Raw genomic sequence first — 56,708 nt, 5'->3', positions numbered from 1 at the left:
TTCGGCGGGTCGGGCTGTGGACAACTCGGCATTCGGAGATCGGTGGGTGCCGCCGTCAAGGCTGGTCACGCCAGCCGATTCGGGTGTCCGGCAGCGCCGCTGGTTGCCGGCGCTGGCGGTGTCAGTCGTTGTTGTCGGACTGCTCGGGGTGGGCGTGGCGGTCGCGACCGGGCGAGGCAGCGTAGAAGGCACTGCGGTCGAAGGTACTGCGGTCGAAGCCCGAACTACTGACGGTGAGTCTGCCGATGTGGTGCCGGTGACCACATCGCCGACCGCGCAACCGACCACATCGCCGACCGCACAACCGACCACACTGGGGAGTGCCCAGCCGAGCACGCTGGTGCCTTCCACTACGTCGGCCGTGGCAACGACAACAATCCCGCTCGCCGGTGGCAACGTGAGCGTTGTCGTGCCGGCGGGGTGGGCGCCCGATCGCGGCGGATCGGCCGCAGGACGGATGGACTTGATTCCGGCGTCTGGGAATGATCGCAAAATCGTCATCGTCGAGAAGGAACTCCGTGCAGGCGTCGAGTTCGACGCGGTCGAGATCGATCTGCGTGAGCAGCTTTCGGCGATAGAGGATCCACTCCGCTTCGGAAACCTCGAGTCCACTGTTGCCGTGGACGGACGAAAGGTTCTGTTGTACAGGGAATTTCCGGATGGATATTCCGAAGTTCGGTGGCAGGTATTTGTCGAACGTGGCAGGCAGGTGAGTATCGGGTGCCAGTACCTCGTCGGTGAATGGGACGCGTTCGAGCCGGAGTGCGTTCAGATCGTCGAATCACTGTCGTCCGTGAATTGACCGCGCGAAATTTCTTTTCGAACCGCCGGAACCGTCGGCGAGTGCGCGGCGTCCAAGTATGTGTAGCGCACATCAGGTACTTGTTGCCGGCGAAGGTCCGCCGGATGTGAGCCACCGCCGACACCGCGCATGCACATCACAACCAGGGGGAAACATGGGCTTTACCGCAACTACCGCTGAATTGATCAGTTCGGCGAATGTCATCAACGGTCATTTGGGCGACATCAGAGGTCTGGTGAATGCTGTTCGATCCGAGGCGGAGGCGTCGAGCGGTTCGTGGAAGGGCAGTGCGCACACCGAATACGCAGACATCATGGTGCGCTACAACAACGCTGCCATGAAGCTCGATACGGCGCTGGGCGATATCTGTGAGCAGATCAAGCAGTCGGCCGGAACGTTCGACAGCGCAGAATCCGACAACGTGAGTTCGTTGCGCGGCGCGACCGTCAACATGTCCTGAGTGCTCTGAATCAGGCTCCGCGCAAGAACATTCGGTGAGTCGTCTGAGATCGTCCCGGATGCGACAGACATACAGAGATCAGATTCGATACGGACATAAAGTGGAACGGGAGTGGTTATGAGCGAGAACATGATCAGGTACGACTTCGGCGGACTTGCCATGTTGTCTGACGAAATGAAGCGTCAGGCGCAGGCGATCAACGACAAGCAGGGCGAGATCAAGGTTGTTGTCGACAACCTGCAGGCGGGATGGGAAGGTGCGGGTTCTGAAGCCTGGAACGACGCTCAGCGTCGGTGGGGGCAGGCGTCGGAAGAGCTGAACATCGTGCTGGCTCAGATCGCCAACGCAACCGCGAGTGGTTCCGATTCGATGCGCGACGCCGATCGCGCCGCCGCGAACGGCTTCGGGCGCTGACTTCACGTCGCATGTGGCTTTCCGTTTTCTACCCCGACGAGCATCGGTCGTCGGGGTAGAAAGCTCTTGTATGAATGCTGCCAACGGTAGTCCGGACTCTCTTTGACCGGAGACGGTTGATACCGGTATCGTCTATCGGTGGCGTGCCGTAGGCCTCCGCATGTTGATTTCCGGATGTTTGATCGTGTGTTCGACTGCACGTTCGATTCCCGGAACTCGATGCGCAGGGTCCAGCGGTTCTCGGGTCTCAACTGGCCGCCGAGAATTGTCTATGCGATACGCACATGGTCAGCAGTGGAATGAATTAAGACGAGGAAGTTCTGTGTCTACGTACACCCCGAAGGCCGGAGATGTGACCCACACGTGGCACGTCATCGACGCCACCGACGTGGTGCTGGGCCGTCTTGCCGTTCAGGCAGCGACCCTGCTGCGCGGTAAGCACAAGCCCACCTACGCTCCGCACATCGATGGTGGCGACTTCGTCGTCGTCATCAACGCCGAGAAGGTTGCCATCAGCGGCAACAAGCTCGTTGGCAAGAAGGTCTACCACCACTCCGGATTCCCGGGTGGCCTGAAGTCCCGCACCGTCGGAGAGGTCCTCGACCGGACCCCCGATCGCCTCGTGGAGAAGGCCATCGTCGGCATGCTCCCGAAGACCAAGCTTGGTCGCGCGATGAGCAGCAAGCTCAAGGTCTACGCGGGCCCGAATCACCCCCACACCGCGCAGCAGCCGGTGCCGTTCGAGATCAAGCAGGTCGCACAGTGACATCGCCGGAAGAGCAGAACGTGACCGAAGAAAACATCGAGGCAGTGGAAGAATTCGCCGCCGAAGCAGTCGAGGTCGTCGAAGAGGTTGCAGCGGCTACGCTGGCACCGATCGTCATCGATCGCCCGATCCAGACCGTTGGTCGTCGTAAGGAAGCGGTCGTCCGCGTCCGCATGATCCCCGGCACCGGCCAGTTCAAGCTCAACGGCCGCACCATCGAGGATTACTTCCCGAACAAGGTGCACCAGCAGCTGATCAAGGCTCCGCTGGTTACGGTTGAGCGTCCCGAGTCTTTCGACATCGTTGCACTGCTGCACGGTGGCGGACCGTCCGGTCAGGCAGGCGCGTTGCGTCTGGCTATCGCTCGTGCGCTCATCGAGGTCACCCCCGATGATCGTCCGGCACTCAAGAAGGCCGGCTTCCTGACCCGTGACGCTCGCGCAGTCGAGCGTAAGAAGTACGGACTGAAGAAGGCTCGTAAGGCATCGCAGTACTCGAAGCGTTGATGCTTCGCCGAGGTTGACCGGCTGGTCTGCTTCGGCACCTGTTCGACTCGAGAGCAGGCGTCCATCGTTACCGGACGCCTGCTCTTGTGTTTTTCGGGAAAGATATTTCACAGAACTCGCACAAGATATTCAGGGAGTTGTTCGATGGGGCGGTTGTTCGGAACTGACGGTGTGCGCGGCTTGGCCAATGGTGATCTGACGGCGGATCTTGCGCTGCGATTGTCGATAGCGGCTGCGCATGTTCTGGCAGCTGAATCAACCGGTGGTGGCACCCGCCGCCCGACCGCGGTCGTCGGACGCGATCCTCGTGCGAGCGGTGAAATGCTCCAGGCAGCTGTCACGGCGGGGCTGACTTCGGCCGGCATCGACGTCTTGGATGTCGGCGTTCTGCCGACACCAGCGGTTGCCTATCTGACTGGTTTGTTCGATGCGAGTCTCGGCGTGATGATCTCCGCCTCTCACAATCCGATGCCGGACAACGGCATCAAGATCTTTGCCGCGGGTGGACACAAACTCGACGACGATGTCGAGGCCGCAATCGAGGCCGCCATCGACGGTGGTGTGGCGCCGAAGTTGCCGACCGGCGCGGGTATCGGGCGAGTACGCCCGGTCGGTGATGCCGCTGCGCTCTACTTGCAGCATCTCGGCACCGCTCTGACGCAGCCGCTCGACGGCCTGACCGTTGTTGTGGACTGCGCAAACGGGGCAGCCTCCGAGGTCGGCCCGGCGGCCTATCGGGCTGCGGGTGCGACGGTGATCGCGATCAGCGCCGAACCGGACGGCCTCAACATCAACGACGGTTGTGGATCCACTCACCTGGAGAATCTGCAGAAAGCAGTGGTCGAGCACGGCGCCGATCTTGGTCTTGCCCACGACGGTGACGCCGACCGTTGCCTCGCCGTCGACGAGACCGGGGCAGTGATCGACGGCGACGTGATCATGGCGGTGCTGGCGGTGGCGATGCACGAATCCGGAGAATTGGTCGACAACACACTCGTGGCGACCGTCATGAGCAACCTGGGTTTGCACCTTGCGATGCGGGCAGCGGGTATCGACGTGGTCACAGCGGCGGTCGGTGACCGCTATGTGTTGGAAGAACTTCGTACCGGCGGATACAGCTTGGGCGGCGAACAGTCCGGACACGTGGTGTTCCCCGGATTCGGAACAACCGGAGACGGCGTGCTCACCGGACTTCGATTGCTGGCCAGGATGGCGCAGACGGGTAAGTCGTCCTCGCAGCTCGCCGCAACGATGACGTCGCTTCCGCAGGTCTTGGTGAATGTGAGGGTGGAAGACAAAGCAGCAGTTGCCGCAGCGACCTCGGTAATGGCAGCGGTCGCCGATGCCGAGCGTGTGCTCGGTGACGCCGGCCGTGTTCTGCTTCGACCTTCCGGTACCGAACAATTGGTGCGAGTCATGGTCGAAGCTGCGGATCTTGGTGTGGCACGCAAGCTTGCCGACGAGCTGGCAGAAACCGTCGCAGCGGTGTAACCGCATGTAGCGTGATCGTCCTGTGGGGAACTGAATTCTCGTGGGAACGACCCACGGGGTTCGTGCGTCCAAGTAGTCATGGACCGCCGGATCTTTCGTGCGGCCGGGCGAAACGGAGTTCCGCATGGATATCGACCACACTGCTACCGATGAGCTCGAGCGTCGGACAACGGCGCTTGCGCAACAGATGGGTGTCACTGCACGAACGTTGGAATTTGCCGAGTTCTCGGGCGAGTGTGCAGGCCGGGATTACGTCGAGTGTGGCAACACACTAGCTGCTGCGCTGGGTGGGCTCCGGATACGGATGGTGGAACGTGCCCAGTTCGTCGAGGCTCTCGGCGCGCGTATCGGCAGTTCGACCCGAGCAATTGCGGATGTCGATCTGGGATTGGCAGACCAATTGCGAATGCACAGCCGCGAGTATCCGAAATCAGGTTTCTGATGCCGATTCGCAATGCGGCCACGTCGACAGCTTCGGCAGATGCTGCGGAATCTATTATTGCGCAACGTAATTCGTTGTCGGTTCCGGACGAAATTCTCGACTCCGGTAGCGTCGGATTGGATTTCTTCGAGCGTTTTCACGACGCGGCCACTCGTCTCGGTATCGAAATGCGACCGCTGGGTAGCTACGACGAGATGTATCGTGCCGAATCGGGAATCGATCTGCAGGCTCTGCACGCTGACGTGTCGACGATGTCCCTTGCGGCGGAAGCGTCGTCGCGCGATTCGCAGGACTTCGCGGTCCTGTCCGAGTCGCTCGCGGAGATCTGGAATGTCGAGGCTGTGGACGACGTTGCCGGACGAGCGCGCGACGAGCAGCGAAGAGCGGAAGTCGATGTCGAAGCCATGCCGTTGCTGATTTCCGTCGCCGACGAGCTGGCAGGAATAGTTCGAACTGCCGTGGTGGACAAGGCTTTCAAGGTTGCGTCGCTGAATCGAGAAACGATCGGCGGTATCGATGCGCAGCGCATCGATCAGCTGGTGGACGTGAGCACGCAGCAAGGGGGCGTGGACGCAGTTGCCAAGGCTGCCACGTGGTTTGCGCCGTTGTCGGATGAGCAATTCAGAGCGGTGCGATATGCCGCGCCGGTCGATCAGATCGAAACTTGTAGAGCAGCAGCAGATCTCGTCAGACCTTGGATCGATCAGATCTTCAGGCCTGTGTACGTGGATACCCGCGACGAGTTCGACCGCGCCTGCGAGCAGGCCCGGGTGGCTCTGACCGACGCTTTCGGGGTTGCCGCCGGTATCGTCTCCGAACTGTTTCCGGTCGAGAGTGAATCTACCGAAACGCGGCATTCTTCAGTTCCGGCCGACGCAGCGCAGACATCCGTGCCGCAAGCAGTCGAACCGTCGGGAGCCAGGGTTGCACCTGCACTCGAGTTGGCGGTCGGTGCAAATACCTGGGGGTTCTCGCTCGCGCCGGACGGGCGTGGGGTCAGTCTTGAAGTTCGTGACCTGTCAGGGGAGTCCGTCACTGTCACTGTGGAATTGGACGAGCACGGCTGGCCGAGAATCGCGGTGGAGACGGATGCCGCTCCCGTAATGTCCGAGGCGCCGGAGCCCGCGCCGCAGCCGTACCAACCCCCTAATCCAACTCCAGTAGACACTGCGCCGTCAGAAGACCCTGCACCGCCAGAACACCGTGAGTCGCTGAACGAACCGATTGTGACCGGAGCCGAATTAGCCGGGGCGGGGCCGATATGAGTTTGTCGCAGTTCGACGCCATCAATGCGGCCATGGATTCGCAACTCGCCGAATTTCGCATGCGACGATCTGCTGCCGAACGTGACTACCAACAGCGGTGTGCACAATTCGGCGAATTGTCTACCGGTGTGAAGGAGTTCGGGCGTTTGCCCTTCGAACAGGGCGCGTTTCTGCGATCAGCGTCGGCGTCGATGCCTGGCGATACTGCGATGCCTGGCGACATGGCGATGCCTGGCGACACTGCGAAGTCCGGCCAGCCGGTACGAGATTCGAGTGTTGATTACCGGGAAACTGCCTGGCTCCGGCGAGCGTCGGACTGAGAGTGGGTGTCGGACTGAGTATCCGCGTCGAACATGGGCGAGGTGTGCGGGAATTCGGTGTCCTGATCGGCAAATGCTTCGTAGCGCTTGTCGCCGGTCAGGTGGAATAGAAGGAATCCCGTCAGTAGGCAACGCGTCGTGGCCTGTGTTTTGCGTTCGGAGCCGCCGAGGCCCAATGCTCCCAGAAGGCGACGCCCTTCGATGAGACCAGCATCCTGGGCGTCGTCGACGGTTCGTCCGATTACGGGTCCGCCCCATTCGCGGGTGAGCGGGCGGGCGTTGCTGGTGAGTGAGTCGACGTCGTCCTCGCCGGCGAGGATCAGCCCGGGGGCTGTGATCTTGGACGCGTAGTTCTCGGCTTTGGGGGCGGTGGGTGCGGGGAAGAGCGCGGCGACGGCGGCGACGTTTCCACGTTGTGCGGCTGCGAGGACCGCGGCACCGGCACCCATCCCGTGTCCGGCAAATGCGACGTGGTCAGGATGAACGCTGATCTGCCCGGGACCGAGTCGGACGCCGACGCAGATGTCGAGGGTCGAGCGCAGGTCTGCGGCCAATCCGAGGTGCGAGGGGACGGGGCCACGCTCACTTTCGGGTGCTGCGGCGACAATTCCCCAGGAAGCGAGATGCTGAAGTGTTTGTTCGTATTTGTGCGCACCGACCATCCAGCCGTGCCCGAAGGCGACGGCGGGGAGATTGAAGCCCGTTTCCGGGGTGTAGACGACTCCTGGTTGACCGGCCAGAGCGAGGTTGCCGCGCAGAACGCGGTGCGGTCCGCGCTTGGACAGCTCACGGGTCAGTGCCTTCAGTTTCGGTGCCACGGATCAAGACGTTATCCGATGTGGCCGTCGGCGTGCCCTGGCAACCGCAGAATGCGCGTGCCACGGGTGTCCAAGTACCCTGATTCACCATGTGCGGAATCGTGGGATACGTCGGCCACCGCCCAGCTCTGGGTGTCGTGGTGGAGGCTTTGCGGCGAATGGAGTATCGCGGCTACGACTCCTCGGGAATCGCGATTCTCGACGGAGTGGGTGGCGTTGAGATCGAGCGTAAGGCAGGGAAGCTGGCCAACCTCGAAGCTGAGTTGGAAGAGATCGGTGCGGACAGCTTTGTCGGCTCAACGGGCATGGGTCATACCCGGTGGGCTACACATGGTCGACCGACCGATCGGAATGCCCACCCGCATCGCGACGCGAGTGGGAAGCTTGCGGTGGTCCACAACGGCATCATCGAGAACTTCGCTCCGCTGCGTGCTGAGCTCGAGGCTGCCGGCATCGAACTGCTCAGTGACACCGATACCGAGGTAACGGTCCATCTGGTGGCGCGTGCGTACGCGGAGGGCCCGACTGCGGGTGATTTCGTCGAGAGCGCGTTGTCGGTTGTCCGTCGTCTCGAAGGCGCGTTCACGTTGCTGTTCACGCACGCCGATCATGCGGACACGATTGTCGCTGCGCGTCGTTCGACGCCGTTGGTGGTGGGTGTCGGTGAGGGCGAGATGTTCCTCGGTTCCGATGTGGCGGCGTTCATCGAGCACACACGCGACGCGGTGGAACTCGGTCAGGATCAGGCGGTGGTGATCACCGCGAACAGCTACCGGATCTCCGATTTCTCCGGCAACGAAGCGCAGGGGCGCCCGTTCCAAATCGACTGGGATCTTGCGGCTGCCGAAAAGGGCGGTCACGACTACTTCATGCTCAAGGAGATCGAGGAGCAGCCGACCGCAGTTGCGGATACGCTTCTCGGGCACTTCGAGAACGGCAAGATCGTTCTCGACGAGCAGCGGTTGTCCGACCAGGAACTGCGCGACGTCGACAAGGTTTTTGTCGTGGCCTGTGGCAGCGCGTATCACTCCGGTTTGTTGGCGAAGTATGCGATCGAACATTGGACTCGGCTTCCGGTCGAGGTGGAGCTGGCGAGCGAATTCCGTTACCGGGACCCGGTTCTGGACCGTTCGACGCTGGTTGTTGCCATCTCGCAGTCCGGCGAGACCGCCGATACGCTCGAAGCCGTCAAGCATGCCAAGGATCAGAAGGCTCGGGTTCTCGCGATCTGCAACACCAACGGCGCGCAGATCCCCCGTGAGGCGGACGCTGTTCTCTACACGCGGGCGGGACCGGAAATCGCCGTCGCGTCCACCAAGGCATTCCTGGCGCAGGTGACGGCAAATTACCTTGTCGGGTTGGCCTTGGCGCAGGCGCGCGGCACCAAGTACCCGGACGAAGTTGCCCGTGAGTACGCGGACCTCGAGGCGATGCCGGCTCTGGTGAGCAAGGTCATCGAGAACGCGGAACCGATCCGTGAGCTGGCTCGCACGTTTGCGCATGCGTCGACGGTTCTGTTCCTGGGGCGTCACGTTGGGTACCCGGTTGCGCTCGAGGGTGCGCTCAAGCTCAAGGAGCTTGCGTACATGCATGCAGAGGGCTTTGCGGCGGGCGAGCTCAAGCACGGGCCGATCGCGTTGATCGAGGAGGGCCTGCCGGTCATCATCGTCATGCCGTCGCCGAAGGGCCGTGCGGTGTTGCACTCGAAGTTGGTGTCCAACATTCAGGAGATCAAGGCGCGTGGTGCAACGACGATCGTGATCGCCGAGGAAGGTGACGACGCAGTACGTGCGCACGCGGATCACCTGATCGAGATCCCGGCGTCGCCGACCCTCTTGCAGCCGTTGCTGTCCACGGTACCGCTGCAGATCTTTGCCGCGGAGGTCGCCGCGGCACGTGGCTACGACGTCGACAAGCCGCGTAACCTGGCGAAATCGGTTACCGTCGAATAGTTTTCGGTGAAATCAGTGAGGCCCGCAACCTTCCGGTTGCGGGCCTCATTGCTGCCGACAGCTATTGAACGATCACAGTGCCTCGCATGTCGGGGTGCGGTGTGCAGGTGTAGTCGTAGGTTCCGGGTTCGTCGAAGGTGGCCGTGTAGGTGCCCGACTTCTTGAGCGGGCTTCGGAGCAGGCTTCGGGCACTGCCGATGCCTTTGACGTCGTGGGCCATGCCTCCGTCGTCGAACACCCAGGTGACCGTGTCACCCACGTTCACGGTGATGGATGCGGGGGAGTAGGCCATCCCGGTGACGGTGACGACGGGGCCACTCAGCGTGGTTTCGGGCGCACTAGGGGTGGAATCCGTGCTGGAACTGCACCCGACGAGGCCGGCGGTGAGCACGAGGCCCGCGAACATCGGGACGAGACGTGATTTCATGGTTCCGAGGGTAGCGACTGGCAAACGAAGGGTTCCGGCATGCGCGGGTACTACACGGCAGATCAGGTTCGCGAAGCGGAGGCGCCGTTGCTGGCGTCGTTGCCCGACGGAGTGTTGATGCGCCGGGCCGCGTACGGACTCGCTCGGATTGTTGCCGACGAATTGCGTTTGTACACAGGATTACTCGCTTCGAAGTCGGTGACTCTGCTGGTCGGCAGTGGCGACAACGGCGGTGACGCGCTCTGGGCCGGAGCGTTCTTACGTAAGCGCGGAGTTGCTGTGCGTGCGGTCCTGCTCGACCCGGAGCGCGCGCACCGGCGGGGCCTCGAGGCCTTCCGCCGAGCGGGTGGGCGTATCGAGTCCGACCTCGGTACACCGGATCTGGTGGTCGACGGGATTGTCGGGATTTCGGGTCGTGGTTCGTTACGCCCTGCGGCGGCCGCGCTGGTGGAGCAAGTCCGCTGCCCGATCGTGGCGGTGGATCTTCCCAGTGGTGTGGACCCGAACACCGGGGGCGTCGACGGGCCTGCGGTGACAGCCGCAGTGACGGTGACGTTCGGCGCGCTCAAACCCGTGCATGTCCTGGCGCCGCAGCGGTGCGGTCGGGTGGAGCTGATCGACATCGGTCTGGATCTCGGGGAGCCGGATTTCCGCGCCCTCGATCCGGCGGAAGTGGGGGCGCGCTGGCCGGTTCCGGGCCCGAGTGACGACAAGTATTCGCAGGGCGTTGTTGGGGTGATTGCGGGGAGTGCGCAGTATCCGGGGGCTGGTGTGTTGTGCACGGGGGCAGCGGTCACGGCGACGTCGGGTCTGGTGCGTTACGCGGGTCACGGCGCGGCCGAGGTGCTCTCACGTTTCCCCGAGGTGATCGCAAGCGCGGCCTTCGAAGACGCGGGGCGCGTGCAGGCATGGGTGGTCGGTCCGGGTATGGGAACCGATGCCGACGCGGCGGCGCTGCTTGCATCTGTTCTTGCGACGGATGTCCCGGTCCTGGTCGATGCGGACGGGTTGAGCTTGCTGGCCGAGAATCTTGATCTGGCACGTCGGCGCACCGCACCGACGCTTCTGACTCCACACGCGGGTGAGTTCGCACGATTGGCGGGCACCGAGGTGGGGCTTGATCGGGTCGGTGCCGCGCGCGCTTTGGCATCGGATCTCGGTGCGACGGTGCTCCTCAAGGGTCATACGACAGTGATCGCTGATGGAGGCGGACAGGTGTTGGTCAATGATGCGGGTGGCTCGTGGGCGTCGACGGCCGGATCGGGTGACGTTTTGTCCGGTGTGATGGGGGCGCTGCTCGCTGCCGGGCTTGCACCGCTCGACGCTGCGGCCGTGGGAGCCAGAACACACTCTCTTGCCGCGAACTTGGCGGCCGCAGGCGGCCACGCCGACGTTGCCGGTGCACCGATCTCGGCATCGCCGCTGCTCGGGAGTGTGCGTGACGCAGTAAGAGTGTTGCGCAGCGTCGCGCGGAATTGAGTGATGTCAAACCCGAATTGATGTCGGAACTCGCGAGAGTGGCAGGATTGACGCCATGAAGCTTGCCGAAGGAAGAGCCCCGAAAGACCCAGAAGAAGGGGAGTCGGCAAGCGTCGCGGCAACAGGAGGTCCGCAGACCGAGGCGGTCGTGGACCTCGATGCCATCGCCCACAACGTACGGGTTCTTCGTGAGTTCGCCGGTGACGCGGCACTGATGGCAGTCATCAAAGCTGACGGGTACAACCACGGTGCCGTTGCTGTTGCGCGCACTGCACTCTCCGCCGGTGCCCGCGAACTCGGTGTCACCACGATCGGCGAGGCCTTGGTCCTGCGGGCAGCGGGGATCACCGCTCCGGTACTGGCGTGGCTGCATGGCGTCGACGCCGATTTTGCCGCCGCCATTTCCGCCGACGTGGAAATCGGGGTTTCGTCTCCGCGGCACCTGGCCGCGGTGGTGACCGCCGCGCGGGATCTCGGACGAACTGCCACGGTGACGCTGAAGGTCGACACCGGACTCAATCGCAACGGCGTCTCGCAGACCGACTGGCCGCAGATGCTGGCAGACCTCGTCGCGGCGCGAAACGAGGGCACGATCCGGTTGCGCGGAGTGTTTTCGCACCTGGCGCATTCGGACGAACCGCACCACGACGTCATCGACCACCAGAAGCAACGTCTGATCGATGCAGTTGCCGACGTCCGGGCTCACGGATTCGAACCCGAGGTTGTGCACCTTTCCAACTCGGCGGCGACGGTAACCCGTCCTGACCTGCGATTTGACATGGTTCGGCCGGGAATTGCGATATACGGGTTGTCGCCCGTACCAGAGATGGGCGATTTCGGTCTCCGACCGGCAATGACGTTGCGAGCGAAGGTGATTCTGGTGAAGAAGGTGGCCGCCGGTGAGGGGGTTTCCTACGGACACCTCTGGACCGCGCCGCGCGACACCACCCTGGCACTGCTCCCCGTCGGCTATGCCGACGGGCTTCCGCGCTCGTTGAGCGGGCGTTTCGAGGTCCAACTCGGCGGTAAGCGTCGTCAAGCCGTCGGACGGATCTGCATGGACCAGGTGATGGTCGATCTCGGACCAGATGGTGACGGTGTGCGCGAGGGCGACACCGCCATCTTCTTCGGCAACGGCGATCAGGGCGAACCCAACGCGCAAGCCTGGGCGGAAGTGCTGGACACCATTCACTACGAGATCGTGACCGGCCTGCGCGGGCGAACCGAACGTACGTACATCGGCGGGGAGGGTATCTCGTGAAGACTGCAGGACGAATGAGCATCCTCGGTGGGCTCCTCAGTGCGATTGCACTCGGTTCCATGGCCGGCGTCAACGCGTTGAAGACGGCCACTCGGCCAGGTCGAGAGATCTACGCAGACGAAGACTTCGACCTGATGACGCGGGACCGCGCGAGCGTTGTACGCACCGACGACGGGGTTGATCTGGCAGTCCGCGAAGTCGGGCCGGACGACGCTCCACTGACGGTTGTCTTTGTGCACGGATATTGTCTGAGCGCGTTTTCCTGGCATTTTCAGCGTCGTCAGCTTGCCGAGCGGTGGGGTGACGACGTTCGGATGGTGTTCTACGACCAGCGCGGGCACGGTGATTCGGGCATGCCTCGCGCAAAGAGTTGTACGGTCTCGCAACTCGGCCGTGACCTGGCGTCGGTCATCGAAGCCAAGGTGCCGATCGGTCCGGTTGTGCTTGTCGGTCATTCGATGGGCGGCATGACAGTGCTCGCGCTTGCCGGTCAGCGACCGGAATGGTTCGCCGGTGGCCGAGTTGTCGGTGTCGGGTTGGTATCGACCACCGCAGCGGGTCTCGCCGAAACCGGACTCACTCGCAATCTGCAGAATCCGATCATCGACGGTTTCCGTCTGGCTGTGCGGACGTCCCCGGGCGTCGTACAGCATGCCCGTGGCGCTGCGCGCGTGCTCATCACACCGATCCTGCGGGCCGCGTCGTACGGCACGGACGTGAGCCCTCGACTGCACGAGCTGTCGGACGGGATGCTCGATCGCACGTCGGTTGTCACCATCGTCAATTTTCTGCGGACCCTCGAATTGCATGACGAGAGTGGGTCTCTGCCTGTCCTCGCGCACACTCCGGCTGTCGTGATCTGCGGCGATCAGGACATGATGATTCCGTTTGCCAGCTCGCAACTGTTGGCGGATGCGTTGCCGGAGTCCGAATTGGTGCGAATTCGCGGCGGCGGTCACCTGATCCAGCTGGAGTTCCCGGCTATCGTCACGGATGCGATCGAGAGTCTTGTCTCACGTACACATAGTCAAGTGAGGTCCGATGTCGGCTGAAACCCTCCCTGAATCAGGAACCGTCACTCTGGAGACGACGGAAGACACGGAGGCATTCGGTCGCAGGCTGGCGGCCGGACTTGTCGCCGGTGACCTCGTGGTTCTCGACGGTCCCCTCGGCGCCGGAAAAACGGCACTGACCCGCGGTATCGGTGCGGGCCTCGGCGTGCAGGGACGCGTGACGTCACCGACATTTGTCATCGCGCGCGAGCATCGCCCCGGCATTCGCGCCGACGGCGGAACACCCGTCGGGATGATTCACGTCGACGCGTATCGCCTCGGCGACAGCGGGCCGCACGCTCTTGACGAGCTCGACGCCCTGGACCTCGATACCGACCTCACCGATGCGGTGGTCGTGGTGGAGTGGGGCGGCGACGTCGTGGAACGCCTTGTCGAGCGTCACTTGCGGGTGCAGCTTCACCGTGAACCCGAGTCGGATGTCCGGACAGCCAGTTGGGCATGGACGTCGTGACACTGCTCCCACCGTTGAAAGTAGTTCTTCACGTGCGAGTACCCTGAGTTATCGTGCTTGTTCTCGCGATTGATACCTCCACGCCGGCCGTCACCGCCGGAGTTGTCTCACTCTCGCCTCTCGGTGAGGTTTCGACGCTCGCCGTTCGGGTGACAGTGAACCCCCGCGCACACGCCGAGGTGCTTACCCCGCATGTTCTCGAATGCCTCGCCGAGGCGTCGATCACGCCGGCAGACCTGGGCGCCGTGGTGGTGGGCGTGGGACCTGGTCCGTACACCGGCCTGCGGGTGGGGATGGCGACCGGCGCCGCGTTCGGTGACGCGCTCAGTGTCCCGGTCTACGGTGTGTGCAGCCTCGACGCCATTGCCGCGGCAGTGCAGACGCCAGGCAACCTGCTTGTCGTGACCGATGCACGTCGACGTGAAATCTATTGGGCTCGTTACGATGAGGGCGTTCGAGTGGAAGGCCCCGCAGTGAATTCGCCGGGCGACGTCGACGCGTCGCCGTCGACGATTGTTGCCGGATCTGCTTCGCACGTAGACCTTTTCGATCTCCGGGTCGAGCCTGCGGAGACGCCGTCTCCGGCCGGTTTGGTCACTGTTGCAGCGCAAGACATTCTGGCCGGTTCGATTCCGGAACCGCTCGAGCCGCTGTATCTACGCCGCCCGGACGCCAAGACTCTGGCGGAACGCGGCAAATGAGTTACACCATCACGTCGATGACGGTCGACGACGCCGAGCGGTGTGCCGAGTTGGAACGTGCCCTCTTTGCGGGGGACGGGCCGTGGACCGCTCAGGCTTTTGTCTCCGAGTTGGCCGGCTCGCACAATCACTACTTCGTGGCTCGTGAGCCCGACGGTCGTGTTCTGGGGTACGCCGGAGTTGCATTGTTGGGCGCGCCGCCCAACATCGAAGCCGAAGTGCACACCATCGGAACGGATCCGGGTGCGCAGCGCCGCGGTATCGGCGGGGCTTTGCTCGATGCGCTCTTGGCTCTCGCGGACGACCGGGGAGCAGACGTGTTCCTGGAAGTGCGCACCGACAACGAACCGGCAATCGCTCTGTATCGGCGTGAGGGATTCGAGATCGTCGGAACCCGAAAGAAGTACTACCAGCCCAGCGGGGCAGATGCGTTCACGATGCGGCGGCCCGCCGTAGGTGTTCGCAAGAATGAGGAGCAGCAAGCATGATCGTCATGGGTGTCGAAAGCTCGTGCGACGAAACAGGAGTCGGCATCGTTCGTTGGAACGGTGACGGAACCTGCGATTTGTTGGCGGACGAAGTGGCGTCGAGTGTGGATCAGCACGCCCGGTACGGCGGAGTGGTGCCTGAGGTTGCATCGCGCGCTCATCTCGAGGCAATCGTCCCGACCATGCGGCGTGCTCTCGCGGCGGCCGGTATCGAGAAGCCCGACGCTCTGGCCGTGACGATCGGACCCGGCCTGGCGGGCGCCCTGTTGGTGGGTGTGGCGGCAGCCAAAGCCTATGCGGCAGCGTGGAACATCCCGTTCTATGCGGTCAATCACCTCGGTGGCCACGTATCGGTCGACACCCTCGAGCACGGACCGTTGCCGTCGTGCGTGGCCCTTCTGGTCTCCGGTGGGCACACGCATTTGCTGCACGTCGAGGATCTCGGAAAGCCGATCGTCGAACTCGGAACAACCGTCGACGACGCTGCCGGTGAGGCCTTCGACAAGGTTGCGCGACTTCTCGGTCTCGGGTTCCCCGGTGGACCGGCCTTGGATGCGGCTGCGCAGGAAGGTGATCCGAACGCGATCCCGTTCCCGCGTGGCATGACGGGCCCGCGCGACTCGCGTCACGACTTCTCCTTCTCCGGGCTCAAGACGTCCGTTGCTCGCTATGTGGAGTCGAAACAGCGTGCGGAAGAAGCTTTTTCGATTCCGGATATCGCAGCGTCGTTCCAAGAGGCGGTGGCCGACGTCCTGACGATGAAGGCGGTTCGTGCCGCCAAGGATGTCGGCGTCGACACCGTGGTGCTCGGCGGAGGAGCAACCGCGAACTCTCGCATTCGTAGCCTCGCCGAGCAGCGGTGCGCCGAATCCGGTCTCACGCTGCGTATCCCGAAGCCGAGGTTGTGTACCGACAACGGAGTGATGATCGCTTCGCTGGCCGCACACCTGATCGGTGCCGGAGCCGGGCCGTCGGAATTGAGTGTTGCAACCGATCCGGGATTGTCCGTCTCGATCAGCCAAGTTCTGCGCTAGGTCAGCCGACCGGTACAGGCAGGTGAGCGGTGGGGGTCGGCGCCGCATTCTCCGTCGTCGGCTCGGGTGATGCGGACTCTGTGGGAGTCTCGGCGGTGGTTTCGGTGGAACCGGAACCACCGTTTCCGCCTTCGCCCGGAGCCAGTTCCGAAGGCCCACTCGGAATCTGTGGCAGGTTCTCCGGCCACCACGACGGTGTATCCGGCAGCGTGATGCCGGGAAGTGTCGGCCGGGCCGGGATGGTGGTCGTGGTTGTCGGCGGAAGAGTTGTCGGCGGAACGGTTGTCGTCGGTGTGGCCGACGGCGGCGCGGGCGACAACGTGAACTGATGTGTCTCGTACGGCTGTGTTCCGTACGGCTGCGTTCCGTACGGCTGCGTTCCGTACGGCTGTGCCCGGTACGGGACTGTTGTGTGGACAACCGTGGGCACCGGGTCATGTGACGGGATGACTGTGGAACCGGTGCTCGGAACGACGTCGGTTGTGGTGTGCGTTGTGGTCGATCCGGTGCCGGCCGGCGAAATCGGCGTGTTGTCGGTCGGGACGACTTCCTTGGCGGCATAACCCAATACGAGTCCACCGACGACTAGCGCGCCGATCAGCGCGCCCGACGCTTTGGCGGCCGGACGGATGCGCTCGGAAGTTTCCGAGCCTGCCAACGGGTAACGCAACGACGTCGCGGAATCTGCAAGTAGTGCAGCACCTTTGGCTGCGGCTGCTTCGGGCTCGTCGAATTCGACCGTCGGGACTCGTGCGGCGTCTGCGATTGCCGTACGCACAGTGGGGATATGCGCGCCGCCGCCGATGAGGACAATGGCCTCGACGGTGTGTGGTGCCGCGCTCAGGACGCTGCGGATCAGCGTGAGCGCGCGCTCGACATCCGCGGCGATAATGTCCTCGAACTCGACCCGGGTGATCGTGATGGGCCCACGTGGCAGGTCGATCGTGACGCTGCGAGTGGTGGAGAGTTGTTCCTTCGCGACGTGGCAGCGCGACATCAGTAGTTCGGTGTCGGTGTGTCGACCGAGTGGATGAGGGTACTTGTCGGTGACAAACGCGACGAGGGCTGCGTCGATGCCGGCGCCGGCAAGAGCGTCGGTGCGTTCGGAGATGAGGATCTCGCCGCTGTGATCGACCACGGACACGCTCAGGCCGCTGTCGCCGAGGTCTATCTGCGCGGTGGCGCCGTAGCGTGCAGTCTTGCCTGTTTCTGCGAGATAGGCGTGCACTGCGGCCGGTTCGGGAATGAGCCGAACGCGGTTCGGCGACTTCGCGAGCGAGGATCGGATGCTCGCGAGCTGTTGGTCGGTCGAGTATGTGACCCCGATGGACCGAGGGGCAGCGGCGCGATCGGACACCTGCGTGGTCATCAGCTTGATCGACGCGCGCACCAAGTCTCCGACGTTGGTGTTTACCTGATCGGCGGAGACGAATCGTGTTTCGGCAGGCAAACTACCGGGTGTGGCTTCTGCGGAATCGGTATCGACGAGCGCGGAGTAGACGCCCGACGAACCCGTCGACATTCCCAGTGATGAACCCATCTTGCACCCCCTCGCAGGTGTTTCTGTGACCGCATATCGATCGCCGTTACATGAACGTTACAGAACGATCGGCACGATTGCTCGGCAGTTTTCTGTGAGGAGGAGAACTTTTCGTACCGAAACGGTGGTTTTACCAGCGGGATTGCCGAATATTGAATTATGCGGAAAAAAGTCGAATCCCGGCAGATGGATACGCGTCAACGCCGTCGATTGATCGCGGGGGCGATACTGCGGCCGGTGCTGACCGTCGTCGCGTTGGGTTGTGCGTATTTCCTGTTGCCGTGGACCGACGCACACACCGTCAGCGCCTTTGCTCTGTTGGTCGCAGGCGGTGTCGCGGTACTGGGTGTCGCTGCCTGGCAGATCAAGCGAATCCTGAATTCGGATGTGCCGGCGTTGCAGGCCGTCGAGGCGGCATCTGTCGTGGTGCCGACGTATCTTCTGATCGTCTCGATGACCTATTTTGCTGTCGCAGGGGCCGACCCGACAAGTTTCACCGAACCGTTGTCGAGGATGGGTGCGCTCTATTTCTCGCTGTCCGTGTTCTCGACCGTCGGGTTCGGGGACATCGCCGCAAAAACTGATCTGGCCAGGGCATTGGTGTCGCTTCAGATCGTCTGCAACCTGGTGCTGATCGGCTTTGGCGTCCGCTTTGTTATTGCTGCCGTGTCCTGGTCCAAGGAACACAGGACACGGCAGACGAAGCCAGGTGACGCTAGCGAATGACGGGAACCAGCAGCTCGACGTTCTGATCGACACCGGCGCCGGTCAGCTTGGGATCGCGGTGAATGTCGTTGAAGGACAGTTCGCGGTACAGCGATGCCAGGCCCTCGGGCGATTTGTCACTGTGATCGACCGAGTACGGACTCTCGGCTTCGAAGAGCGTCGCGAGCAGCGAGACGGTGCCGTCGCCGTTGTCCGCGATTTCGATGATCCGGCCGAGCTGCGGGAAGTCGATGTGCGAAGCGGTGTTGATCTCCCAGAACCCCTGTTCCGGCGTGACACCGGGCCACGGGGTGATCTTGTTCTCGTGTGTGTGGCCGTTGACCCAGGCAAGAACGTTGGGGAAGCGGTGCAACAGTTCGAGAAGCTGCGAACCACGGAAGCGCGGCTCGAGGATGTTCTCGGGGTCGGGGATGAGATTGTCCATCGTGTCGCTCGTGTGGTGGCTGAACAGCACGAAGTAGGTGTCGTCGCGGGACTGTGTGATCTTGGACCCGGCAGCGTCGAAGAACGTGCTGCTGCCGGCCCGAAGGGTGTCTTCGATCCAGCGGAACTGCGCTGCGCCAAGGGAGCCGTCGACAAAGCCGGCACGGTTGGTGGAGTCCATGCTGATTCCGACGACGCCGGGAGCGATCTCGAAAGAGTAGTAACCGATGCCGGTGTGATCGGCGTCCGGTACAAATCCGTGACCAACCGGACCCGGACCGGTATGCGCCGGATCGAGGTGCGCGGCGATGAACTGCTTCGGCGTGAAGGGAGCACGGGCCGGGTCGGGGGTGACCTGGCGCGGGGGCGTCGTGAAGGCGGACAGAATTCCCGGAATGGCGCTCGGATCGAACTTGGTGGCGATGTCGATCTGCTTGGCCTGTTCCGGTGAGCCGGGAACCTCGAACTTGAGCGATCCGGTGTACATGGCCTCTAGCGGCGGGATGCCACTGGGAACGGTGCCGGACACCGAATCGTCGTGGTTGCCGAACACGCAGTACCAGGGAGTGTTCAGGCCAGGGCTCGAGACAGGGGTGAATGCGGCTCCGAAGAAATTGGGAATCTCGGGGAAGCCCGCCTTCTTGTACATGTCGAGCATCGGCGATTCCGGGTTCCAGTACAGATCTGCTCCGGAGTTCTGGACACCTTCGTAGCGGTCCTTCGCACCGGTGTTCGCAACGATCGTGCCGCCGTTGAGTGCGGTCAGGAACCAGTCGAGTTCGGCATGTTCCTTGTTGTCCGTGTTGTCGCCGGTGGTGACAACTGCGTCGAACGGTCGTGCCGTGTGCGGACCGCATCCGATGGAATTGACGCTTCGGACAAGCGAAATCAGGCCATGCGCAGTCAGCGTTTCCTGCGGACGGAAAGCGGAACCGGTGATCTGGTGGACGTATTCGAAGCGCATCGGCGACTGCGCGTCGAGGATGTGGACGTCGGTCAACTGCACGATCGATGCCAATGCGGTGCGACGGTCTTCGCGGCCGGACTTGGGTTCCGCGAGTTCGCCGCGCACGATGTTTGCCCAGCCAGGACCGGCTCCGAGTTTGCGGTAGCCGCTGCTGCCGATCGGCGTCGCGACTGCGTCGAGTGTGGTGCCCGCGCCCGACGTGGGCAGGGGAGCGGCGCCGGCATATTGCAGTCCCCACGGCTTGGCGCTCAGACCTACGGCGCCCACGGCGCCGAGTCCGGCAAAGGTCAGGAAACTACGGCGGTTGATGTTCGTCACGAATGAACAATAGGTGAACAAATTGGACGTGGGTCTGATTTCGCTGAGGACGAAGAGAAAAAACCCGCCCAGTCCTTGAGGGTTGGCACTCTCACGTATAGAGTGCCAATTGGCGCTGATCGAGTTCCGGCACCCGCGACGACGGGACTGCAGTGACGCGCCGTAAACGTCAAACCCAATCGCGTCTCGAGCAACCCTCGGGCGCACATACCCATGGAGGGCTCATCGTGGCGAGCGTCAACATCAAGCCGCTCGAGGACAAGATCCTCGTCCAGGCCAACGAGGCTGAAACGACGACGGCTTCCGGCCTGGTCATTCCTGACACAGCCAAGGAAAAGCCCCAGGAGGGCACCGTCGTTGCAGTCGGCGAAGGCCGCGTCAACGAGCAGGGCAACCGCATCCCGGTCGACGTCAAGGAGGGTGACACGGTCATCTACTCCAAGTACGGCGGAACCGAGATCAAGTACGCCGGCCAGGAGTACCTGATTCTGTCGGCACGCGACGTGCTGGCTGTCGTCTCCAAGTAAGACACACGTGATCCGCCCCGGAGTCCACACAGGATCCCGGGGCGGAATGCGTTCACGCCCCGAAGATTCAGGAGCTGACAGAACAGATGTCCAAGCAAATTGCGTTCAACGAGACCGCGCGGCGTGCTCTCGAAGCAGGCGTCGACAAGCTCGCCGACGCCGTCAAGGTGACCTTGGGCCCGCGTGGACGCCACGTCGTGCTCGCCAAGGCATTCGGCGGCCCCACCGTCACTAACGACGGTGTGAGCATCGCCCGTGAGATCGATCTCGAAGATCCCTTCGAGAACCTCGGCGCACAGCTCGTCAAGAGTGTCGCCACCAAGACCAACGATGTTGCCGGCGACGGCACCACCACCGCTACGGTTCTCGCTCAGGCGATCGTGCGCGGCGGACTCAAGAACATTGCCGCGGGCGCAAACCCGATGGCACTCGGCGTCGGAATCAACGCTGCCGCAGACAAGGTCGTCGAGGCGCTCATCGCCGCAGCAACTCCGGTCGAGGGCAAGAAGTCCATCGCTCAGGTTGCCACCGTCTCCTCGCGTGACGAGGAAATCGGCGAAATGGTCGGCGAAGCACTCACCCGTGTCGGCACCGACGGCGTTGTCACGGTCGAGGAATCCTCCACCGTTGCAACCGAACTCGTTGTCACCGAAGGTGTTCAGTTCGACAAGGGCTACCTCTCGCCCTACTTCGTCACCGACATCGATTCGCAGAAGGCCGTGTACGAAGACGCGCTGATCCTGCTCTTCCGCGAGAAGATCAGCTCACTGCCCGACTTCCTGCCGCTGCTCGAGAAGGTTGCCGAATCCGGCAAGCCGCTGTTGATCATCGCCGAGGACGTCGAGGGTGAAGTTCTCTCCACTCTGGTGGTCAACTCGATCCGCAAGACGATCAAGGCTGTCGCCGTGAAGGCACCGTTCTTCGGTGACCGTCGCAAGGCGTTCCTCGACGATCTTGCCGTTGTCACCGCAGGCACCGTCATCAACACCGACGTCGGACTCTCCCTCAAGGAAGCCGGACTCGACCTGCTCGGCAGCGCACGCCGCGTTGTCGTCACCAAGGACGAGACCGTCATCGTCGACGGTGCAGGCACCGCTGACGACATCGCGACCCGCGTCGCGCAGCTGCGTCGCGAGATCGAGAACACCGATTCCGACTGGGATCGCGAGAAGCTCGAAGAGCGTCTGGCGAAGCTGTCCGGTGGAGTTGCGGTCATCAAGGTCGGCGCAGCCACCGAGACCGATCTCAAGGAACGTAAGTTCCGCGTCGAAGATGCCGTCAACGCAGCCAAGGCTGCTGTTGCCGAGGGCATCGTCCCCGGCGGTGGATCGGCACTCGTTCAGGCCGGCGTCGAACTCGCCGACAACCTCGGCTTCACCGGTGACGAAGCTACCGGCGTCGCAGTGGTTCGCGCAGCACTCAACGCTCCGCTGTTCTGGATCGCATCCAACGCCGGCATCGACGGTTCCGTCGTTGTCAGCAAGGTTGCGGATCTCCCCAAGGGCCATGGCTTCAACGCCGCGACCCTGACGTACGGCGACCTGCTCGCCGACGGCGTCATCGACCCCGTCAAGGTCACCCGCTCGGCAGTGGTCAACGCCGCTTCCGTTGCTCGGATGATCCTGACCACCGAGAGCGCCGTTGTCGAGAAGCCGACCGAAGAAGTAGCTGACACCGGACACGGTCACAGCCACTAGGTTTCACGCACGAAAAGCGATCCCCCACCGAAAGTTGGTGGGGGATCGCTTTTTTCGTTTTCTGCTCAGACCAGCGGAATGATGGCGAACGGATCGCCCGTCGGCTGAGTCGATCCACCGGGAGGCTCGATCGTAAATGCCAGCTTGGTGTTGGGACCGATATTGTCCAGTACAACCTGAGTGGTCGGCTTGACGTCGGCAGGTGCCATGGTGCCCTTCGGAGTCATGGTGCTACCGTCCGGCGAGACCAGCCACATCTGATAAACCTGGTCCGGGCTCGGGGGAGTCACACCGTTCATCGTCAACACCGCGGCATCCTCGGACGGCGAAAACGCCGTTGTCGCGGTGCCGCCGCCGGGTACGTCCAGCGTGGTCGAGTGCATGTCGGGCGCGGCCATGATCTCGGAAACGGTGGTCGGCGACGGAGTGTTGTCGGTGATCTGGACGCCGATTCCGATACCCCCGGCCACGATGACCACGGCCGCTGCAGCGGCTAGTGCGACGGTCCATGGGCGTCGACGCTTGCGATGACTGGCAAGGGAGACCGGCGGAGCCAATTCCGGCGATTGTGGTGTCTCGGCAATAGCGTCGAGTAGGCGAGCGCGGAGCCCTGGCGGAGGTTCGACTGCGTCGACGATGCTCAGAGCAGCCATCGTCTCGGCGGCGAGCCGGACCTGAGATTCGAATTCCGCTCGGGTGGCCGCGTCAGTGCCTTCCAGGAGAACGTCGACAGCCCGACGCTCATCGGGGTCGAGGGCATCGATCGCGTAGGGGTGTGCCCAGCCGATCAGCTCTTCGTCCATCTCAGTTCACCCCCAGACATCTGCGTAGCCGGAGTAGTCCGTCGCGGATTCGTGACTTTATCGTGGGTATCGCCACGCCGAGGTCTTCGGCTACTTCTCGGTACGTTCGCCCGCCGTAGTACGCCAATGTCAAAGCTTCTCGCTGCGTCGCCGTCACCGATTCCAAACAGTCGGTGACGGCGCGATGTTCGTCTTTGCGAGTGACTTCTTCGCTGACGACGTCGAATTCGGGAGTCGAATTCGTGGTGTCGTACAGGGCCTGTCGATCCGTACTCGACTGTTCCGAACGCACCCGGTCGACGGCTCGTCGGTGAGCAAGAGTGAGTAGCCACGATAAGGCCGACCCGCGAACCGGATCGAAGGTGTCCACCGTTTTCCAAGCCTGGAGATACACCTCTTGGACAGTTTCTTCGGAGAAACCCGGATCGCGAAGGACCCGGAGAACCATCCCGTGCACGCGTGAACTGGTCCGGTCGTAGAACTCGGCGAATGCCGATTGATCGCCGCGAGCGACATTCTCGAGGATCAGCGCGAGTTCGCGGGATTCCGTGATCCGGGCGGTGCGCGCTGCAGAATTGTCGGTCGGACAAGCGTCGGTGTGCTCTGGGGCCTCGTTCGGTTCACTCACGTCGCGTGGCTCACCCGAGCTGAGTAATCCCGCCCCGAAGGTTCGTGTTGTTTCATCGACTACAACCGTAGCGTGCATGTCCGGTTCTTTTCTGTTGGCCCGCCGCTACTGCTGTGCGCCTTTGGTAACCGACGCGGTTGGCAAAGGCGCACAGCAAGGGGGATTACTGCGGCATCAACACCGAATCGATGAGGTAGACGGTGGCATTTGCGGTCTTGACGCCACCACAGAGGACGGTTGCGTCATTGACCTTGATGTCGTCGCCCGATCCGGTGACGGTGACCGTTCCACCTTCGGCGGTGGTGTGGGTGCCGTCGATATCGGCGGGAGCGATCTGACCGGGAACCACGTGATAGGTGAGGATCTTCGTCAGTGTTGCGCTGTCGGTCTTGAGGCTGTCGATTGTGGCCGGGTCGATTTTCGCGAAGGCGGCGTCGACGGGAGCGAAGACGGTGAACTCACCACCGTTGAGGGTGTCGACCAGATTGACGTCCGGATTGAGCTGACCGGATACGGCCGCGGTCAGTGTGGTGAGGAGCGGATTGTTCGACGCGGCTGTCACGACCGGGTCCTGCGCCATTCCGCTGACCGAGCCGGCGCCGGTCGGCACTGCCGCTGCGTAGTCCGCGCAACCTGCCCCGACGAGATCCGATGCGGGGTCTGCCATTGCACTGGTCGTCGACATCGACATGCTCGACGTTGTCGTCGCAGCGCTGGACGTGGCATCTGACGAATCATCGCTGTCGGATGAACAACCGACAATGCCGACAAGTGCGAATGACGCTGCTGCCGTGACTGCCAGAACTCGAGTGGAGGTGTTCATGGGTCTGCCTTCCGTAGATGAAGTGCCGGTGTGCACGTTCCGTACAAGGCATTCGGAGTCAGCAGTGAGGTGGATGGGTCGAGACACGAAAAGACCTCGAGACACGAAAAGACCTCGTGACACGAGAAAGCCCCCGAGTTCGTCGGGGGCTCTCTGGTCTCGGTCTGCGGGGTAAGCAGGTTGTGCAGTGCAGTGCAGTGCAGTGCAAGCGAAGGGGAGAAGGAGGCTTGGTTTGACCTACGAGGATTTACGACGCCAGGCGGCCGTTCCGTCGGTGGCGTGCATACAGTTCGCGTTCGGTTTCCGACATCCCGCCCCAGATGCCGTACGGCTCGGAGACGGTCAGTGCGTGAGAGCGGCACTGAATGAGAACCGGGCACTGGTGGCACATTTCCTTGGCTCGTGTTTCGCGTTGCGCTCGGGCTCGTCCGCGTTCGCCGTCCGGGTGAAAGAACATCGAGGAGTCGACTCCGCGGCACAGTCCGTGCATCTGCCAGTCCCAGATGTCTGCGTTCGGCCCGGGAAGATGATTAGGTGCAGGCATGTTGACTCCTTACTGCAAGCTCGTCGTGATCAACGAGCGGACCAAGTAGCCCGAAGATTATCCGGGCTTTCTATCGTTCACGCTTGCTAACCGTAAGGGTGCTGAGTAAATCGCGTCAATAGCCTCGATGAGTGGTGAGCGGCATATCTCGCAAAGCAAGATTTAACGAGAGAAATATTTACATTTCGACCACCTCGTGTGTAAGTGATCCGTTGCCGAATAGTTGACAGTGTGGAGCGATGTGTAAAGTTCTGCAGATATTCCTCGTCTGAAGTGGCAGATCAGGGGGAGTATTCGTATTATGGACAAAGCGGAATCGCTCGCAGCCGTCTGTGATTGTCGGCGTTCTAGCGCGACCTTCGAATGACTGAATTGGGACTAAGTTCCCAAATCACACTTTGGACGTTTGTCCATTAGGTAACCCGCAGTTAACCTAATGGATATGCATTCGTTAATAATTCAAGAAAATGAAAGTTTCAATTTCAGTTGAACATTTGGTGAATGGCTGCGGAATCACGGGTGTTGCATCTTGCGGTCCCCTCGCGGCGATCTGTGGTCGAGGGCACTGCAATGATTTGACCGTGTCGATAACTCTTCAGTCCGTGGCATTCGGGACAGAGCCCGGACTTGCGCCGCTTTCCGCTCCGGCAACCATCGAGGAGTGGTGGTTGAGCGCCGTCGCACTCAGTGGTCAGGGGCGGTATGCGCAGGCGCGTGCCGCCTTGAACGTGGTGGATCGGCGCACCGCCGGCCTGGCCGCAGATGGCGACTGTGTGTATGCCTCGTTGTCCGCAAGCACGCGGGCGTCATTCCTGCGGCAAACGGGCTGGCACGCGAAGGCGTCGTACGACGACGGACGTGCGCTTGCCATTGTCGCCGGACGAGGTGACTCTCCCGAGTTGGTCGCTGCCGCCTGTGATGCGTTGACCGGCCTTGCAGCCGACGCTCTCGGTCAGGGCCGCCTGGCGCTGGGATGGCGCCTGCTCGAGCGCTGCGCGGAGCAGATCGACCGTCTGGAAGGCGAGTCGGCGCGGTTGTGGCGTCAGGTGATCAGGCTCGAGTGGGTCTCGGCTGAACTTGCGCTCGCTTCCGGTGATTTCACGCGGGCGCTTCGACACGCTGAACGCGCTGTCGAACTCGCCGCCGGTGGTGATTCGCTCAGGCACAAGGTCAAGTCGGACCTTTTGCGATGCGCTGCGCTCACAGGTTTCGATCCGGGCCAGGCGGCAATGCTTGCAGGTGAAGTGTTCGATGAGTGTCGTTCGTCTGGATTACTACCGTTGGCGTGGGCGTCGTCGATGCTGATCGAGGGTGTGAGCGGGAGCCCCACGACACCGAATTCGGCCGCACTCGGCGCTGCGGTTGCGGCACGCGGGGGAGTGTTCCGTGAACTGTCCCTGTGAGGTGCGCCACCGATATGCCTCTGTGAGGTGTGCCACGTGGTAGCCGACGAGTTGTACACGTCGAAACATTGCCGCGGCGGGCCAGGCCTGCGCGGACCAGTCGGTCTGGATGGTTACTCTTAGAGGGTTCCGCTGTTAGTGGAAGCACACCCGCTCGGGAAGTGCCACTGTAACGCCAGGATTTTCGCTGACGATGACAAATACGAGCGATGAGTTGGACTCCGCGGTCGCCGCTGCAGCGCAGGGCGACCGTACAGCTCTAGCTTTGGTTTTGGAAAACATTCGACCCATGGTGGTGCGCTATTGCCGTGGTCGGGTGGGTGCGGCGGAGAGAGGCCACTTGTCGGCCGACGACGTCGCGCAGGAGGTGTGTCTCGCCGTGATGACCGCGTTGCCGCGTTATCAAGATCAGGGACGCCCCTTCATGGCTTTTGTGTACGGCATTGCTGCACACAAGGTTGCTGACGCCCATCGAAGCTCCGCCCGTAACAAGTCGGAGCCCGTAGCCGAAGTACCGGATGTAATTGCACTTGACGATGGACCCGAGCAGCGAGCACTCGATTCGGAATCCAGCCGGCACATGCAGGAACTGCTCGGCACCTTGCCGGAGAAGCATCGAGAGATCTTGATTCTCCGGTTGGTTGTCGGACTGTCGGCTGAAGAAACGGCCGCCGCCGTCGGGAGTACCGCCGGAGCTGTACGAGTCGCCCAGCACAGGGCGATCGCGAAACTGAAAAAAGTAGTAACGAAAGCGGGTGAGAGCTATGGCTAGAGACGAGAATCGTGATTCTTCCGATCTCGATGACCTCACAGCCGGTCTCGCCGACGACGGTGCACCGGTGGATCTGGCTGCGGTTCGGCGCGACGACGCGCTGATCGAGGCAATTTCCCATGGTGGGCCGGTAGCAACCGATAGCACTGAGCAGTACGAACTGGCGTTGATTCTGTCGAAGTGGCGCGATGACGTCGTGTCGACCCCGATGCCGGAGGGCCCACTTCTCGACGATGTGATCGCAGCGATCGAATCGGCGCCCCCCAGCATTGCCGATCGCGAACGTTCTCGTTCACGTCTTCGTCTACTGCGCCCCGTTGCCGCTGCGGCAGCTGTCGCAGCGGTGGTGATCGGTGGCGGCTCGATGCTCACGTACGGGGCTGAACCGGGCGACGCACTGTGGGGTGTGAAGCAGGTTGTCTTCACGGAAGAAGCTAATTCGACAGTCGCGAAGATCGACACCACGTCCGAGCTCGAGAAGGCTGAGCGGTTGTTGGCCGCCGGGGATATTCCCGAAGCGAAGAAGGTTCTGGACAACGCTGCCCAGCGTGCCGGTGCTGTGAAGGATTCGCAGGCGAAGACGGATCTCGTAGAACGCTGGGGCAAGTTGATGACCCAGGTTCAGGAAACAACTACTCAGGCTGCGCCGCCGCCGTTGACCACAACTGACGGGCTGACAACGCTCGAGCCCCCGCCGGTGACGTCGATTCCCGTTTTGCCTGGCCCGACCTCGGATCTGGAGTTGCCGGGTACCAATCCGACGACATCGACGCCCAACCCAGCGATAGTTGCGCCGTCGTCAACAGTCCCGAGTCCGTCGGCGAACCCGACGACAACAACAACGACAACGTTGCCGACGACAACTACCCCGTCCTCGTCGAGGACGACAACAACGTCGCCGAATGTGAACACGCCGTCCTGAGCGTCGCGAGACCTGTTAGGCAGCAACGTAAATCAGTAGCAACGTAGTTCAGTAGCAACGGAATCAAAAACAGTGGGCCGGCAAGCGTAATGCTTGCCGGCCCACTGTTGTCAGTGTGTCAGGCGTCGAATCCGTCGCCGTGCATCGCTTCGTTCATGGATGCGTCGGCGTATCCACGGCAGTAGTCCCACGTGACATATGCCTCAGGCATGGGATCGTAGGCGGGTTCGTGAGGCCGAACCGTGCCGTCGACGAGGAGTTGAAGCAGGTTTGCCCGCAACATGTCCCAGTCGTGGTAGTGGTCCTGTTGGCAGTCCTCGCAGCACACCACGAGGCCGCGGATGCCACGATGAGCGAGGAGAGCCTCGTATACGGCGAGGTCAGCGAGATCTTCCTCGACTGCCTGCCGTTCTTGGGGGTCGAGTGGTTGACCCGGCTCGATGGCATCGAGTGCCGCGGAAGGGTCAGCGGGGTCGCCGGCAAAGGGATCTGGCGGCAGACCGGGAGGCAGTTGATCACGCACAGCACCACGGTACGCAGGTCAGGGGGGTCAGCGCCACTCGTTACGCGTACTTGCAGCGTGGGTGGGATGGTTCGGACCAATGTGCGGCCCGATACCATGGTGTTCAACGCCGGGAAAAGGTGCCAGGAATATCTTTCTGTGCAGGTGCCTTCTATCCGATATCCAGCTTTCGTAATCCGCTTCGAGGCAGCTGTTACAGCGGCTACCGAAAAGGCGAATCTAGGTCCATGGAGGGTCCTGACCGCATGACTAGTTCTGCAGGGCATGTACACACCGGAGGAGACGACCCCAACAAGGTCGCGATGCTCGGGCTGACATACGACGACGTACTGCTGTTGCCTGCAGCGTCCGATGTCATTCCGAGCCAGGTCGATACGTCGAGTCAGCTGACCCGCGATATCCGTCTGCGAATCCCGTTGGTCAGTTCGGCGATGGACACGGTCACCGAGTCGCGGATGGCCATTGCCATGGCCCGCGCGGGCGGAATGGGCGTTCTGCACCGCAATTCGTCCGTGGAGGTCCAGGCCGGCCAGGTCGAGACCGTCAAGCGTTCGGAGGCCGGCATGGTCACCGATCCGGTCACGTGTAAGCCGTCGGACACGATGGGTGAGGTCGACGCGAAGTGCGCTCGCTTCCGTATCTCGGGTCTGCCGGTCACCGACGACGCCGGACAGTTGGTCGGCATCGTCACGAACCGTGACATGCGTTTCGAGGTCGACCAGAATCGTCCGGTCGCCGAGATCATGACCAAGATGCCGTTGATCACAGCGCAAGAGGGCGTCACCGCTGACGTCGCGCTTGGTCTGCTTCGCCGTCACAAGATCGAGAAGCTTCCGATCGTGGACGGGAACGGCAAGCTTACGGGCCTGATCACGGTCAAGGACTTCGTCAAGACCGAGCAGCATCCGTTTGCCACCAAGGACCGTGACGGTCGTCTGCTCGTCGGTGCTGCGGTCGGTGCGGGCGACGATGCCTTCCAGCGTGCGATGGCGCTTACCGACGCCGGTGTGGACGTACTGGTGGTGGACAGTGCACACGGGCATTCGTCCAATGTTCTCGACATGATCGTCAAGCTCAAGCACGAATTGGGCGAGCGGGTTCAGATCATCGGTGGCAACGTCGCTACGCGCTCGGGTGCATTGGCACTCGTCAACGCAGGCGTCGATGCCGTCAAGGTCGGCGTTGGTCCCGGTTCCATCTGCACGACCCGTGTCATTGCCGGCGTCGGTGCTCCCCAGGTCACGGCCATCCTCGAAGCAGTCGCGGCATGCAAGCCTCTCGGCATTCCCGTGATCGCCGACGGTGGTCTGCAGTTCTCCGGCGACATCGCCAAGGCGCTTGCCGCCGGTGCGTCGACGGCCATGCTCGGCTCGCTCCTTGCCGGTACGGCCGAATCGCCGGGTGAACTGATCCTGGTGGGCGGCAAGCAGTTCAAGAGCTATCGCGGTATGGGCTCACTGGGCGCGATGCAGTCGCGCGGTGAGGCCAAGTCGTACTCCAAGGATCGCTACTTCCAGGACGACGTTCTCTCCGAGGACAAGTTGGTTCCGGAAGGCATCGAGGGTCGCGTTCCGTTCCGCGGACCACTCTCGCAGGTGACGCATCAGCTCACCGGTGGTTTGCGTGCGGCAATGGGTTACACGGGCTCTGCCACGATCGAGCATCTCCAGAACGCTCAGTTCGTCCAGATCACGGCTGCGGGACTCAAGGAAAGCCACCCGCACGACATCACCATGACGGTCGAAGCGCCCAATTACGCTGCCCGCTAAGTTCAGTTCGCTAGTTCACCAGTCACGAGAAAGGGGCGCGCGTGCGCGACCTCGTTGAAATCGGAATGGGTCGTACGGCCCGTCGTACCTACGAACTGGACGATGTGAACATCGTTCCCTCCCGGCGGACTCGTTCGTCGAAGGAGGTGTCGACGACGTGGCAGATCGACGCGTACAGGTTCGACATTCCCATCCTCGCGCACCCGACGGACGCGTTGGTCTCGCCGACGTTCGCAATCGAATTGGGCAAGCGCGGCGGGCTCGGCGTCATCAACGGCGAGGGCCTGTGGGGCCGTCATGCCGATGTCGAGGCCAAGCTGGCTCGTCTTGTCGAGATCGCCGAAACCGACGGTGGCGTCGACGCCGCGATCCGCTACCTGCAGGAACTGCATGCGGCGCCGTTGCAGGCGGAATTGCTGGCAGCAGCGGTCGCACAGGTTCGTGACGCGGGGGTCACGACGGCGGTTCGCGTCAGCCCGCAGAATGCGCGGGCCCTGACGCCGGCACTGGTCAAGGCCGGAATCGACCTGCTGGTCGTTCACGGCACGATCATCTCCGCCGAGCATGTCGTGCGCACGGAGGAAGAGCCGCTCAACCTCAAGACGTTCATCTCCGAGCTCGACGTTCCGGTTATCGCCGGTGGTGTGAGTGACCACCGCACGGCGCTGCACTTGATGCGGACCGGTGCGGCGGGCGTCATCGTCGGCTACGGCTCTTCCGAGGGTGCAACCACGACGGGTGAGGTTCTGGGTATCGGGGTGCCGATGGCTACCGCTATCGCCGATGCCGCTGCGGCTCGCCGCGACTACCTCGACGAGACGGGTGGGCGTTACGTCCACGTCATCGCCGACGGTGACATCGCTACGTCTGGTGACCTGGCAAAGGCGATCGCGTGCGGCGCGGATGCTGCTGTTCTCGGCACGCCGTTGGCTGTGTCGTCTGAAGCTGCAGGCGGCGGTTGGTACTGGCCGTCCGCTGCTGCGCACCCTTCGGTTCCGCGTGGCGCGCTCCTTCCGGTTTCCTACGGCGAGCGGCCTTCGCTGGACAAGGTTCTGGCCGGGCCGTCCGACGATCCGTACGGTTCGCTGAACTTCGTCGGCGGTTTGCGTCGTTCCATGGCAAAGGCCGGATACTCCACTCTCAAGGAGTTCCAGAAGGTCGGACTGACAGTCCGCGCCTAGATTTGTCTGCATCTGTGGCCCTGGCTTCCTGTGGGAAGTCAGGGCCACAGGTCTATGTTCAGGACTTTCGCGCGTTGGTGATACTTATGGTTACGCTTAGGGCACCCTTGTGGTGGCAGTCACAGCATTCGGGTGCATACTGACGGGTAACTACGTTTTCACGGTGGAGGTGTCCTGATGGGCAAGCAACGCGCGACGGATTACGACGTCCTGATTGTCGGATCCGGATTCGGCGGAAGCGTGAGTGCGCTTCGTCTTGTGGAGAAGGGCTACAAGGTAGGTGTCATCGAAGCGGGCCGTCGGTACGCCGATGCAGAGTTCGCGAAGACGAGCTGGGATCTGAAGAAGTTCTTGTGGGCGCCCAAGCTGGGTTGCTTCGGTATTCAGCGGGTTCACCTGCTGCGCGACTGCTTGATTCTGGCCGGCGCGGGAGTGGGCGGTGGTTCGCTGAACTACGCGAACACGCTCTACCAGCCGCCGGAGCCGTTCTTCCAGGACAAGCAGTGGGCGCACATCACCGATTGGCGCAGCGAGCTCACTCCCTACTACGAGCAGGCGCAGAAGATGCTCGGTGTTGTGCGGAACCCACACATGACGCCGGCCGACGAGATCATGAAATCCGTTGCGGACGACATGGGCGTCGGCGACACCTTCATTCAGACGCCGGTCGGGGTGTACTTCGGTGAGCCGGGCAAGAAAGCCGCCGACCCGTACTTCGGTGGTGTCGGTCCCGAGCGCACCGGGTGCATCGAGTGTGGCGAGTGCATGACCGGCTGCCGCCACGGCGCCAAGAACACGCTCCTCAAGAACTACCTCGGCTTGGCCGAGACCGCGGGCGCCGACATCATTCCCATGACCACCGTCTCGGGACTTCGCGAGCACCATGACGGCACGTGGGATGTGTTCACCGAGCGCACCGGTGCATACGCGCGCAAGAACCGTCGGACGTACACCGCCGCTCATGTGATTCTCGCGGCCGGAACCTGGGGAACGCAGCACCTGTTGTTCGACATGAAGGACACCGGAGCGCTACCAAAGCTGTCCGGCACACTGGGCGAACTCACGCGCACCAACTCCGAATCCATTGTCGGCGCAGGCAAATACAAGGTCGATCCCAATCTCGATCTCACACACGGAGTTGCGATCACGTCGTCGTTCCACCCCAGCGAGGACACGCATATCGAGCCGGTTCGCTACGGCAAGGGTTCCAATGCGATGGGCCTGCTGCAGACGCTGATGACCGACGGCGGTGGAGACAAGCCACGGTGGGTCAAGTTCCTCGGTGTGGTCGCGAAGAATCCGTATCAGATGCTGCGCATGCTCACGGTCAAGGACTGGAGCGAGCGAACCATCATCGCCCTGGTCATGCAGAACCTCGACAACTCCATCACCACGTACACGAAGAAGGGCCTGTTCGGCCGTCGCAAGGTCACCAGTAAGCAGGGCCACGGTCAGCCGAATCCGACGTGGATCCCCGAAGGCAACGACGCGACGCGTCGGGTTGCCGAGAAGATCGACGGCGTTGCCGGTGGCACGTGGGGCGAGATCTTCAACGTCCCGCTGACAGCGCACTTCCTCGGCGGTTGCGCTATCGCCGAGGACGCCGATCGCGGCGTGATCGATCCGTATCACCGCGTCTTCGGCTACCCGACGCTCAGCGTCGTCGACGGTGCCGCGGTGTCCGCGAACCTCGGTGTGAACCCGTCGCTGACCATCGCGGCGCAGGCCGAGCGTGCGGCGTCGCTGTGGCCGAACAAGGGGGAGGCAGACCTTCGTCCAGCTCAGGGCAGTGGCTACGAGCGGTTGACTCCGATCGCCCCCAAGTCGCCGGTGGTACCGGCGTCGGCACCGGCGGCACTGGTTCTTCCGATTGTGAAGATCACGGGCGGCAAGAAGGCTGCAGCGCCCGGAGTGGCATAACACTGTGGCGTAGCGAGGTGATCTTCGTCGCCCCCGGACTCTCGTATGCTGCGCAGAGTCCGGGGGTGCGCAGGTTCGCTAGCTGGGGCGATTAGACTGCACGTGTGGCAGATATCGAGCAGCAGAGACCAGTTCTTGTCGTCGACTTCGGTGCGCAGTACGCGCAGCTGATCGCGCGGCGAGTCCGTGAGGCCAAGGTCTACTCGGAGGTGATTCCGCACACCATGACCGTCGAGGAGATCGTGGCCAAGAAGCCCTTGGCTGTTGTGCTCTCCGGCGGGCCGTCCAGCGTGTATGCCGACGGCGCTCCGAAGCTCGATCCGGCACTGTTCGACCACGACATTCCGGTGTTCGGCATCTGCTACGGATTCCAGGCGATGGCCGGAGCTCTCGGCGGCACCGTGGCCGAGACCGGCACCCGTGAATACGGTCGCACCGACATCTCGGTGTCCGGTGGCCTGCTCCACGACGGACTTCCCGCGACACAGCCGGTGTGGATGAGCCACGGCGACGCCGTCACCGAAGCGCCTTCGGGATTCGAGGTCACCGCGACCAGTGACGGCGCTCCCGTCGCAGCGTTCGAGGATCGCGCCCGCAAGCTCGCCGGCGTTCAGTACCACCCCGAGGTTCTGCATTCCCCGCACGGACAGCAGGTTTTGAGCCGCTTCCTGCACGAGATCGCCGGTATTCCGGCAGCGTGGACGGCGTCCAACATCGCCGACGCGCTCATCGAGCAGGTGCGTGAGCAGGTCGGCGACGGCCATGCCATCTGTGGTCTGTCCGGTGGAGTCGACTCCGCTGTTGCGGCTGCATTGGTTCAGCGCGCTATCGGCGACCGGTTGACCTGTGTGTTCGTCGACCACGGTCTGATGCGTGCCGGCGAGCGCACCCAGGTGGAGAAGGACTTTGTTGCCGCGACGGGCGCTCGCCTGATCACGGTCGACGCCGCCGACACCTTCATCGGTGAACTGGCCGGCGTCACCGATCCCGAAACCAAGCGCAAGATCATCGGCCGCGAATTCATCCGCAGCTTCGAAGGCGCTGTCAGCGATGTCCTGGGCGAGAACGCTTCTCAGGGCGCAACCGTCGATTTCCTCGTTCAGGGCACCCTGTACCCGGACGTCGTGGAGTCCGGTGGCGGCACCGGCACCGCAAACATCAAGAGCCACCACAACGTCGGCGGCCTGCCGGAAGATCTGCAGTTCAAGCTGGTCGAACCGCTGCGCCTGTTGTTCAAGGACGAGGTCCGCGCAGTCGGCCGCGAACTCGGCTTGCCGGAAGAGATCGTCGGACGCCAGCCGTTCCCCGGACCGGGCCTTGGTATCCGCATCATCGGCGAGGTCACCCGTGACCGCCTCGAAATCCTCCGCCAGGCGGATTCCATTGCGCGTGAAGAACTCACGTCCGCAGGCCTCGACGGAACGATCTGGCAGTGCCCGGTTGTCCTCCTCGCCGACGTGCGCAGCGTGGGCGTGCAGGGCGACGGCCGGACCTACGGCCACCCGATCGTCTTGCGTCCGGTCTCGAGTGAAGACGCGATGACCGCAGACTGGACGCGCTTGCCGTACGAGACCCTCGAGCGCATTTCCACGCGCATCACCAATGAGGTTCCGGACGTCAACCGCGTTGTTCTCGACGTGACGAGCAAGCCCCCGGGAACGATCGAGTGGGAGTGAGCTGATTGCTGTGCGCCTTCGTCAACCGACCGCGGTTGATGAAGGCGCACAGTGTTATTTGTGGTTCGAGCTATTTGCGGTTCGGCAGAATCACCAGCAGTAGGCCGGCGATGACTGCTGCTCCCACGAACAGCCACCGGAATTGAATGTCTGCTGCCGGGGCAAGGGAGAAGGGTCCGAGTAGTGCCCATCCGCTGACCAGGAATGCCGCGATTCCCGCGATGAGCAGAAGTGCGGACGGACGCTTGGATTTCGAGGTTTCCTCGTGTTCTTCGGTGCTGTTGCCGATGTCGTCGTAGTCGCTCATTACTGGTGTACCTCCAAGGCTCCGAATGTGGCTTTGGCGTTGATCGTCACGGTGGGGGCATCAGGTCCGGCCGCCGCGCCGGCGTGGACTCCACCGTCGAGGCAACGGGATCCGTCACCCATCACGACTGTGCAGTCGTTCTGTGCCTTGACCGTCGGCGGCAGCAATACCTTGAACTCGCCGAATGCCGCCGAGACGTCGATGGTCTTGTCCTCGGTGAACGTGAGCTCGCTCAGATCCAGTGTGAAGCTGCCGAAGCCGCCGGAGTACGAGGACTGAATCTCGGACACGCTGGCCGGTGTCCACTTCTGCTCACCTGACGCGTCGAACTCGAGCGGGTAAACCAGCGACGCGAGGATCACGAAGCCGACGAGGGGTCCGGTGACGATCAGCAGCCCGTATCCCTTGCGGAAGAACGCCCCGAAGATCAATCCGAGTGCGATCACGGCAAGTCCGACTGCCCCGACACGGCCGGGGGTGAACCAGTCGTTGCCGGTTGCTGCGCCTGCGGCACCGACTGCGGTGGCGGCGATGATCGCCAGGCCCAGGACGGTCAGGGTCCAGCGGGAGCGACGGCGGCGAGGCGGAAGCGGTAGCAGGGGAGGGTTCTTGGTTACGGGGTCGGGGAGATCCCAAGCGAAGGGAGCAACGCCGAGCGGGTCCCACGCGGGCGGCGTGATGGCGGGCTCGCTCTTCGAAAGATCAACTGCTGGTGCCGATTCCGATGACGAAGTTGCTGCGGCTGGATCCGTGGGAACGTAGCTGTCGGGAAGCTTGGTGTACGGCGTGTACGTCGGCGGCTGGTTCGGGGCGAAGTATCCCGGGGTGAATGGTCCCGGGGTGAATCCTGTTCCGGGATAGACCGTTCCGGCGCCGATGTGCTGCGTGGACGAAGGTGGCAGCACCGGTGGGACAGGTTGGCGTTGGTAGAGCAGCCACAGGCCGCCGAGCATCAGCATGACGCCGATCAGTCCGGAACCGCCCTGGCCGGCGCCGAGCGGACCGATCGTGGTTGCGGCGATCGCAAGGGCTACCACCAGGACGATGGTTTTGGTGTGCTTGTCCGAGCGGTGGCGACGACCCGGCGCCGCTGCGGTTTGGCCGATGTCGGCGCGCGGGAAAGTCAGCCAGGCCACGACGTACAGCAAGATTCCCGAGCCGCCGAAGATGGTCGAGATGACAAAGGCAACGCGCACGAGGATCGGGTCGACACCGTATCGGTATCCGATTCCTGCGCATACGCCGGCAACGTGACCCTGGTCCGGTAGACGCACGGGGCGGGTCCGCCACAGATCGTTGATCTGTTCCTGGAAGGTCGGATTACTCATGGCTCCATCGTGGTGTGTTCGGGGGTGTTGCCGCATCAGGGGTGAACCCTGATCTTTGGCGCGCTCCTGGCCTGACTTCAGGGTTGGACCCTGATGTGCTCGAGCAGGGTTCGTGCCAGTATCGACTATGTGCAATCTGTGTCTGATCCCGCGCTCGTGAGTGCGCCGCTGCCGATACGAAAGTTGGAGCGGCGCTCCGGCGGTCGAATTGTGGGTGGTGTTGCCGGCGGTATCGCGGATCACCTTGGTATCGACGCGCTGAAGGTCCGTGTTGCGTTTGCGATTCTGGCTGCGATGGCCGGTGCGGGCATCGTCGCGTACGGAATTCTCTGGGTTTTCGTGTCGGCGGGTACCGACACCGAGAAGCCGAGCGCGGCAGAGCGTCAGCGTGCTTACGGTCTGGCCGTTCTCGGTCTGGGCGGTGCGGCGGCGTTGTCGTGGTTGTTCAGCGGCACGGCGGGTTCTGTACTGGCGCCGTTTTTTGTTGTTGCGGTCGGTGCGGCACTGGTGTGGCGGGAGTTCGATTCCGAAGGCCCTCGTACCGTCATCGGGTTGCCGGCACGGCCGACCGTCCTGACGTGGACGCGCGTGGTCGGCGGCGCATCGATGATCGTGCTGGGGCTGGCGGTCGTGGTGTTGGCGCAAGTCGACATCGACGCGTTGCGGTCGTCGTTGTTGGCCGTCGTCGTGACGTTGATCGGCGCCGGTTTGCTGACGGTTCCGTTGTGGTTGCGGATGTGGCGGGCGCTCGGGGCTGAGCGGGCCGCTCGAATTCGCAACGACGAGCGTGAAGAGATCGCGTCACACCTGCATGATTCGGTGTTGCAGACGTTGGCGTTGATCCAGAAGCAGTCCGACAATCCGGTGGAAGTGGCGCGGCTTGCCCGTGGGCAGGAGCGCGAGCTTCGGAAGTGGTTGTTCAGTGGCGGCGAGATCGACCACACGAGCCTGACCGAAGGGCTCAAGATCATCGCGGGTGAGGTGGAGGATCAGCACGGTGTGACGGTGCGTCCGGTGACGGTGGGTGACGTGCAGTTGGACGGCGAGGACGGTCTGCCGAAGGAAGCGTTCACCGCACTTCTCGGCGCTACGCGTGAGGCTCTGGTCAACGCCGCGAAGCACTCCGGCGAGAAGGAGATCAACCTGTTTGCCGAGGTGGAAGGTGATCAGGTGAGCATCTTCGTTCGAGATCGCGGCGTCGGATTCGACGTCGACGCGGTACCAGAGGACCGTCAAGGTCTGGCCAAGTCGATTCGCGGCCGGATCGAGCGTCGTGGTGGCCGCGTCGTGGTTCGCTCCACCATCGGCAAGGGGACGGAAATCCGGGTACACATGCCGCTCGGGGGCAAGACGAGCACCGACTCTGACTTACAGTGGGACGAGCCCGCCGACCTTGTCGACAACCCGGAGGAAGCGCCCCAGTGACAGTTTTGCCCACACCCCCGTATCGCGTATTCCTTGTCGACGATCACGGGGTGTTCCGCTCCGGGGTACGGGCCGAATTGTCCCGTGAAGACGACATGGAGATTGTTGGTGAGGCCGGCGGGGTGGCCGAAGCGATCGCCGGGATCAACTCCACGAAACCCCACGTGGTCCTGCTCGACGTACACATGCCGGACGGCGGCGGAGTGGCTGTGCTGCGCGGGATAGATTCCGGTCCGGTGTGCTTGGCACTCAGCGTTTCCGATGCGGCTGAGGACGTCATCGCGGTAATCCGGGCGGGTGCTCGGGGCTACGTCACCAAGACGATTTCGGGTGCCGAACTGGCCGACGGTGTCCGCCGGGTCGCAGGCGGCGACGCCGTCTTCGGGCCCAGGCTGGCGGGTTTTGTGCTCGACTCCTTCACCGGTCGATCCGCGGCACCGGAACCACAACTCGATCCGGAACTCGATTCACTGACTCCCCGTGAACTCGAAGTCCTGCGGTTGCTCGCGCGGGGGTACACCTACCGCGAGATTGCGGAGGAGCTGGTGATCTCCGTGAAAACCGTCGAGACGCATGCGTCCAATGTCCTGCGAAAGACTCAGCAGTCCAACCGCAATGCGCTGACACGCTGGGCTCATCGCCGCCAGATCGACTGAACTCTTCCGCGAGCGTCCACGAACGCGCACCATGGACCACATGACAGAACCACTGGCGCTGGCGTCGAGTCGTGGGCGTTGGGTTGTTGCCGCCACGGTTCTCGGTTCGAGCATGGCTCTTCTCGACGGCACGGTGGTCAACATTGCGCTACCGCACATCGGCGAGGAGTTGGGTTCCGGGGTAGCGGGCCTGCAGTGGACGCTCAGCGGGTACACGTTGGCTCTGGCGTCGTTGATTCTGCTCGGCGGCGCTCTGGGGGACCGGTGGGGTAGGCGCCGGGTGTTCGTGTGGGGCACGGTGTGGTTCGCGGTGGCGTCGCTGCTGTGCGGCATTGCTCCCGACATCACATTTTTGGTGGTGGCGCGAATCCTGCAAGGCGTGGGTGCGGCACTGCTGACGCCGGGCAGTCTGGCCATCATCTCGGCGTCGTTGCGTGAGGAGGATCGGGGCGCTGCCATCGGTTTGTGGTCTGGACTCGGGGGAGTTGCGGGAGCGATAGGTCCGCTGTTCGGTGGCTGGCTCGTGGAGGTCGCCGGGTGGCGGTCGGTGTTCTTCCTGAACTTGCCGTTGGCTGCTCTTGTCGTGTGGGCGAGTGTGCGGCACGTTCCGGAGAGTCGCGACCCGCATCCTCCGGAACGTCTGGATGTACTCGGATCTGCCTGTGCGGTAGTCGGTCTCGGTGCGTTGACCTACGGGTTGATCGAGATGAACCTGGTCGCGGGAGTGGTCGGCGCTCTCGTGTTGTGCCTGTTTGTCGTTGTGGAGCGACGGTCGCCGAGTGCGGTGGTGCCGCCGTCGCTGTTCCGGTCGAGAATGTTTGTCGCCGCCAATCTGGTGACTCTGGCGGTATACGCGGCGCTGGGCGGTGTGTTCTTCCTGCTGGTGCTGCAGTTGCAGCTGGTCGCGGGCTATTCGCCGGTGGCAGCGGGGGTCGCCACGGTGCCGATCACGGTGGCGCTATTGCTCTTTTCCTCGCGCGCCGGTAGGTACGCGCAGATTCACGGACCCCGGTTGCCGATGACCGCCGGGCCGGCAGTGGCTGCAGTGGGATTGGTGTTGATGACGAGGATCGGGGTCGACGCGTCGTACCTCACCGACGTGCTACCCGGAGTTCTCGTGTTCGGATTGGGTTTGTCGGTGATGGTTGCGCCGCTGACCGCGGCCGTGTTGGGGTCGGTTCCGGTGGAGCAGTCGGGAATTGCATCGGGTGTGAACAATGCCGTTGCCCGAACCAGTCAGCTCCTGGCTGTTGCCGCGTTGCCGGGAATCGCGGGGATCAACACCGAAGCTCTGGCGGATCCGGCGCTGTTCTCCGACGGATTCACGATCGCGATGTACATCTGTGTGGGACTGCTGTTGCTCGGTGTGGCTATCGCGGCGGTACTGATCCGCGCTCCGGCGGCGCCGCCGATGCCGGAAACGGATTCGGTTGCCTGCAAACCACATTGTGATCTGACGGGGCCTGCGGTACAACCGAGTCGGGCCCAGGATTAGGCGCTGGACTAGACGCTGATATCTCGATCGTGGCTCGGTACCAACGGGATTGCCGCGGCGGGGAAGGCGGCGACTATCGCAAACGCGATGGGATACCCGACCACACCGATGAGTGCGCCGACCACCGGCCCCACGGCGGATGCGGCAATGAATTGTCCGGTGTTCTGAGCGCCCAACGCTTTTCCCTGCCAGGTAGGCCCGGCCGCTTCGGCGACGGACGTGAACGCCAAGCCGTTGTCCGCGACACTGACAGTGGTGGCGATCAGCAGCACCAGCGCTGGGATTCCCCACGGGGCGGCGTCGGCGGCAGCCATGGCCAGCATGACAACGGCGGCAGACATCGACACCAGGCGAAGCGGGCCGACGCGACTGCCCGCGCGGTCACTCCACATCCCGACGACGATGCGTCCCAGCGCCCCGACGAACTGCGACGCTCCGATGAGCAGGCCTGCCGGGGCGGCCTCCCAGTGTTGTTCGTTGATCAGCCAGACCAGTCCGAATGTCGACAGTGTGAACTGCGGAAACACCAGGAGAGCTGACGCAAGGTGGATACGCCACAGGAAGGAGTTCGAACGGTAGGGGTTGGCGGCCGCGGCGGGTGCCTGTGCGGTGGTGACGGGCCGCGGGGGATTGACCAGGACAAGTGCACAGACCACTGCGAGTGCGCCGTTGAGAATCACGGACAGCGCAACCGCCGAACCGATTCCCGAGTGCGCAGCCAGTGTCGGAACGGTGACCGACGCGATGGTGACGCCCAAGGGTTGGGACATCTGCCGGATGCCCATCGCCAATCCGCGGCGGTCCTTCGGAAACCAGCCGACAACCACGCGTCCGCTGGCGGCATTGGTGCTGGCGGCCGACATGCCGCCGAACAGGAACGCCATACCGAGCAACGCGTAATTGTCGGTGGTGGTGGCAGCCAGGGCCGCAACGGCGGTCAAGGCAAGTCCGATCGAGATGACCCACTTTTCACCGAATCTGTCGGCCAGTGCTCCCCAGGCCACGAGCGTGAGGACCATACCGAAAGTGGGCGCTGCAGCCAGAGTTCCGGCCTGCGCCAGTGAGAGACCGTGCTCGGAATGCAGGAGTGGGATCAGGAAGGCGGGAGTGCTGACGAAGACGGTTCCGGCGGCTTGGGCGGCAACACCGAGGGCAAGCATCGTCCATGCCCGCGGTGTGACTACCGATTTTTCCAACCGTGACGCCTCAGTCATGGTGAGCCTCCCAATTCTTCTTTGGTTGAGGGCTCCGACGCTACTCCGGCTGTTTCACATGCTGAAACTGTAATCCCAAAATGTGGTCATTGCTCGTGGTCGGCAGTGGGGAGGCGAACAGTGAAGACCGTGTGTCCGTCCACTTGGTCGACGCCGATGGTGCCGCCGTGCAAGTGGATGTTCTCGACTGCGAGGGAGAGTCCCAACCCGCTGCCCTCGCTGCGTCCTCGTGCGGTGTCTACCTTGTAGAACCGGCGAAAGATTGCCTGCCGGTCCTGGGGCAAGATGCCCGGTCCGTGATCGACGACGGCGATGACGGCGTAATCGGGTTCGGCGCTGAGTTCGACGCGTACCGGGGGTGAACCGTGCCGCAGTGCGTTGCCGACGAGGTTGGCGACGACTATGTCGATCCGACGCGAATCCACTCTGCTGCTGATGCTTTCGGGCGCGTCGAGCTCGACGGTTTCGGTCCAGCCGCGGCTCTCCAGCGTGCGCTCGGTCAGTTCGACGAGATCGACGTCGTCGAGGACGAGGCGTGCCTGCTGTGAGTCGTGGCGAGACATTTCGATCAGATCCTCGACGAGTCGAGTGAGTTTGCCGATCTCACTGCTCACGATGCGTGCGGCGGCACCGGCGTCGGGCGGAAGGTTGGGGATCTCTTCGCGAAGTATTTCACTGACCGGCACCAGTGCGGCCAGTGGCGTTCGCAGCTCGTGAGAGACGTCGGCGACAAACCGTCTTGCCTGCTCTTCGGATTCTTCGAGACCTTTGATCACCGCTTCGTTGCGCGCGACCATGTTGTTGAATGTTGTTGTCACCTGGGCAAGTTCGGCTACTCCGTTTTCCGGAAGGCGGACGCTGAGATCGCCGTCGGCGGCACGGGCGGCGGCCGCGTCGAGACGCTTGAGCGGACGTACCAGCGTCGACGCGATCCAGAAGCCGAGCAGACCGCTGACCAGCACGCCGGCAGCGAGGGTGAGACCGACGACTCGGAGCAGGTCGTCGAACTTGTCCTGTACCCCCACCAGTGGCCGGACGGTGACAGCTTTCACAAGTGTCTGGTTGTCGTAGCCGTCCTCCGCGGTCGTGTCCGTGACGTTGACGGACATCCCCAGCAGGATGCGCTCGGAGTCGAGTCTCTCGAAGCGGATCAGTTTTGCACTGTCCAAACCGCTGTCGAAGCTCGGCGGGATCTTCGCGGGATCGACGGATCCTTGGCGAACTACTTCACCGTCTGTGATCAGCGTCAGGTCGGATGGGAAGACCTGTGAGAGGTTGGCGGGTGTCAACCCGTCCACCGGCATGCCGTCGAGGGACTGTAGCTCGTCGCGAAATTGTGCCGTTGCCACGTCCTGAGCATTGGAATAGATCCACGACCGCGCCATGAGCGATACCGCGCCGGCTGTTCCTCCGGCGATGATGAGGACGATTGCGATGAACACCAGCACGAGCCGGGTCCGCAGGCCGTCGACGCGCAGCCAGGCCGGTCTCATCGACCTGAGCCGGTGTTGAAGCGATATCCGAAGCCGCGCACGGTTTCGATGACTGTCGGTACGGCCGGGTCGTCCTCGATCTTTCCACGCAGTCGCTGCACCGCTGCGTCGACGATTCGGGAATCGCCCAGGTACTCCTGGTCCCAGGCTGCGGACAACAACTGTCGACGACTGAGAACCTGTCCGGGATTCTCGGTCAGTGCCAGGATCAGCCGGAGCTCGGTCGGGGTCAGGGTCAGCAGCGTTCCGCCCTTGCGGACCTGCAATGACGATCGATCCAGTTCCAAGTCGCCGAATGTCTCTGCCGCCGGTACTGCATCTGTTCGCGTCGTTGCGGGCGCTGACCGACGCACGACGGCTTTGATGCGAGCGTCGAGGACACGCGGACTGGCCGGTTTGACGACGTAGTCGTCGGCGCCGGCCTCGAGGCCGGCAACGGTGTCGATGTCGTCGGATCGAGCGGTGAGAATGATGATCGGGATCGAACTACGCGTGCGGATGCGTCGACAGATCTCGTAACCGTCGGCACCCGGGAGTCCGAGGTCGAGCAGGACGAGGTCGGTGGTGGTGAGTACGTCGTCGAAATCACTGTTGCCGTCGGGGCGATGGCTGACGTTGTGCCCGAGTCGGTTCAGTCCCAACGTGATTGCCTCGGCCACGGCTGGATCGTCTTCGATGAAAAGGATATTCACCATGATTAGGGGCCTTCCGGGGTCGGAGCAATCTCGGTCAGCCCACGGTACAGGTGTCACACTTTCGAGAGCCGTTCGTTGCCGGAGTTTGCCAGTACCGCGTGCCGTGCGGCGGTGGTGTTCAACGGAAATGCCGACACGGCGAGGGTGTAGCAACCGACGAGGAGTAGTGCACCCAGCACGTCACTCGGCCGGTGCCATTGCAACACGACTACCGAGATCGCGGTCCCGATGGTGATCAGCGCGCCGTTGACGGCGACGACGCCCCGCCACCTGGCCGGTGTGACGAGCACTATCGCGCAGACCAGAGCAGTGATGGCGGTGAGAGTCCCGCTGGGGAAGGAATTATGCATGACAAGACCGTTCAGGTCTGGTCGATCCAGCGACTGTTTGAGAACCCAGGCCGTCGTGATGGGGCCGAGGGTCACGACCGCGACGCGCAGTGCCAGCGCAATCGGGTTGTTGCGCAACGTGATCATGAGTACCACGAGCACTCCTCCCACTATCAGGATCGGGGTGAGCAGGCCGATGAACTCAGTGGAGAACACGCCGAGGACTTCAGACGTGGCCGCGCCCACCATGAGTTGTTGATCGACGATCTGGCCACCGGCAGTGTTGACCGCCAATTCGAATTCGATTACTCCGAGGATCAAGAGTGCCAGTGCGGCAAACAGTCTCGCTGGTTTGACTCGTGTCATGGTCAGCCTTCCGCTCTTTCGTCCGAAGGGTTGTTGCGTTGGGGCGGGCATTCCCCACCAGGAGTGGTCGCCAGTTCGAAATGCCACATCTCGTTTGCATAGGTCTGGCAGAGGCCGTAATCGCTGCCGTGCTGGATAAGCCAGTCGTCGGCATCCGTCGGTCCGATGTCTACTGCCTGTCCGCTGACATGCTTGGACAGACTCGGGGGGTGCACCCACTTGGACGCTTCGTCCACGCTGCCGTACTTGGCTACGGCTTCGTCGAACAGTCGCTGTTGGTATGCGGCTGATCGCCAACCCGACGTGACATGCATGTCCACCCCGGATAACCGCGCATCCGCTGCGGCCATCTGCAGCGCCGCGAGAAGTGCGGAATCGAGGCGGGCCAGCGCGGGCATATGGGTGTCCGCCACATTGAGGCCGTCCTCGATCTCGCCGCCTGAGGGTCCTGAATCAGGTTGAGTGGCAAGGTAGTGATCGCTCTTGGGTGTGGCCGCCTCGGTGTACGAACACGCGCTGAGCATGAGCGCCCCGAGTGCGACTGCCCCGAGTGCGACTGCTCGGTGTGCGACGGGGCAGATGATTCCGCGGTGGCTGGGCATAGTGCAGAGACTGCTCGGTCAGTGTCACCAGGAGGTCGTCACTGTTCGTCGACGGTGTCACGGTCTGCAACAGCTCTGTAACAGGACGGAACGAGCCTGGTGGGGCGTGCGCTAAGCGGGTCGGGGAACGGATGCAAATGTGGACAGTTCGAACCACGAAGGCAAACTGCGACGCAGGGCTTCCGGGCCGGAAATGGTGACCTCACCTGATCGAATGGCGTCGGACCACGTGAGGTCGCCGCGCCAGATCTCGGTCAACGGCCTGAGCCCGGCAGATACGGACACGGTGACCTCGAAACCCGGGTCGAGGTCACAGACGTCGACCTCGTCGGAGTTGATGACCAGCCACCAGTTTCGTGACTGCCGATCGATTTCGGAAAAGACGAAGTGCACCACTGTTTTTCCGTCGGGCACAGCGGAGTGATCCACCCGTCGATGCATGTCCCACAGCAGGAGTTTGGGATCGAGATCCTGGTCGCCGAGTTCGCCGATCCAGCGGGTGCCCCAGATCCCCAGGGCCTCGACGACGGGGCGGAGTTCGCGTCCGGCGTCGGTGAGGCGGTACGTGACAACACCGTCGGTGTTGTCTCGGTAGGTGATTCCGGCGGCAGTGAGTTGGTGCAGACGTTTGGACAGCAACGTCGGAGACATGCGGGGAAGGCCGCGTCGCAGGTCGTTGAAATGGGTACTTCCCATCATGAGTTCGCGCAGGACCAGGAGCGTCCAGCGCTCGTCGAGTAGCTCCATCGCCTTGGCGACGGGGCAGAACTGGCGGTACGACGACCCCACTTGTCAATCGTAGGCCGATGGGTGGGGCTGGTACAGATCCAGTACTGGATCGGTGACACTCGATGGTCGTAACGTCGAGGTCAGAGTGGAAATCGGTACTGCGAAAATTGATGGAGGAGAACGATAATGACTGAAGCAGCGGAGTTGGATCGAGCCCTCAAATCCAAGCACCGGGTGATGTGGGGGTTGGGCAATTATCCTGCGGTGGCAACGGAGGTCATCCCGGAACTCGGGCCGGTTGTGGCGGCGGCAGGCGGCGTGCGCGCCGGTGATCGGGTTCTCGACATCGCGGCAGGTTCCGGCAATGTGGCTATTCCTGCGGCGGCACTCGGCGCGCAGGTGGTGGCAACGGACTTGACTCCCGAATTATTCGATGCGGGAAGGAAGATGGCAGCCGACGCGGATGTCGAACTCGAGTGGCGGGAGGCTGATGCCGAGGATCTACCGTTTGAAGACGGTGAGTTCGACGTGGTGCTCTCGTGCGTCGGCGTCATGTTTGCGCCGCATCATCAGCGGGCAGCGGACGAGCTTGTTCGAGTGTGTAAGGAAGGTGGCAGGATCGCTGTACTGAGCTGGACACCAACAGGTTTCATCGGCGAGATGTTCAAAGCCATGAAACCGTACGCACCTGCACCACCTCCTGGTTCGCAGCCACCGCCGTTGTGGGGTGAGGAGAGTCATGTTCGTGAGCTGTTCGGTGACCGAGTTTGCGACCTGACTGCGCGTCGAGAAGTGCTGCAGGTGAGCAGGTTCCGCGATCCGGAAGACTTCCGCGACTTCTTCAAGGAGAATTACGGACCGACCATCGCCGTCTACCGCAATATTGCCGGCGACGACGCCAAGGTGGAGGCCCTCGACCGGGATCTCGTCGACTTGGCTCGCAAGTACAGCGCAGGAGGAGATTCCAGCGCCGGAGGGGATTCTCCGGGCATGGACTGGGAGTATCTACTCGTCACCGGTGTCAGGAGTACGTCATGACAAGCATTGATATTGCGCCGTTGAGATCGTCCGTCACCGGCCCGGTTTTCGGCCCGGAAGATTCGGGTTACGACGACGCGCGGGCCATCTGGAACGGCTCGATCGATCACCGCCCGGCTGGGATCGCCAGGTGCCTTTCGCCGTCGGATGTGGCTGCGGCACTGGGTTATGCCAGAGAACATGACTTGGAGGTGTCCGTCAGAGGTGGTGGACATTCGTATCGTGGGGCCTCGGTGTGTGAGGGCGGTCTGATGATCGATCTCAGTGCACTGAACAACGTCACTGTTGATCCGTCGGCGCGTAGGGCGCGCGTAGGCGGCGGGGCGACGTTGGCGAACCTGGACGCCGCGACGCAGGAACACGGCCTGGCTGTGACAGGTGGGGTGATCAGCGATACAGGTGTGGGCGGTCTGACACTCGGCGGCGGCATGGGGTGGCTGACGCGAACGCTCGGATTGTCGATCGACAATCTGGCGTCGGCGGAGGTTGTGCTTGCAGACGGTGAGGTCGTGCGCGCGTCGGAAGAGAACCATCCCGATTTGTTCTGGGCGTTGCGAGGCGGGGGAGGCAATTTCGGTGTGGTGACCGAGTTCGAGTACCGGCTGAGCGCGATCGGGCCGGAAGTGCATCTCGGGTTCTTCTTCTGGGGGATGGACGACGGACCGGATGCGCTGCGTCTGTGCCGCGACGTGGTGCCGGCTCTGCCCCGCAACACCGGTGCGTTGATTGCCTCGAGCCTGTCCGCGCCGCCCGCGGCGTTTGTGCCGGAGCAGTTCCACTTTCATCCCGGATATGCCTTGCTGGTGGCAGGTTTCGGTTCCGCCGAGGAGCATGCGCAGGTGATTGCGCCCATCAGGGAAGGGTTGCCGCCGCTGTTCGAGTTCGTCACGCCGCTCCCGTACACGGGGCTGCAGTCGATGCTCGACGATGCCGAACCGTGGGGTGCGTACGCGTACGAGAAAGCTCTGGACCTAGGGGATCTCTCCGATGACGTGATCGGTGTTCTGACCGAACACGCGGTGAAGAAGTCGTCACCGATGTCGTTCATCCCGATCTTTCCGCTGCAGGGTGCGTTTACCGCCGTCGGCGACGACGATACGGCGTTCGGTGGTTCCCGCGCCCCGCACTACGTGTGCAACATGACGGCCACGGCAACGGATGCCGGGACTCTGGATCTGGATCGAACGTGGGTGCGCAATATCTGGGAAGCGTTGCGTCCCTTGTCGACCAATCCCGGTGGCTACGTCAATTTCATGACCGACGTCGACGAAGAGCGGGTTCGCAGTTCGTACGGATCCGGCAAGTATGCACGCCTGTCCAGGATCAAGGCACAGTACGATCCGCACAACCTGTTTCATCTCAACGCCAACATCAGGCCGGCTGCGTCGGCGCTGAAGTAGCAAATATTTAAACCGTGAACACCAGTACAAGCACGATCAGTATGGCCGCGATGATGATCGCCACCATCGCGGTCATGGCCAGTGGCGCCCAGGCGACCACTTTGTCCCGGGTGCTCGCGTCGGCGGGGCCGGTGGGTATCCGAGGGGGCCACGAGAACAGGTCGAGCGGGCTGGGGACAGAGCCGAGTGGCGTATTCTGTTGCACTGCAGGCAATCCGGTGACCGTGGGGCCCACCAGGCGATTGCGTCGGTGCGGGTCGGGGAGTTGGGTGGTGCGGTGCGCCCACGCCGGAACCGCTCCGTCGGACGAGAACACGGGGATGTCGATCAACTGATCGACGGAACCGCCCCCGGTTGCTACCGCGGCGAGTGCGTCGCGGGCCTGGGCCATGGTGGGCCGACGCGTCGGGTCCGGTTCGAGAAGTTGGAGCAGCACGTCCGTGAGCGGTCCGGATTTGGTGGGACGGTAGATCTCGGCTTTGGCGACTCGGTGCAGCAATGCAATTGCGTCGGAGTCGATTCCGAAGGGTGGTTGGCCTTCGATCACGGTGAAGAGGGTCGAGCCGAGGGAGAAGACGTCGCTCGCTTCGGTGGGATCGTCGCCGCGGGCCACTTCGGGGGCGAAGTATGCGGGGGTGCCGGTGATGACTTCGTCTTGACGGTCCGATCCGTCGCCCTTGGCGCGCGCGATTCCGAAGTCGCTGATCTTGACGATGCCCAGGGAGTCGCCGCGATCGGCAATAAGAATGTTGCCCGGTTTGATGTCTCGATGCACAATTCCGGCAGCGTGCGACTCTGCGAGTGCTGCGGCGATCTGAGCGCCGATCTGAGCAACTTCGAGGGGTGGCAGAGTGTCGGCGAGGTTCATGGCCTGCGCGAGGCTGCGGGATGGGAAGTACTCCATGACCAGCCACGGTTCGCCGGCTTCGAGAGCGACGTCGTACATGCCGATGGAATGCGGGTGCGAGAGTTTGGCGGCGTTGCGGCCTTCACGAAGTGTCCGAGCGCGGATCTCCTCGGCGCTCTCGTTGTCGAGTCCGGCGGTGGTTGTGACCTGTTTCACCGCGACATCACGGCTGAGAAGGGTATCGCGGGCCAGCCAGACGGCGCCCATGCCGCCGCCGCCGATTTTGGATCGGAGTCGGTACCGCCCTGCCAGCAGGTATTCAGGGCCGATGCCCCTCCCTGTCTGCTCTCGAGATGTCACCACTCCAGGTTAGAGGATTGATACGGGTGTGACCCTCGAGGTTTGTGTGAACTTCGGACTTTTGTCGCTGCTTGACGGGTCCTCAGGGGCAGGCTTTACTGGAAACGAATCGAAACTATGTTCGATTGTGTTGTCTGTTCGATGCGTGTCAGACCCCGACTTCCCCGTGGTTTGCCGGCTTGAAAAAGATTGCCGGAAGTATCGCAGGACGGGGATGACGAAGTGACGGTGGTAGAGAGCGTTGCCGAGGCGGCGGGCGTGTCCCGCCAGGAGCGGTTGGCGGAACTCCGCAGCCGGATGGCCTCCATCCCGGCTCGCGGTGACGGGCAGGTTGTGTCGTCGATTCCCGTCGAGGCTGCAGTAGGAGTGACCGGGGATCGGGCGGACAAGGCGGGAATCCTGCCCGTGCCGGCCGGCATCGCAGAGTTGCTGCCGCAGGGCGGGTTGGTGCGGGGAACCGTGGTGTCCGTATCCGGGGCCGCGTCGTTGCTGGTGGGGTTGGTGGCCTCGGTGACCGCGTCCGGTGGACATGTTGCCGTTGTCGGCAAGCCGCAGTTGGGAGTGTTGGCCGCGTACGAGATGGGTGCGCAGTTGGAGCGTCTTGCGTTTGTCCCGGATCCGGGGCCCGATCCGGTCGAAGTTGCCGCAGTGCTGCTCGACGGTATGGATCTGGTGATTCTGGGATTGGCGGGTGCGTCCGTGCCCCCGTCGCGGGCTCGGGCAGTGGTGGCCCGCGCCCGCAGTAAAGGTTCCACTCTTGTTGTGACGGATGGTCATTGGGATGGTGTGGAGGTGCGGCTGGAGGCGCAGGTCAACGGTTACGGCGGTTTCGGGTGCGGACGCGCGCTGGGGCGGGGACGGCTCGAATCGCTCAGCCTTGCCGTGCGTGCCCGAGGGCGCTCGTTCCAGCCGCGCACCACCCGTCTGGATATCTGCAGCGCAGCGGGACGGGTGGAATGGAAGCCTGCACTCGAGGTGGGCGCAGCTCAAGTGGTGGCCGCAGCTCAGGTGGTGGCCGCAGCTCAGGTGGTGGCACTGTGAGCAGGGTTCTGGCGCTCTGGTGTCCGGACTGGCCGGCAGTGGCGGCTGCTGCTGTAGCCGACCTTCCGGCTACTCACCCGGTTGCGGTGACGTCAGGCAACAGGGTGATCGCGTGCAGTGCGACGGCCAGATCGGAAGGAGTGCGCCGTGGGCTGCGCCGACGCGAGTCGCAGGCGCGGTGCCCGGAACTGTATGTGGCGGCGGCAGATCCGGAGCGGGATGCCCGATTGTTCGAGCCGGTTGCAGCGGCTGTCGATGCGGCTGCGCCCGGTGTGGAGGTGCTTCGTCCTGGCCTGCTGGTGTTGAGTTCACGCGGTGCCAGTCGCTATTTCGGCAGCGAGGAGGCCGCGGCAGAACGGTTGGTGGATCAGGTTGCTGCCGTGGGAGTCGAATGCCAGATCGGGGTGGCCGATCAGTTGTCGACCGCGGTGATAGCTGCACGACGAGCCGCGCTGGTACCGCTCGGCGAGGGCGCTCGGTTTCTTGCTCCGCTGCCGATGTCGGAGTTGGCGGCCGAGCCGAGTTTGTCCGCACCTCATCGCGGTGAGCTGGTGGATCTGCTGCGCAGGCTCGGGATCAGAACCATCGGCGCCTTTGCGGACTTGCCGGCCGTCGACGTGGCGTCGCGGTTCGGTACCGATGCGGTGTTGGCGCACCGGGCGGCGCGCGGTGAACCGGAACGACCACCGTCGGCCAGGGCGTTGCCACCGGATCTCGACGTGGAGCAGCATTACGATCCGCCTATCGAACGTGTGGACGCCGCGGCCTTCGCCGGGCGTGCCCTGGCGATTTTGCTGCATGGCACGTTGTCCGGCGCCGGCGTCGCTTGCACGCGATTGCTGATATCGGCGAGCACCGAAAACGGCGAGAACCTCTCTCGCACGTGGCGCTGCGCCGAGCCGCTGACGCCGGAAGGAACGGCTGATCGAGTGCGGTGGCAACTCGACGGGTGGCTTACCGGCCGCAGTGAGGACAAGCCAACCGCAGGAATTACCGTGCTGCGCCTCGAACCGGTGGAGGTGGTCAATGCCGGCGCCTTGCAATTGGGCCTCTGGGGCGGAGTGGGTGATGAGGATGAACGGGCCAAGCGAGCGTTGGTGCGAGTGCAGGGGCTCTTGGGCGGCGAGTCGGTCCAGGTGGGTGTCCTCAGTGGCGGGAGGGGGCCGTCGGAGCGAATTACATTGGTGCCCTTGGGTGATGAGCGGGTAGCAGCGCATGATCCGGGGGCTCCGTGGCCGGGGCTGCTACCTCAACCGTCACCGGGATCGGTGTACGTCGACAATCCGCGGGTGTGGCTGACAGACGCGTCGGGCAAAGCTGTGTACGTCACGGAACGCGGAGTGTTCAGCGCGCATCCGGCGAGGCTGAAGTGGGGGAGTAAGGAATGGGCGGTGCAAGGATGGGCAGGTCCGTGGCCGGTCGACGAGCGATGGTGGGATTCGGCCGCGGTGCGAACGGCGGCGCGGGCGCAGGTGCTGTTGGAACAATCACGCGCGTTGTTGATGATCTGTGAGGGTGGCGAGTGGTCGGTGGAAGGTGTGTACGAGTGAATACGGCTAATCTGGAACATCGTGAGTATCGCTAACGTGCGCAGTGCCGGTGGAATCGAGATCAGCTACCGCGATTCGGGGGCCGGTTCCGGGACTGCCGAACTGCCTCCTGTCGTCCTCGTGCACGGCATGGGCGGCGACAGCGGCACATGGGATCGGTTCGCCAGAGCATTGCGGTCCCGCGATCGACGGGTTGTCTCGGTGGACCTTCGTGGGCATGGGCGCAGTGCCCGGGCGTCGTCGTACCTGTTCGAGGAATTTGCCGCGGACATCATGGACGTCTGTGATCACTTGGAACTCGATCACGTCGACCTGGTGGGGCACTCGCTCGGCGGGCACGCCGCGTCGTTGATCGCGCAGCGGCGAACGACCGGCGTTCGCAAGCTGGTCATCGAGGAAGCGCCGCTCCCACTGCGTCCCGGCGATCCGGAGCAGGTATTTTCCCGCAAGCTGCCGAGCATGTCCGAACTGTGGCACGCAACAACAAGTTTGGTGCGCCATCCGCGGGCGGCTCTGGCCTTCGACAAGTCGATGACGGGGTCGGCGCTGACGCAGTTCCGTCAACCCGATCAACTGTGGTGGGAATCGTTGCCGCTGATCGAGGCGGACACCTTGTTCCTGCGCGGTGGCCTCGGCGGCATGGTGGATTCCGACCGGCTTCGCGAGGTCAGCGCCACGGTCAAGCGTTGTGAGGTCAGGTCATTTCGCACCGGTCACAGTGTTCATCGGGACGGCTACCGTGACTTCGAGGCCGCGGTGGTGCCTTTTATTTCGTAAACCGGGCGTCCAGATGTGTAGAGAACCCGCCGACGGTCAACTCTGTGCAGACACACTGCTCTAGCAGACACATGCTCTAGCAGACACACTGTGAGAGGACGTCATCACGTGAGCCCAGAACCCGCGAACGTCCCCCAGTGCAGTCACGGATTGCCGCGTCGGATGTTCTTGGGCGGGATGGGCGCTTTGGCTCTTGCCGGTATGACGGATATCGGGTCGGCGGGCGCCGCAGCCGCACCGTCGCGGGCAGCGCCCAGCGATTCGTTTCCCGCTCAGCCCAACATCGTGGTCATCATCACCGATCAGGAACGACGGCCGATGTACTGGCCGCAAGGGTGGGCGGAGCGGAATCTTCCTCATCGCCAACGCATTGCGCGTCACGGACTGACTTTCGATCAAGCGGTCTGCAACACGGCGATGTGTTCGCCCAGTCGGAGCACGTTCTTTACCGGGCTGTATCCCGCGCAACACGGTGTGACCAGAACCCTGACCGAGGGCGGCACCGTATCTCCCACCGAACCGCAGTTGCAGACGTCGGAGCAGAACATGGCGAAGATGCTGGCATCCGCCGGGTACAACGTCCAGTACCGGGGGAAATGGCATCTGAGCAAGGGAGCATCCGGTGGTGATCCGTCCAGTGACGACGTTGCCGCATTCGGTTTCGGCGGGTGGACACCACCTGATGCCGGACAGGACACAAACCCAGACCATTTCGGCGGCGGATGCGCCGATCACGACCGCCGCGCTGCCGAGGAAGCCGTCGAATTTCTCACCGGACCGGATGCCAAAGGGGACAAGCCTTTTGCGCTGATCGTATCGTTCGTCAATCCGCACGACGTCCTTGCATATCCCCAGTCGTGGGATGCGATGAGTGGTACGTGCGACAACTACGGGTCGGATGCGCCGGGAGCTTTCGAGCAGGGCATCGAACTCCCACCGACCTACGACGAAATCCTTGCCTTCAACTACAAACCGAGCGCTCAGGTGCAGTCGGAATTGTTGCTCGCCGCCGGACTCGGTCCATTGCTCGGACCCGATCAGGCCAGGCGATACATCAACTTCTACGCCTACATGCACAAGGTCGTGGATGAGCGCATCGGCAGTGTTCTCGACGCCTTGGAAGCCACTCCGGGGCTGCTCGACGACACCGTCATCGTGCGTATGTCCGATCACGGTGAGATGGGAATGTCGCACGGAGGCTTGCGGCAGAAGGTGTTCAACGCGTACGAGGAAACTCTGCGCGTCCCACTCGTGATCAGCAATCCGTTGTTGTTCCCGAAGCCCGTTCAGACGGACGCGTTGGCGTCGTTGATCGACGTGATGCCCACTCTGGCCAACCTCGCGCAAGTGCCGGATCGTGCGTCGTGGAACTTTCTCGGCACCGATCTCACCCCCGTGCTCGTCGATGCGGCGGCGTATCCGGACGCACCAAGCGTGCACGTTCAGGACACGATTCTTTTCACGTACGACGATCAGAACTGTGCGACGCCAGACGGTCAGAACATCGTCACGCAGCCGAACCATATTCGCTGCATTCGGGACAGCAGGTGGAAGTACACGATGTACTTCGACCCGGCGGGAACTGCTGCGCCCCAATACGAACTGTACGACCTGATTGCCGATCCCCTGGAGACGAACAACCTGGCCAACCCGTTCAATTTTGCGTCCTACCAGCCCGCCAAAGCCGCCGAGATGAACGCACAACTCTTTGCCGCGATGCAGGCAAAGGGTGTTTCGCTGGCAGAGTCGAGCAATATTCCGCAAAACTGATTCACGACGGAGTTCTGCGGGCATTCCCCTCGGACATATGTCTTCGTTTCGGGAAGAAGGAATGTCATGACCGTCACCTCGCCGGGGCGAGAAGGATTCAGTTCCCTCCGATCAGGAGGGTTGAACTGGGATTGTTTTCCACTCCGATTGTTCGCCAAGGGAAATGCCAAATTTTGGAACCCGGCAGACCTCGATTTTTCGAAAGATGCTCGAGACTGGCAAGAGTTGACCAGCGAGCAGCAGCGCAGCGCGACGTATCTGTGCGCGCAGTTCATCGCCGGTGAAGAAGCAGTGACCGAGGACATCCAACCGTTCATGCAGGCGATGTCCGCTGAAGGCAGGTTCAGCGACGAGATGTACCTGACCCAATTCTGTTTCGAGGAAGCCAAGCACACACAGGTTTTCCGGCTCTGGATGGATGAGGTCGGACTCACCGACGACCTGCATTCCTACGTCGCCGATAATCCGGACTACCGACAACTGTTCTACGAGGAGTTGCCGGCGTCGCTGCGGATTCTCCAGACCGACCCCAGCCCGGTCAACCAAGTGCGGGCGAGCGTCACCTACAACCATGTCATCGAAGGTAGCCTTGCGCTGACGGGTTACTACGCCTGGCAGAAGGTATGTGCCACAAGGGGAATCCTGCCCGGGATGCAGCAGTTGATCAAAAAGATCGGCGACGACGAGCGGCGCCACATGGCGTGGGGAACCTTCACGTGCCGCCGACACGTGGCTGCGGACGACGCCCTGTGGGATGTAGTACAGGCGCGCATGGGCGAGTTGATGCCGATGGCTCTCGGTCTCATCAACTGGGTCAACGATCAGTTCGAAGTCCAGCCCTTCGGTCTCGACAACCAGGAGTTTCTCGAGTACGCGGCTGATCGTGCTCAGCGACGGCTCTCGGCAATCGAGTCTGCGCGTGGGCGTGACGTGGCCGAGATCGACCTCGACTACTCACCCGAGACGCTCGAGGAGAAGTTCGGTGCCGAAGACGCCGCAGTGATGATTGAGGCCGGTAGCTAGGTCAAAAGCTAAGCCGCCCTGAAGTTTCCAGTCAATATTCAGACTTTTCCGACTGGTTTCAAGGAGCCCTCGCAATCGAACAGGATTTCGATTAGGGTGGGGGAATGTTCGATTCGGGGGTGGGAAGTTTCGGTATCTCAGCACAGCTGAGTGGTACCGAAACCGATTGCGCCCTCGTCGATTTGATGGCCGAGTTGCATTCATGTGAAGCTATGCTGGTCGAGCGGAAACTGGCCGTGGTGGCGGAGTTCTTCACCCGCCGCAGCGCCGAGCATGTCGAGGGTGGCACGTGGACGTCGTCGGCGCACGAGTTGGCGGAATCCGAGGTCGGCGCGGTCCTGACGATGGGGCGCGCTGCTGCCGGAAAACTCATCGGGTTGGGTTTTGCTTTGAAGACGCGGTTGCATCGCACAAGGGCCGCGATGGCCCGCGGTGAACTCGACTTCTACCGGGTCACGTTGATCGAGTCCGCGACCGCGAATGTCGGTGACGAGCTGATCGACGAGGTCGAACGCTTGCTGCTCGAGCAGGTTCTTGCCCCACCGGTGGACGGCGGTACCGGTTTGACGGGTCGGCGGTTGACGGCGGCGATCGACCGGATCGTGGCCCGCGTCGATCCGGAAGGGATGCGGGAACGACGACGCCGAGCCCTGGCGGACAGGTTTGTCGGCGTCAGTGCCGCCGAGGACGGGATGGCCCGCATCCTGGGCAGTATCCCGGCGGAGCAGGCCCGCGCGTTCGATGGCCGGTTGCGGGAGTTGGCGATGTCGGTGTGCCGCCACGATTCGCGAACCTATGAGCAGCGTCGAGCGGATGCGTTGGGCGCTTTGGTGAGTGGTTCGACGGTGTTGGTGTGTGACTGCGACCGCGGTGATTGCCCGCAGGACCGTAGTGGTCTCGTTATTGTTCGTAGGCCGTTGGTGCATGTGGTGATGCACGAATCCACCTTCG

The 56,708-nt window shown here is 62.9% G+C and carries 56 protein-coding genes (1 of these 56 running past the window's edge); 38 read left to right on the top strand and 18 right to left on the bottom strand.

The annotated features are described in order from the left end of the window. The 9 genes from FEZ60_RS28715 to FEZ60_RS28675 form a co-directional block, all read left to right on the top strand. Positions 1-802, top strand: partial view of a type VII secretion-associated protein gene (locus FEZ60_RS28715; RefSeq protein ID WP_172937674.1) — the 3' portion only. 698 nt of this gene lie to the left of the window's left edge; the window shows 802 of its 1,500 coding nt (coding positions 699-1,500); its start codon lies off the left edge, out of view; its stop codon occupies positions 800-802. Between the two features lie 154 nt (positions 803-956). After that, entirely contained in the window at positions 957-1,262 is a 306-nt protein-coding gene (locus FEZ60_RS28710) for a WXG100 family type VII secretion target (protein WP_033231349.1), read from the top strand. 117 nt (positions 1,263-1,379) lie between these two features. Then, the gene (locus FEZ60_RS28705; RefSeq protein WP_033231348.1) at positions 1,380-1,676 is read left to right on the top strand and encodes a WXG100 family type VII secretion target; all 297 of its coding nucleotides are present in this window, start codon (positions 1,380-1,382) and stop codon (positions 1,674-1,676) included. 322 nt (positions 1,677-1,998) lie between these two features. Next, positions 1,999-2,442 (top strand): 50S ribosomal protein L13, encoded by a 444-nt coding sequence (gene rplM, locus FEZ60_RS28700; protein ID WP_033231347.1) that lies wholly within the window; start codon positions 1,999-2,001, stop codon positions 2,440-2,442. After that, positions 2,439-2,948 (top strand): 30S ribosomal protein S9, encoded by a 510-nt coding sequence (gene rpsI, locus FEZ60_RS28695; RefSeq protein ID WP_033231346.1) that lies wholly within the window; start codon positions 2,439-2,441, stop codon positions 2,946-2,948. The genes rplM and rpsI overlap by 4 nt, the downstream gene beginning before the upstream one ends. Positions 2,949-3,092: 144 nt before the next feature. Continuing rightward, positions 3,093-4,439, top strand: coding sequence for a phosphoglucosamine mutase (gene glmM, locus FEZ60_RS28690; RefSeq protein ID WP_033231345.1), 1,347 nt, complete (start codon positions 3,093-3,095; stop codon positions 4,437-4,439). 124 nt (positions 4,440-4,563) lie between these two features. Beyond that, on the top strand, positions 4,564-4,881 hold the full coding sequence (locus FEZ60_RS28685; RefSeq protein ID WP_172937673.1) for a hypothetical protein: 318 nt from the start codon (positions 4,564-4,566) through the stop codon (positions 4,879-4,881). Beyond that, positions 4,881-6,146 (top strand): hypothetical protein, encoded by a 1,266-nt coding sequence (locus tag FEZ60_RS28680; RefSeq protein ID WP_172937672.1) that lies wholly within the window; start codon positions 4,881-4,883, stop codon positions 6,144-6,146. The genes FEZ60_RS28685 and FEZ60_RS28680 overlap by 1 nt, the downstream gene beginning before the upstream one ends. After that, positions 6,143-6,466 carry a hypothetical protein gene (locus FEZ60_RS28675; protein WP_172937671.1) on the top strand — a complete coding sequence of 108 codons (324 nt, stop codon included), beginning with the start codon at positions 6,143-6,145 and terminating at the stop codon, positions 6,464-6,466. Before FEZ60_RS28680 ends, FEZ60_RS28675 begins: the two co-directional genes overlap by 4 nt. Here FEZ60_RS28675 and FEZ60_RS28670 read toward each other — a convergent pair. Continuing rightward, entirely contained in the window at positions 6,427-7,284 is an 858-nt protein-coding gene (locus FEZ60_RS28670) for a dienelactone hydrolase family protein (RefSeq protein WP_051730217.1), read from the bottom strand. The genes FEZ60_RS28675 and FEZ60_RS28670 overlap by 40 nt on opposite strands. Before the next feature lie 89 nt (positions 7,285-7,373). On the opposite strand from FEZ60_RS28670, the gene glmS reads away from it, so the two are divergent. Then, on the top strand, positions 7,374-9,236 hold the full coding sequence (gene glmS, locus FEZ60_RS28665; protein WP_033231343.1) for a glutamine--fructose-6-phosphate transaminase (isomerizing): 1,863 nt from the start codon (positions 7,374-7,376) through the stop codon (positions 9,234-9,236). A gap of 61 nt (positions 9,237-9,297) precedes the next feature. Here glmS and FEZ60_RS28660 read toward each other — a convergent pair whose 3' ends face one another. After that, positions 9,298-9,663 carry a plastocyanin/azurin family copper-binding protein gene (locus FEZ60_RS28660; protein ID WP_033231342.1) on the bottom strand — a complete coding sequence of 122 codons (366 nt, stop codon included), beginning with the start codon at positions 9,661-9,663 and terminating at the stop codon, positions 9,298-9,300. A gap of 39 nt (positions 9,664-9,702) precedes the next feature. Here FEZ60_RS28660 and FEZ60_RS28655 point away from each other — a divergent pair, with 39 nt between their 5' ends. Genes FEZ60_RS28655 through tsaD form a run of 7 tightly spaced genes read left to right on the top strand, consistent with a single transcriptional unit; the run spans position 9,703 to position 16,150 of the window. After that, positions 9,703-11,142, top strand: coding sequence for an NAD(P)H-hydrate dehydratase (locus FEZ60_RS28655; RefSeq protein WP_172937670.1), 1,440 nt, complete (start codon positions 9,703-9,705; stop codon positions 11,140-11,142). A gap of 55 nt (positions 11,143-11,197) precedes the next feature. Then, positions 11,198-12,403 (top strand): alanine racemase, encoded by a 1,206-nt coding sequence (gene alr / locus FEZ60_RS28650; RefSeq protein WP_045070789.1) that lies wholly within the window; start codon positions 11,198-11,200, stop codon positions 12,401-12,403. Then, a complete protein-coding gene (locus tag FEZ60_RS28645) occupies positions 12,400-13,455 on the top strand; it encodes an alpha/beta hydrolase (RefSeq protein WP_084703047.1) in 1,056 nt (351 codons plus the stop codon). Before alr ends, FEZ60_RS28645 begins: the two co-directional genes overlap by 4 nt. Further along, a complete protein-coding gene (tsaE, locus tag FEZ60_RS28640; RefSeq protein ID WP_033231339.1) occupies positions 13,445-13,927 on the top strand; it encodes a tRNA (adenosine(37)-N6)-threonylcarbamoyltransferase complex ATPase subunit type 1 TsaE in 483 nt (160 codons plus the stop codon). The genes FEZ60_RS28645 and tsaE overlap by 11 nt, the downstream gene beginning before the upstream one ends. A gap of 53 nt (positions 13,928-13,980) precedes the next feature. Continuing rightward, positions 13,981-14,628, top strand: a complete 648-nt coding sequence (tsaB, locus tag FEZ60_RS28635; protein ID WP_033231338.1) for a tRNA (adenosine(37)-N6)-threonylcarbamoyltransferase complex dimerization subunit type 1 TsaB — start codon at positions 13,981-13,983, stop codon at positions 14,626-14,628. Next, positions 14,625-15,116, top strand: a complete 492-nt coding sequence (gene rimI / locus FEZ60_RS28630) for a ribosomal protein S18-alanine N-acetyltransferase (protein WP_033231337.1) — start codon at positions 14,625-14,627, stop codon at positions 15,114-15,116. The genes tsaB and rimI overlap by 4 nt, the downstream gene beginning before the upstream one ends. After that, positions 15,113-16,150, top strand: coding sequence for a tRNA (adenosine(37)-N6)-threonylcarbamoyltransferase complex transferase subunit TsaD (tsaD, locus tag FEZ60_RS28625; protein ID WP_033231336.1), 1,038 nt, complete (start codon positions 15,113-15,115; stop codon positions 16,148-16,150). Before rimI ends, tsaD begins: the two co-directional genes overlap by 4 nt. Position 16,151: 1 nt before the next feature. Here tsaD and FEZ60_RS28620 read toward each other — a convergent pair whose 3' ends face one another. Next, positions 16,152-17,690 carry an Hsp70 family protein gene (locus FEZ60_RS28620; protein WP_172937669.1) on the bottom strand — a complete coding sequence of 513 codons (1,539 nt, stop codon included), beginning with the start codon at positions 17,688-17,690 and terminating at the stop codon, positions 16,152-16,154. A 159-nt stretch (positions 17,691-17,849) separates the two neighbouring features. Between FEZ60_RS28620 and FEZ60_RS28615 the strand changes: the two genes are divergently transcribed. Next, entirely contained in the window at positions 17,850-18,416 is a 567-nt protein-coding gene (locus FEZ60_RS28615; protein ID WP_033231335.1) for a potassium channel family protein, read from the top strand. Here the strand turns inward: FEZ60_RS28615 and FEZ60_RS28610 are convergent. Beyond that, complete coding sequence (locus FEZ60_RS28610) at positions 18,406-20,124, bottom strand: TIGR03767 family metallophosphoesterase (protein ID WP_172937668.1); 1,719 nt, start codon at positions 20,122-20,124, stop codon at positions 18,406-18,408. The genes FEZ60_RS28615 and FEZ60_RS28610 overlap by 11 nt on opposite strands. A gap of 227 nt (positions 20,125-20,351) precedes the next feature. Here FEZ60_RS28610 and groES point away from each other — a divergent pair, with 227 nt between their 5' ends. Further along, a complete protein-coding gene (gene groES, locus FEZ60_RS28605) occupies positions 20,352-20,651 on the top strand; it encodes a co-chaperone GroES (protein WP_003940763.1) in 300 nt (99 codons plus the stop codon). Between the two features lie 86 nt (positions 20,652-20,737). Continuing rightward, positions 20,738-22,348, top strand: coding sequence for a chaperonin GroEL (gene groL, locus FEZ60_RS28600; RefSeq protein WP_033231334.1), 1,611 nt, complete (start codon positions 20,738-20,740; stop codon positions 22,346-22,348). A gap of 65 nt (positions 22,349-22,413) precedes the next feature. Here the strand turns inward: groL and FEZ60_RS28595 are convergent, their stop codons facing one another. The 4 genes from FEZ60_RS28595 to FEZ60_RS28580 all read right to left on the bottom strand — a co-directional run bounded on the left by FEZ60_RS28595 (position 22,414) and on the right by FEZ60_RS28580 (position 25,146). Beyond that, positions 22,414-23,151 (bottom strand): anti-sigma factor, encoded by a 738-nt coding sequence (locus tag FEZ60_RS28595; protein ID WP_045070776.1) that lies wholly within the window; start codon positions 23,149-23,151, stop codon positions 22,414-22,416. 1 nt (position 23,152) lies between these two features. Further along, complete coding sequence (locus FEZ60_RS28590; RefSeq protein WP_255285218.1) at positions 23,153-23,779, bottom strand: sigma-70 family RNA polymerase sigma factor; 627 nt, start codon at positions 23,777-23,779, stop codon at positions 23,153-23,155. 163 nt (positions 23,780-23,942) lie between these two features. Next, entirely contained in the window at positions 23,943-24,602 is a 660-nt protein-coding gene (locus tag FEZ60_RS28585) for a fasciclin domain-containing protein (RefSeq protein ID WP_033231331.1), read from the bottom strand. Between the two features lie 247 nt (positions 24,603-24,849). Continuing rightward, positions 24,850-25,146, bottom strand: a complete 297-nt coding sequence (locus FEZ60_RS28580) for a WhiB family transcriptional regulator (protein ID WP_033231330.1) — start codon at positions 25,144-25,146, stop codon at positions 24,850-24,852. 602 nt (positions 25,147-25,748) lie between these two features. Between FEZ60_RS28580 and FEZ60_RS28575 the strand changes: the two genes are divergently transcribed. The 3 genes from FEZ60_RS28575 (at position 25,749) to FEZ60_RS28565 (ending at position 28,243) form a co-directional block, all read left to right on the top strand. Beyond that, positions 25,749-26,549 carry a hypothetical protein gene (locus FEZ60_RS28575; RefSeq protein WP_257013090.1) on the top strand — a complete coding sequence of 267 codons (801 nt, stop codon included), beginning with the start codon at positions 25,749-25,751 and terminating at the stop codon, positions 26,547-26,549. A gap of 193 nt (positions 26,550-26,742) precedes the next feature. Continuing rightward, positions 26,743-27,321 (top strand): sigma-70 family RNA polymerase sigma factor, encoded by a 579-nt coding sequence (locus FEZ60_RS28570; protein ID WP_033231328.1) that lies wholly within the window; start codon positions 26,743-26,745, stop codon positions 27,319-27,321. Beyond that, on the top strand, positions 27,314-28,243 hold the full coding sequence (locus tag FEZ60_RS28565; protein ID WP_033231327.1) for an anti-sigma-D factor RsdA: 930 nt from the start codon (positions 27,314-27,316) through the stop codon (positions 28,241-28,243). The genes FEZ60_RS28570 and FEZ60_RS28565 overlap by 8 nt, the downstream gene beginning before the upstream one ends. Before the next feature lie 118 nt (positions 28,244-28,361). Here the strand turns inward: FEZ60_RS28565 and FEZ60_RS28560 are convergent, their stop codons facing one another. Next, positions 28,362-28,766 carry a DUF5319 domain-containing protein gene (locus FEZ60_RS28560; protein ID WP_033231326.1) on the bottom strand — a complete coding sequence of 135 codons (405 nt, stop codon included), beginning with the start codon at positions 28,764-28,766 and terminating at the stop codon, positions 28,362-28,364. A gap of 245 nt (positions 28,767-29,011) precedes the next feature. Here FEZ60_RS28560 and guaB point away from each other — a divergent pair, with 245 nt between their 5' ends. The 4 genes from guaB to guaA all read left to right on the top strand — a co-directional run bounded on the left by guaB (position 29,012) and on the right by guaA (position 35,312). Next, entirely contained in the window at positions 29,012-30,535 is a 1,524-nt protein-coding gene (guaB, locus tag FEZ60_RS28555) for an IMP dehydrogenase (RefSeq protein WP_033231537.1), read from the top strand. 41 nt (positions 30,536-30,576) lie between these two features. Further along, positions 30,577-31,716, top strand: a complete 1,140-nt coding sequence (locus FEZ60_RS28550) for a GuaB3 family IMP dehydrogenase-related protein (protein WP_095886642.1) — start codon at positions 30,577-30,579, stop codon at positions 31,714-31,716. Positions 31,717-31,893: 177 nt separating this feature from the next. Beyond that, the gene (locus tag FEZ60_RS28545; protein ID WP_095886641.1) at positions 31,894-33,636 is read left to right on the top strand and encodes a GMC family oxidoreductase; all 1,743 of its coding nucleotides are present in this window, start codon (positions 31,894-31,896) and stop codon (positions 33,634-33,636) included. A gap of 104 nt (positions 33,637-33,740) precedes the next feature. Then, positions 33,741-35,312, top strand: a complete 1,572-nt coding sequence (gene guaA / locus FEZ60_RS28540; protein WP_033231323.1) for a glutamine-hydrolyzing GMP synthase — start codon at positions 33,741-33,743, stop codon at positions 35,310-35,312. A gap of 70 nt (positions 35,313-35,382) precedes the next feature. On the opposite strand, the gene FEZ60_RS28535 is transcribed toward guaA, so the two are convergent. Together FEZ60_RS28535 and FEZ60_RS28530 are read right to left on the bottom strand one after the other, a co-directional pair. Continuing rightward, a complete protein-coding gene (locus FEZ60_RS28535; RefSeq protein ID WP_045070771.1) occupies positions 35,383-35,619 on the bottom strand; it encodes a hypothetical protein in 237 nt (78 codons plus the stop codon). Next, positions 35,619-36,947 carry a PspC domain-containing protein gene (locus tag FEZ60_RS28530; protein WP_033231321.1) on the bottom strand — a complete coding sequence of 443 codons (1,329 nt, stop codon included), beginning with the start codon at positions 36,945-36,947 and terminating at the stop codon, positions 35,619-35,621. Before FEZ60_RS28530 ends, FEZ60_RS28535 begins: the two co-directional genes overlap by 1 nt. Before the next feature lie 93 nt (positions 36,948-37,040). On the opposite strand from FEZ60_RS28530, the gene FEZ60_RS28525 reads away from it, so the two are divergent. Genes FEZ60_RS28525 through FEZ60_RS28515 form a run of 3 tightly spaced genes read left to right on the top strand, consistent with a single transcriptional unit; the run spans position 37,041 to position 40,523 of the window. Further along, on the top strand, positions 37,041-38,372 hold the full coding sequence (locus FEZ60_RS28525) for an ATP-binding protein (protein WP_045070767.1): 1,332 nt from the start codon (positions 37,041-37,043) through the stop codon (positions 38,370-38,372). Then, positions 38,369-39,028 (top strand): response regulator transcription factor, encoded by a 660-nt coding sequence (locus FEZ60_RS28520; RefSeq protein ID WP_033231319.1) that lies wholly within the window; start codon positions 38,369-38,371, stop codon positions 39,026-39,028. The genes FEZ60_RS28525 and FEZ60_RS28520 overlap by 4 nt, the downstream gene beginning before the upstream one ends. Before the next feature lie 40 nt (positions 39,029-39,068). Continuing rightward, positions 39,069-40,523, top strand: a complete 1,455-nt coding sequence (locus tag FEZ60_RS28515) for an MFS transporter (RefSeq protein ID WP_141484666.1) — start codon at positions 39,069-39,071, stop codon at positions 40,521-40,523. Positions 40,524-40,531: 8 nt separating this feature from the next. Here FEZ60_RS28515 and FEZ60_RS28510 read toward each other — a convergent pair whose 3' ends face one another. The 6 genes from FEZ60_RS28510 to FEZ60_RS28485 all read right to left on the bottom strand — a co-directional run bounded on the left by FEZ60_RS28510 (position 40,532) and on the right by FEZ60_RS28485 (position 46,011). Continuing rightward, entirely contained in the window at positions 40,532-41,737 is a 1,206-nt protein-coding gene (locus tag FEZ60_RS28510) for an MFS transporter (RefSeq protein WP_141484665.1), read from the bottom strand. Between the two features lie 86 nt (positions 41,738-41,823). Beyond that, positions 41,824-43,230: a HAMP domain-containing sensor histidine kinase gene (locus tag FEZ60_RS28505; protein WP_141484664.1), complete on the bottom strand. Its 1,407-nt coding sequence runs from the start codon at positions 43,228-43,230 to the stop codon at positions 41,824-41,826. After that, entirely contained in the window at positions 43,227-43,925 is a 699-nt protein-coding gene (locus FEZ60_RS28500; RefSeq protein ID WP_045070762.1) for a response regulator transcription factor, read from the bottom strand. Before FEZ60_RS28500 ends, FEZ60_RS28505 begins: the two co-directional genes overlap by 4 nt. 53 nt (positions 43,926-43,978) lie before the next feature. Then, a complete protein-coding gene (locus FEZ60_RS28495; RefSeq protein ID WP_141484663.1) occupies positions 43,979-44,620 on the bottom strand; it encodes a phosphatase PAP2 family protein in 642 nt (213 codons plus the stop codon). A 2-nt stretch (positions 44,621-44,622) separates the two neighbouring features. After that, entirely contained in the window at positions 44,623-45,222 is a 600-nt protein-coding gene (locus FEZ60_RS28490) for a M15 family metallopeptidase (protein ID WP_141484662.1), read from the bottom strand. 111 nt (positions 45,223-45,333) lie between these two features. Then, positions 45,334-46,011, bottom strand: coding sequence for a helix-turn-helix domain-containing protein (locus tag FEZ60_RS28485; protein ID WP_045070756.1), 678 nt, complete (start codon positions 46,009-46,011; stop codon positions 45,334-45,336). Positions 46,012-46,137: 126 nt separating this feature from the next. Between FEZ60_RS28485 and FEZ60_RS28480 the strand changes: the two genes are divergently transcribed. Continuing rightward, complete coding sequence (locus tag FEZ60_RS28480) at positions 46,138-46,989, top strand: class I SAM-dependent methyltransferase (RefSeq protein WP_141484661.1); 852 nt, start codon at positions 46,138-46,140, stop codon at positions 46,987-46,989. After that, positions 46,986-48,389 carry an FAD-binding oxidoreductase gene (locus FEZ60_RS28475; RefSeq protein WP_033231311.1) on the top strand — a complete coding sequence of 468 codons (1,404 nt, stop codon included), beginning with the start codon at positions 46,986-46,988 and terminating at the stop codon, positions 48,387-48,389. The genes FEZ60_RS28480 and FEZ60_RS28475 overlap by 4 nt, the downstream gene beginning before the upstream one ends. A gap of 7 nt (positions 48,390-48,396) precedes the next feature. Here FEZ60_RS28475 and FEZ60_RS28470 read toward each other — a convergent pair whose 3' ends face one another. Then, positions 48,397-49,596 (bottom strand): serine/threonine-protein kinase, encoded by a 1,200-nt coding sequence (locus FEZ60_RS28470; protein ID WP_092801654.1) that lies wholly within the window; start codon positions 49,594-49,596, stop codon positions 48,397-48,399. A gap of 297 nt (positions 49,597-49,893) precedes the next feature. On the opposite strand from FEZ60_RS28470, the gene FEZ60_RS28465 reads away from it, so the two are divergent. From FEZ60_RS28465 to FEZ60_RS28440, 6 genes are all read left to right on the top strand, one after another. Then, positions 49,894-50,637, top strand: coding sequence for a hypothetical protein (locus tag FEZ60_RS28465; protein WP_242484891.1), 744 nt, complete (start codon positions 49,894-49,896; stop codon positions 50,635-50,637). Continuing rightward, complete coding sequence (locus FEZ60_RS28460; protein ID WP_033231310.1) at positions 50,634-52,187, top strand: DNA polymerase Y family protein; 1,554 nt, start codon at positions 50,634-50,636, stop codon at positions 52,185-52,187. The genes FEZ60_RS28465 and FEZ60_RS28460 overlap by 4 nt, the downstream gene beginning before the upstream one ends. A 21-nt stretch (positions 52,188-52,208) precedes the next feature. Then, complete coding sequence (locus tag FEZ60_RS28455) at positions 52,209-52,964, top strand: alpha/beta hydrolase (protein ID WP_141484658.1); 756 nt, start codon at positions 52,209-52,211, stop codon at positions 52,962-52,964. Positions 52,965-53,072: 108 nt separating this feature from the next. Next, positions 53,073-54,734, top strand: a complete 1,662-nt coding sequence (locus FEZ60_RS28450) for a sulfatase-like hydrolase/transferase (protein ID WP_172937667.1) — start codon at positions 53,073-53,075, stop codon at positions 54,732-54,734. 66 nt (positions 54,735-54,800) lie between these two features. Then, complete coding sequence (locus tag FEZ60_RS28445; protein ID WP_033231308.1) at positions 54,801-55,757, top strand: R2-like ligand-binding oxidase; 957 nt, start codon at positions 54,801-54,803, stop codon at positions 55,755-55,757. A gap of 104 nt (positions 55,758-55,861) precedes the next feature. Next, a partial coding sequence (locus tag FEZ60_RS28440) for a DUF222 domain-containing protein (protein WP_172937666.1) occupies positions 55,862-56,708 on the top strand: 847 nt, incomplete at its 3' end.

The organism is Rhodococcus sp. MS16 (assembly GCF_013277795.1).
GTDB lineage: Bacteria > Actinomycetota > Actinomycetes > Mycobacteriales > Mycobacteriaceae > Rhodococcus_F > Rhodococcus_F globerula.
The sequence above is the reverse complement of the archived record's forward strand: the minus strand, read 5'-3'. Positions and strand labels throughout refer to the sequence as shown.

Excerpts from the sequence above, each read along its gene's own strand:
- FEZ60_RS28570 (WP_033231328.1), top strand. The coding sequence starts at position 26,743 with ATGACAAATACGAGCGATGAGTTGGACTCCGCGGTCGCCGCTGCAGCG.
- FEZ60_RS28505 (WP_141484664.1), bottom strand. The coding sequence starts at position 43,230 with ATGAGACCGGCCTGGCTGCGCGTCGACGGCCTGCGGACCCGGCTCGTG.
- FEZ60_RS28615 (WP_033231335.1), top strand. The coding sequence starts at position 17,850 with ATGCGGAAAAAAGTCGAATCCCGGCAGATGGATACGCGTCAACGCCGT.
- rimI (WP_033231337.1), top strand. The coding sequence starts at position 14,625 with ATGAGTTACACCATCACGTCGATGACGGTCGACGACGCCGAGCGGTGT.
- FEZ60_RS28680 (WP_172937672.1), top strand. The coding sequence starts at position 4,881 with ATGCCGATTCGCAATGCGGCCACGTCGACAGCTTCGGCAGATGCTGCG.
- FEZ60_RS28475 (WP_033231311.1), top strand. The coding sequence starts at position 46,986 with ATGACAAGCATTGATATTGCGCCGTTGAGATCGTCCGTCACCGGCCCG.
- FEZ60_RS28445 (WP_033231308.1), top strand. The coding sequence starts at position 54,801 with ATGACCGTCACCTCGCCGGGGCGAGAAGGATTCAGTTCCCTCCGATCA.
- FEZ60_RS28545 (WP_095886641.1), top strand. The coding sequence starts at position 31,894 with ATGGGCAAGCAACGCGCGACGGATTACGACGTCCTGATTGTCGGATCC.
- FEZ60_RS28685 (WP_172937673.1), top strand. The coding sequence starts at position 4,564 with ATGGATATCGACCACACTGCTACCGATGAGCTCGAGCGTCGGACAACG.
- tsaE (WP_033231339.1), top strand. The coding sequence starts at position 13,445 with ATGTCGGCTGAAACCCTCCCTGAATCAGGAACCGTCACTCTGGAGACG.
- FEZ60_RS28580 (WP_033231330.1), bottom strand. The coding sequence starts at position 25,146 with ATGCCTGCACCTAATCATCTTCCCGGGCCGAACGCAGACATCTGGGAC.
- FEZ60_RS28710 (WP_033231349.1), top strand. The coding sequence starts at position 957 with ATGGGCTTTACCGCAACTACCGCTGAATTGATCAGTTCGGCGAATGTC.
- FEZ60_RS28465 (WP_242484891.1), top strand. The coding sequence starts at position 49,894 with ATGGCCTCCATCCCGGCTCGCGGTGACGGGCAGGTTGTGTCGTCGATT.
- FEZ60_RS28490 (WP_141484662.1), bottom strand. The coding sequence starts at position 45,222 with ATGCCCAGCCACCGCGGAATCATCTGCCCCGTCGCACACCGAGCAGTC.
- FEZ60_RS28655 (WP_172937670.1), top strand. The coding sequence starts at position 9,703 with ATGCGCGGGTACTACACGGCAGATCAGGTTCGCGAAGCGGAGGCGCCG.
- FEZ60_RS28510 (WP_141484665.1), bottom strand. The coding sequence starts at position 41,737 with ATGACTGAGGCGTCACGGTTGGAAAAATCGGTAGTCACACCGCGGGCA.
- FEZ60_RS28675 (WP_172937671.1), top strand. The coding sequence starts at position 6,143 with ATGAGTTTGTCGCAGTTCGACGCCATCAATGCGGCCATGGATTCGCAA.
- glmM (WP_033231345.1), top strand. The coding sequence starts at position 3,093 with ATGGGGCGGTTGTTCGGAACTGACGGTGTGCGCGGCTTGGCCAATGGT.
- alr (WP_045070789.1), top strand. The coding sequence starts at position 11,198 with ATGAAGCTTGCCGAAGGAAGAGCCCCGAAAGACCCAGAAGAAGGGGAG.
- FEZ60_RS28565 (WP_033231327.1), top strand. The coding sequence starts at position 27,314 with ATGGCTAGAGACGAGAATCGTGATTCTTCCGATCTCGATGACCTCACA.
- tsaD (WP_033231336.1), top strand. The coding sequence starts at position 15,113 with ATGATCGTCATGGGTGTCGAAAGCTCGTGCGACGAAACAGGAGTCGGC.
- FEZ60_RS28480 (WP_141484661.1), top strand. The coding sequence starts at position 46,138 with ATGACTGAAGCAGCGGAGTTGGATCGAGCCCTCAAATCCAAGCACCGG.
- FEZ60_RS28535 (WP_045070771.1), bottom strand. The coding sequence starts at position 35,619 with ATGAGCGACTACGACGACATCGGCAACAGCACCGAAGAACACGAGGAA.
- FEZ60_RS28620 (WP_172937669.1), bottom strand. The coding sequence starts at position 17,690 with ATGGGTTCATCACTGGGAATGTCGACGGGTTCGTCGGGCGTCTACTCC.
- FEZ60_RS28530 (WP_033231321.1), bottom strand. The coding sequence starts at position 36,947 with ATGAGTAATCCGACCTTCCAGGAACAGATCAACGATCTGTGGCGGACC.
- FEZ60_RS28495 (WP_141484663.1), bottom strand. The coding sequence starts at position 44,620 with ATGACACGAGTCAAACCAGCGAGACTGTTTGCCGCACTGGCACTCTTG.
- FEZ60_RS28525 (WP_045070767.1), top strand. The coding sequence starts at position 37,041 with ATGTGCTCGAGCAGGGTTCGTGCCAGTATCGACTATGTGCAATCTGTG.
- FEZ60_RS28515 (WP_141484666.1), top strand. The coding sequence starts at position 39,069 with ATGACAGAACCACTGGCGCTGGCGTCGAGTCGTGGGCGTTGGGTTGTT.
- FEZ60_RS28705 (WP_033231348.1), top strand. The coding sequence starts at position 1,380 with ATGAGCGAGAACATGATCAGGTACGACTTCGGCGGACTTGCCATGTTG.
- FEZ60_RS28585 (WP_033231331.1), bottom strand. The coding sequence starts at position 24,602 with ATGAACACCTCCACTCGAGTTCTGGCAGTCACGGCAGCAGCGTCATTC.
- FEZ60_RS28660 (WP_033231342.1), bottom strand. The coding sequence starts at position 9,663 with ATGAAATCACGTCTCGTCCCGATGTTCGCGGGCCTCGTGCTCACCGCC.
- guaB (WP_033231537.1), top strand. The coding sequence starts at position 29,012 with ATGACTAGTTCTGCAGGGCATGTACACACCGGAGGAGACGACCCCAAC.
- groL (WP_033231334.1), top strand. The coding sequence starts at position 20,738 with ATGTCCAAGCAAATTGCGTTCAACGAGACCGCGCGGCGTGCTCTCGAA.
- FEZ60_RS28500 (WP_045070762.1), bottom strand. The coding sequence starts at position 43,925 with ATGGTGAATATCCTTTTCATCGAAGACGATCCAGCCGTGGCCGAGGCA.
- FEZ60_RS28595 (WP_045070776.1), bottom strand. The coding sequence starts at position 23,151 with ATGGACGAAGAGCTGATCGGCTGGGCACACCCCTACGCGATCGATGCC.
- glmS (WP_033231343.1), top strand. The coding sequence starts at position 7,374 with ATGTGCGGAATCGTGGGATACGTCGGCCACCGCCCAGCTCTGGGTGTC.